Annotated in this window: 47 protein-coding genes, 3 rRNA genes and 1 riboswitch (1 of these 51 running past the window's edge); of the genes, 20 read left to right on the forward strand and 30 right to left on the reverse strand. The window is 70.7% G+C overall.

What is annotated here, in order from left to right; all coding sequences use genetic code 11:
* The 13 genes from HGK68_RS15120 to HGK68_RS15180 form a co-directional block, all read left to right on the forward strand.
* A protein-coding gene (locus HGK68_RS15120) for a class III lanthionine synthetase LanKC N-terminal domain-containing protein (protein ID WP_169166706.1) crosses the window boundary here: on the forward strand, window positions 1-265 show its final stretch. The gene continues 2204 nt to the left of window position 1, outside the view; 265 of the gene's 2469 nt are visible here — the last part of the coding sequence; its start codon lies off the left edge, out of view; it ends in the stop codon at window positions 263-265.
* Between the two features lie 371 nt (window positions 266-636).
* Entirely contained in the window at window positions 637-798 is a 162-nt protein-coding gene (locus tag HGK68_RS15125) for a plantaricin C family lantibiotic (protein WP_169166707.1), read from the forward strand.
* 34 nt (window positions 799-832) lie between these two features.
* Window positions 833-1006, forward strand: coding sequence for a class II lanthipeptide, LchA2/BrtA2 family (locus tag HGK68_RS15130; protein WP_169166708.1), 174 nt, complete (start codon window positions 833-835; stop codon window positions 1004-1006).
* Between the two features lie 88 nt (window positions 1007-1094).
* On the forward strand, window positions 1095-3995 hold the full coding sequence (lanM, locus tag HGK68_RS15135) for a type 2 lanthipeptide synthetase LanM (RefSeq protein ID WP_169166709.1): 2901 nt from the start codon (window positions 1095-1097) through the stop codon (window positions 3993-3995).
* The gene (locus HGK68_RS15140) at window positions 3992-6133 is read left to right on the forward strand and encodes a peptidase domain-containing ABC transporter (RefSeq protein WP_169166710.1); all 2142 of its coding nucleotides are present in this window, start codon (window positions 3992-3994) and stop codon (window positions 6131-6133) included. The genes lanM and HGK68_RS15140 overlap by 4 nt, the downstream gene beginning before the upstream one ends.
* Window positions 6126-8861 carry a DUF4135 domain-containing protein gene (locus HGK68_RS15145; protein WP_169166711.1) on the forward strand — a complete coding sequence of 912 codons (2736 nt, stop codon included), beginning with the start codon at window positions 6126-6128 and terminating at the stop codon, window positions 8859-8861. The genes HGK68_RS15140 and HGK68_RS15145 overlap by 8 nt, the downstream gene beginning before the upstream one ends.
* Entirely contained in the window at window positions 8858-9853 is a 996-nt protein-coding gene (locus HGK68_RS15150; RefSeq protein ID WP_169166712.1) for an LLM class flavin-dependent oxidoreductase, read from the forward strand. Before HGK68_RS15145 ends, HGK68_RS15150 begins: the two co-directional genes overlap by 4 nt.
* On the forward strand, window positions 9846-10229 hold the full coding sequence (locus HGK68_RS15155) for a hypothetical protein (protein WP_169166713.1): 384 nt from the start codon (window positions 9846-9848) through the stop codon (window positions 10227-10229). The genes HGK68_RS15150 and HGK68_RS15155 overlap by 8 nt, the downstream gene beginning before the upstream one ends.
* Window positions 10230-10431: 202 nt before the next feature.
* Window positions 10432-10593 carry a hypothetical protein gene (locus HGK68_RS15160; protein ID WP_169166714.1) on the forward strand — a complete coding sequence of 54 codons (162 nt, stop codon included), beginning with the start codon at window positions 10432-10434 and terminating at the stop codon, window positions 10591-10593.
* Between the two features lie 59 nt (window positions 10594-10652).
* Window positions 10653-13565 carry a type 2 lanthipeptide synthetase LanM family protein gene (locus tag HGK68_RS15165; protein ID WP_169166715.1) on the forward strand — a complete coding sequence of 971 codons (2913 nt, stop codon included), beginning with the start codon at window positions 10653-10655 and terminating at the stop codon, window positions 13563-13565.
* Window positions 13566-13579: 14 nt separating this feature from the next.
* Window positions 13580-15691, forward strand: a complete 2112-nt coding sequence (locus tag HGK68_RS15170) for a peptidase domain-containing ABC transporter (protein ID WP_169166716.1) — start codon at window positions 13580-13582, stop codon at window positions 15689-15691.
* A gap of 18 nt (window positions 15692-15709) precedes the next feature.
* The gene (locus HGK68_RS15175) at window positions 15710-16600 is read left to right on the forward strand and encodes an ABC transporter ATP-binding protein (RefSeq protein ID WP_169166717.1); all 891 of its coding nucleotides are present in this window, start codon (window positions 15710-15712) and stop codon (window positions 16598-16600) included.
* Window positions 16597-17430, forward strand: a complete 834-nt coding sequence (locus HGK68_RS15180) for a hypothetical protein (RefSeq protein WP_169166718.1) — start codon at window positions 16597-16599, stop codon at window positions 17428-17430. The genes HGK68_RS15175 and HGK68_RS15180 overlap by 4 nt, the downstream gene beginning before the upstream one ends.
* A gap of 517 nt (window positions 17431-17947) precedes the next feature.
* On the opposite strand, the gene rrf is transcribed toward HGK68_RS15180, so the two are convergent.
* From rrf to HGK68_RS15220, 8 genes are all read right to left on the reverse strand, one after another.
* A 5S ribosomal RNA gene (gene rrf, locus HGK68_RS15185) occupies window positions 17948-18064 on the reverse strand.
* 96 nt (window positions 18065-18160) lie between these two features.
* A 23S ribosomal RNA gene (locus tag HGK68_RS15190) occupies window positions 18161-21271 on the reverse strand.
* Between the two features lie 350 nt (window positions 21272-21621).
* Window positions 21622-23142 (reverse strand): 16S ribosomal RNA (locus HGK68_RS15195).
* The 16S, 23S and 5S rRNA genes sit together here, the layout of an rRNA operon.
* A 587-nt stretch (window positions 23143-23729) precedes the next feature.
* Window positions 23730-24263, reverse strand: a complete 534-nt coding sequence (locus HGK68_RS15200) for a TetR/AcrR family transcriptional regulator (protein ID WP_169166719.1) — start codon at window positions 24261-24263, stop codon at window positions 23730-23732.
* A gap of 2 nt (window positions 24264-24265) precedes the next feature.
* On the reverse strand, window positions 24266-24847 hold the full coding sequence (locus tag HGK68_RS15205) for a sugar O-acetyltransferase (RefSeq protein WP_169166720.1): 582 nt from the start codon (window positions 24845-24847) through the stop codon (window positions 24266-24268).
* Window positions 24848-25011: 164 nt separating this feature from the next.
* The gene (locus tag HGK68_RS15210) at window positions 25012-27285 is read right to left on the reverse strand and encodes an ATP-binding cassette domain-containing protein (RefSeq protein ID WP_169166721.1); all 2274 of its coding nucleotides are present in this window, start codon (window positions 27283-27285) and stop codon (window positions 25012-25014) included.
* 183 nt (window positions 27286-27468) lie between these two features.
* The gene (locus tag HGK68_RS15215; RefSeq protein WP_169166722.1) at window positions 27469-28161 is read right to left on the reverse strand and encodes a TetR family transcriptional regulator; all 693 of its coding nucleotides are present in this window, start codon (window positions 28159-28161) and stop codon (window positions 27469-27471) included.
* A 313-nt stretch (window positions 28162-28474) separates the two neighbouring features.
* On the reverse strand, window positions 28475-29482 hold the full coding sequence (locus HGK68_RS15220) for an iron-siderophore ABC transporter substrate-binding protein (RefSeq protein WP_169166723.1): 1008 nt from the start codon (window positions 29480-29482) through the stop codon (window positions 28475-28477).
* Window positions 29483-29644: 162 nt separating this feature from the next.
* Between HGK68_RS15220 and HGK68_RS15225 the strand changes: the two genes are divergently transcribed.
* The 3 genes from HGK68_RS15225 to HGK68_RS15235 are packed head-to-tail and all read left to right on the forward strand — an operon-like array spanning window position 29645 to window position 32396.
* The gene (locus tag HGK68_RS15225; protein WP_169166724.1) at window positions 29645-30598 is read left to right on the forward strand and encodes a FecCD family ABC transporter permease; all 954 of its coding nucleotides are present in this window, start codon (window positions 29645-29647) and stop codon (window positions 30596-30598) included.
* Between the two features lie 14 nt (window positions 30599-30612).
* Window positions 30613-31596, forward strand: a complete 984-nt coding sequence (locus HGK68_RS15230; protein ID WP_425483680.1) for a FecCD family ABC transporter permease — start codon at window positions 30613-30615, stop codon at window positions 31594-31596.
* On the forward strand, window positions 31590-32396 hold the full coding sequence (locus tag HGK68_RS15235) for an ABC transporter ATP-binding protein (RefSeq protein ID WP_169166726.1): 807 nt from the start codon (window positions 31590-31592) through the stop codon (window positions 32394-32396). The genes HGK68_RS15230 and HGK68_RS15235 overlap by 7 nt, the downstream gene beginning before the upstream one ends.
* On the opposite strand, the gene HGK68_RS15240 is transcribed toward HGK68_RS15235, so the two are convergent.
* The 5 genes from HGK68_RS15240 to HGK68_RS15260 are packed head-to-tail and all read right to left on the reverse strand — an operon-like array spanning window position 32393 to window position 38054.
* Complete coding sequence (locus HGK68_RS15240; RefSeq protein WP_246260425.1) at window positions 32393-33610, reverse strand: Nramp family divalent metal transporter; 1218 nt, start codon at window positions 33608-33610, stop codon at window positions 32393-32395. The genes HGK68_RS15235 and HGK68_RS15240 overlap by 4 nt on opposite strands.
* Before the next feature lie 26 nt (window positions 33611-33636).
* Entirely contained in the window at window positions 33637-34257 is a 621-nt protein-coding gene (locus tag HGK68_RS15245) for a hypothetical protein (RefSeq protein ID WP_206155766.1), read from the reverse strand.
* Between the two features lie 18 nt (window positions 34258-34275).
* Window positions 34276-35280, reverse strand: coding sequence for an ABC transporter ATP-binding protein (locus tag HGK68_RS15250; protein WP_246260427.1), 1005 nt, complete (start codon window positions 35278-35280; stop codon window positions 34276-34278).
* 17 nt (window positions 35281-35297) lie between these two features.
* Complete coding sequence (locus HGK68_RS15255; protein WP_169166728.1) at window positions 35298-37004, reverse strand: ABC transporter permease; 1707 nt, start codon at window positions 37002-37004, stop codon at window positions 35298-35300.
* 3 nt (window positions 37005-37007) lie between these two features.
* Window positions 37008-38054: a thiamine ABC transporter substrate-binding protein gene (locus tag HGK68_RS15260; protein WP_169166729.1), complete on the reverse strand. Its 1047-nt coding sequence runs from the start codon at window positions 38052-38054 to the stop codon at window positions 37008-37010.
* 57 nt (window positions 38055-38111) lie between these two features.
* A riboswitch (TPP riboswitch) is annotated at window positions 38112-38235 on the reverse strand.
* A gap of 90 nt (window positions 38236-38325) precedes the next feature.
* Between HGK68_RS15260 and HGK68_RS15265 the strand changes: the two genes are divergently transcribed.
* Window positions 38326-38619, forward strand: a complete 294-nt coding sequence (locus tag HGK68_RS15265) for a DUF4235 domain-containing protein (protein WP_169166730.1) — start codon at window positions 38326-38328, stop codon at window positions 38617-38619.
* On the opposite strand, the gene mnhG is transcribed toward HGK68_RS15265, so the two are convergent.
* The 6 genes from mnhG to HGK68_RS15295 are packed head-to-tail and all read right to left on the reverse strand — an operon-like array spanning window position 38620 to window position 45187.
* Window positions 38620-39033 carry a monovalent cation/H(+) antiporter subunit G gene (mnhG, locus tag HGK68_RS15270; protein ID WP_169166731.1) on the reverse strand — a complete coding sequence of 138 codons (414 nt, stop codon included), beginning with the start codon at window positions 39031-39033 and terminating at the stop codon, window positions 38620-38622.
* A complete protein-coding gene (locus HGK68_RS15275) occupies window positions 39033-39437 on the reverse strand; it encodes an MrpF/PhaF family protein (RefSeq protein ID WP_169166732.1) in 405 nt (134 codons plus the stop codon). Before HGK68_RS15275 ends, mnhG begins: the two co-directional genes overlap by 1 nt.
* Window positions 39434-40006 (reverse strand): Na+/H+ antiporter subunit E, encoded by a 573-nt coding sequence (locus HGK68_RS15280; protein ID WP_169166733.1) that lies wholly within the window; start codon window positions 40004-40006, stop codon window positions 39434-39436. The genes HGK68_RS15275 and HGK68_RS15280 overlap by 4 nt, the downstream gene beginning before the upstream one ends.
* Window positions 40003-41595 (reverse strand): Na+/H+ antiporter subunit D, encoded by a 1593-nt coding sequence (locus tag HGK68_RS15285; RefSeq protein WP_169166734.1) that lies wholly within the window; start codon window positions 41593-41595, stop codon window positions 40003-40005. The genes HGK68_RS15280 and HGK68_RS15285 overlap by 4 nt, the downstream gene beginning before the upstream one ends.
* Complete coding sequence (locus HGK68_RS15290) at window positions 41592-42107, reverse strand: Na(+)/H(+) antiporter subunit C (RefSeq protein WP_169166735.1); 516 nt, start codon at window positions 42105-42107, stop codon at window positions 41592-41594. Before HGK68_RS15290 ends, HGK68_RS15285 begins: the two co-directional genes overlap by 4 nt.
* Complete coding sequence (locus HGK68_RS15295) at window positions 42104-45187, reverse strand: Na+/H+ antiporter subunit A (protein ID WP_169166736.1); 3084 nt, start codon at window positions 45185-45187, stop codon at window positions 42104-42106. The genes HGK68_RS15290 and HGK68_RS15295 overlap by 4 nt, the downstream gene beginning before the upstream one ends.
* 178 nt (window positions 45188-45365) lie before the next feature.
* Between HGK68_RS15295 and HGK68_RS15300 the strand changes: the two genes are divergently transcribed.
* Together HGK68_RS15300 and HGK68_RS15305 are read left to right on the forward strand one after the other, a co-directional pair.
* The gene (locus HGK68_RS15300) at window positions 45366-47504 is read left to right on the forward strand and encodes a (Fe-S)-binding protein (RefSeq protein ID WP_169166737.1); all 2139 of its coding nucleotides are present in this window, start codon (window positions 45366-45368) and stop codon (window positions 47502-47504) included.
* A 93-nt stretch (window positions 47505-47597) separates the two neighbouring features.
* Window positions 47598-48311: a hypothetical protein gene (locus HGK68_RS15305; protein ID WP_169166738.1), complete on the forward strand. Its 714-nt coding sequence runs from the start codon at window positions 47598-47600 to the stop codon at window positions 48309-48311.
* A gap of 68 nt (window positions 48312-48379) precedes the next feature.
* Here the strand turns inward: HGK68_RS15305 and HGK68_RS15310 are convergent, their stop codons facing one another.
* From HGK68_RS15310 to HGK68_RS15335, 6 genes are read right to left on the reverse strand one after another with little or no spacing between them, the layout of a single operon-like run.
* Complete coding sequence (locus HGK68_RS15310) at window positions 48380-49237, reverse strand: MurR/RpiR family transcriptional regulator (protein WP_169166739.1); 858 nt, start codon at window positions 49235-49237, stop codon at window positions 48380-48382.
* Complete coding sequence (gene phnE / locus HGK68_RS15315) at window positions 49221-50033, reverse strand: phosphonate ABC transporter, permease protein PhnE (protein ID WP_169166740.1); 813 nt, start codon at window positions 50031-50033, stop codon at window positions 49221-49223. Before phnE (HGK68_RS15315) ends, HGK68_RS15310 begins: the two co-directional genes overlap by 17 nt.
* Window positions 50030-50827, reverse strand: a complete 798-nt coding sequence (gene phnE / locus HGK68_RS15320; RefSeq protein WP_169166741.1) for a phosphonate ABC transporter, permease protein PhnE — start codon at window positions 50825-50827, stop codon at window positions 50030-50032. Before phnE (HGK68_RS15320) ends, phnE (HGK68_RS15315) begins: the two co-directional genes overlap by 4 nt.
* Window positions 50824-51648, reverse strand: coding sequence for a phosphonate ABC transporter ATP-binding protein (phnC, locus tag HGK68_RS15325; RefSeq protein ID WP_169166742.1), 825 nt, complete (start codon window positions 51646-51648; stop codon window positions 50824-50826). Before phnC ends, phnE (HGK68_RS15320) begins: the two co-directional genes overlap by 4 nt.
* Window positions 51645-52619: a phosphate/phosphite/phosphonate ABC transporter substrate-binding protein gene (locus HGK68_RS15330; protein ID WP_169166743.1), complete on the reverse strand. Its 975-nt coding sequence runs from the start codon at window positions 52617-52619 to the stop codon at window positions 51645-51647. Before HGK68_RS15330 ends, phnC begins: the two co-directional genes overlap by 4 nt.
* On the reverse strand, window positions 52616-53317 hold the full coding sequence (locus tag HGK68_RS15335; protein WP_169166744.1) for an HAD family hydrolase: 702 nt from the start codon (window positions 53315-53317) through the stop codon (window positions 52616-52618). Before HGK68_RS15335 ends, HGK68_RS15330 begins: the two co-directional genes overlap by 4 nt.
* Window positions 53318-53445: 128 nt before the next feature.
* Between HGK68_RS15335 and HGK68_RS15340 the strand changes: the two genes are divergently transcribed.
* Window positions 53446-54021 carry an amino acid deaminase gene (locus tag HGK68_RS15340; RefSeq protein ID WP_169166745.1) on the forward strand — a complete coding sequence of 192 codons (576 nt, stop codon included), beginning with the start codon at window positions 53446-53448 and terminating at the stop codon, window positions 54019-54021.
* Between the two features lie 24 nt (window positions 54022-54045).
* Here the strand turns inward: HGK68_RS15340 and HGK68_RS15345 are convergent, their stop codons facing one another.
* The 5 genes from HGK68_RS15345 to HGK68_RS15365 all read right to left on the reverse strand — a co-directional run bounded on the left by HGK68_RS15345 (window position 54046) and on the right by HGK68_RS15365 (window position 57636).
* Complete coding sequence (locus HGK68_RS15345; RefSeq protein WP_169166746.1) at window positions 54046-55149, reverse strand: hypothetical protein; 1104 nt, start codon at window positions 55147-55149, stop codon at window positions 54046-54048.
* Window positions 55146-55757, reverse strand: coding sequence for an ATP-binding cassette domain-containing protein (locus tag HGK68_RS15350; protein ID WP_169166747.1), 612 nt, complete (start codon window positions 55755-55757; stop codon window positions 55146-55148). Before HGK68_RS15350 ends, HGK68_RS15345 begins: the two co-directional genes overlap by 4 nt.
* On the reverse strand, window positions 55748-56746 hold the full coding sequence (locus HGK68_RS15355) for a peptidoglycan-binding domain-containing protein (protein WP_169166748.1): 999 nt from the start codon (window positions 56744-56746) through the stop codon (window positions 55748-55750). The genes HGK68_RS15350 and HGK68_RS15355 overlap by 10 nt, the downstream gene beginning before the upstream one ends.
* Window positions 56743-57276 carry a hypothetical protein gene (locus HGK68_RS15360; protein WP_169166749.1) on the reverse strand — a complete coding sequence of 178 codons (534 nt, stop codon included), beginning with the start codon at window positions 57274-57276 and terminating at the stop codon, window positions 56743-56745. The genes HGK68_RS15355 and HGK68_RS15360 overlap by 4 nt, the downstream gene beginning before the upstream one ends.
* A 93-nt stretch (window positions 57277-57369) precedes the next feature.
* Window positions 57370-57636 carry a hypothetical protein gene (locus HGK68_RS15365; protein ID WP_169166750.1) on the reverse strand — a complete coding sequence of 89 codons (267 nt, stop codon included), beginning with the start codon at window positions 57634-57636 and terminating at the stop codon, window positions 57370-57372.
* Window positions 57637-57671 lie beyond the last annotated feature (35 nt).

A 57671-nucleotide genomic window follows, 5' to 3' on the forward strand; every position in this document is an offset into this window, starting at 1 on the left:
GCGCGGTCGGACCGGTATCGCGCTCGCCCTGCGCCGGATCGCCGGCCAGGACCCGATGGTCGGCGACCACCGGCGTCGCCTGGGCTGGCACGTCGTCCCCCGGCGACTCCCCGGCGGACCGGACCGCCCCGTGCACCTGATGCTGGGCGAACACCTGCTGCGCTACTCGGCCGACCTGGGGACCGGTGCCGCCGGAGCGCTGCTGGCCCTGGCCGGCGAGCCCACCGATCCGCTGTCCACGGTGCTGCGATTTCCCCGGCCATGACATCTGTCATGTCCAGCTCGGTGCACCAGCCACTAGGAGGCGTTTTTCCGCAAGCCTAGGTTCGTGGTGGCGACGTCCCTCGTCGCAATCGGAACGCATCTTTCGGAGGACGCCATGACCACCCTGACGCAGCTGCACGAGCTGGACATCCAGGACGACACCGACACCATCGCCACCGCCGCGATCAGCTTCTTTTCGACCGTCATTTGTCTGTGATCGTCGCCCCATGACATTCGTCACGCCCCGGGCCTGACAGTCGGCGCGAAACATCGTGATGGCGCGCACTGCACCCGCCGGTCCCGCTCCGACAGTCTGATTCCGTTGTCGCCTCCAAGACAACATCCAACCGAGTCAGTCAAGGGGCCATTGCGATGGACAAGACAGTCAGCTGGATCGAAGAGATCGACGAGCAGTCGTTCGACGCGGATGCGTTCGGGGCATGTTCCACGAACACGTTCTCGCTGAGCGACTACTGGGGCAACAACGGGTGGCTCTGCACCATCACCCACGAATGCATGTCCTGGTGCAAGTAATTTCCGTTCCGACAACGACGACGAGGGGAATGACATGAACGCGAACGACGAGGGCTTGGAGCTCGGCCGCTACACCGACGACGAGCTGCTGGAGATCGCCGACGGGGACACCGCCGGCGCCGGCACCCCGACGGTGGTGCTGTCCATTGTCTCGGCATGGATCTCGAACAACACCTGTCCGTCGAGCGCCTGCACGAGGGCGTGCTGACTCACGGCAGATGTCGGGTGCCCGGCCGGCCGGTCTCGGCCGGTCGGGCGCCCGTCCCCACCCGTTCACTCCCCGGAGGTCCCGCGCGATGCGCACCGCCAGCACGCTGTATCCCGAGCTCCTCCCGGCCGAGGTGACGGAGATCATCGATCCGATCGGGCAGATCGGCTCCATCCCGGAGCACGCTCGGGCGCTGTGTGCCCGATCGGTCGCCCCGGCCACCGCCTTCGGGCCGCAGGCCGAGCACCACACCTTCGAGACGGTCGCGCACGCGGTGGCCGACACCGTCTTCGCCACCGAGTGGGAGCCGCTGCTCGCCCCCACCCTGGCGGACGCCGACTCCTTCACCGCCGAGCTGCGCCGCGCGCTGGCCACCGACTTCACCGCGATGGCGATCCGGCCGCTCGCCGACGCCATGCCCGAGGACGCGGACGATCCCGAACGCGCCTACGTGTCGTTCTGCCAGGACCTGCTCAGCGACGGGCTCGCCCGCTTCGCCGCCGGTCACCCCGCCCTGGCGCAGCGGGTGGTGCTGCGGATGACGAACCGGGTCCGCGCCGTGGCGGAGATGCTGCGCCGCCTGGCCGCCGACCGGGTCGACATCGCCGCCGCCTACGGCATCGGGACGACCAGCCGGATCGCCGCCGCGGAGTTCTCCGGCGACCTGCACAATCACGGCCGCTCGGTCTCCGTCCTGGTGTTCGAGGACGGCACGCACCTGGTCTACAAGCCGCGGCCGGTGGACTGCGAGAGCGCCTACGCCGACTTCTGCGCCCGCGCCACCGCCATCGTCGACCGCCCGCTGGGTGCCGCTCGGGCGCTGCGCCGCGACGGCTACGGCTATGTGGAGTTCCTGACCGCCGACCCGAGCCACGACGACCTGGGCGCCGTCGGCACGCTGGCGGCGGTGATGTACGCCCTGAACGCCCGGGACATGCACTTCACCAACATCCTGCCCACCGCGCGGGGGCCGGTGCCGATCGACCTGGAGACGCTGCTGCACCCGCGGCGGCACCGGCAGACGGCGGTGCCGGAGAGCATCGACAACGGGTACCGCCGTCTGGAGACCTCGGTCTACGGCACCGGTGTCCTCCCGCTGGTGATGACCTCCCGCCACCGACAGGGCAGCGTCGACGTCGGGTACGTCGGCGGTGGTGAGATCCGCGGGGGCGGTCCGTTCCGCGGATTCCAGGTCGAGCACCCGTTCAGCACCCGACTGCGGGTGAGCTGGCGACCGGATGCCGCCGTCGCCCCGGCCGCACCGGTGGCCCCGGACCACGCCGCCGCGGATCGGGTGCGGTCGGACTGCGAGCGCTTCATCGACGGCTTCACCCACACCTACCAGCGGCTGATGGCCCGGCGCGCGGAGTTCGCCGCCCTGGTCTCCGACGCGTTCGGCGACTGCGAGCTGCGGTACCTGCACAACGCCACGGTGGTCTACGAGCAGTGCCTGCGACTGGTCACCTCCACCGAGCCCAGCACCGCGCCGGACCTCACCGCCGGACTGCTCAAGCGGATCGGCATCGCGAGCCGACACTCCGACCCGCGCCTGGTGACCTCCGAATGCGAGCAGATGTGGGCCGCCGACGTGCCCTCCTTCCTGATCGCGGCACGCTCCCGGCGGATCACCGAGCCGAGCGCCGAGCGCCGCGAGGTCGCCCTGATCCCGCAGAGCCCGCTGGACGAGACGCTCGCCACGATCGCGGCGCTGTCCCCCGGCGATCTGGCCGACCAGGTCCGGTTGATCCGCACCGCCTTCTACGCCAAGCTCGCCGACCCGCACCCGATGACCGACTACGACCGGCTGGCCCCCGCTCGGCGCAGCGACGCCGGGGAGCTGCGCGACCTCGGCCACCGGGTGGGCGCACACCTGGTGGCCGGCATGGTCGCCGACCGCTTCGACCATCTGCCCCGCACCTGGATCGGCCCCGTGGCCAGCGCCGACGCGGCGCGGCCCAGCCCGCCCGGGGTGCTGGGCTACGACCTCTACACCGGCCGCACCGGTGCGGCCCTGGCGCTGGCCGCCCTGGGCACCGCGCTGGAGGACGACGGGCTGATCGAGGCGTCGCTGAGCGTGTTCCAGCCCTCGGTCGACATCATCGCGCACGGCAGTTACGACCTGCGCAGCGTCGCCGAATCAGGTGCGGGCGCCTACAGCGGCTTCGCCGGGACGCTCTGGTCGATCGCCGCCGCGGGCCGGATCCTGGGCCGCCCCGAGTACCTCGTTGTCGCCCGGGCCGGTCTCCGGCTGGTCCGGCCCGCCGCCCCGCAACCGACGCCGGACTGGTGCGACGTGATCACCGGTGCCGCCGGGACAGCGGTGGTCGGACTCGCCCTCGCCGAGGGGGCCGGAGCGGCAGGCGCGACCGCCGTCTGCCGAGCTGCCCTGGAGGCCGACCTGGTACACCGGCTGCCGTCCAGCGGGCTGGCGCACGGTGTCGCAGGTCTGCTCTGGCTGGCCGCCCGCACCCACCGGCACGGGGCCGATCCGGCCGCCGCGTCCCTGGCGGAGCAGGCGGACCGCGAACTGCGCACCGCCTTCGCCACCGGTGCGGGCGGGATCAGCACCTCCCGGGAGACCGAGCAGCTCTCGGACAGCTGGTGCAACGGGATCGCCGGGCAGCTGGTCGCCACCGCGAGCGCCGTCGAGGCCGGGCTGGTGGACCCGGAGCGGCTGCGCGAGCTGGTCGCCCGGATCCCGCACGGTCAGGTGGCCACGGCGCTGACCCTCTGCCACGGCACCCTGGGGCTGCACGAGGTGGCCCGGATGCTGCCGACCTGGACCGGCGCCGCCCCGCTGGTCGACGTGCTGACCGGGTACCTCGGCGCCGACCGCCTCCGCGGTGGGTTGGAGGAGGTCCACAGTCGCCAGGCCCTCGGCCCGAGCCTGATGGTCGGCCAGGGCGGTCTCGCCTGGCACCTGGCCACCCGGCTGCGCCCCGACCTGCCGTCCCCGCTGACCCTGACCGGGATCGGGGTGTCGGCATGAGACACGTCCCGACCACCCTGCAGGTGGCGCAGACCGAATGCGGTCTGTGCGTCGCCCGATCGGTCCTCGCCTTCCACGGCCACGACGTGCCGACCACCGCCCTGCGCCAGATCCTGGAGCCCGGCCGTGACGGCCTGAGCCTGCGGCAGATCGACGCCCTGCTCCGCGAACACCACATGACCACCCGCATGCTGCGGGTGAAGGCCCTGGAGGGTCTGAAGCTGGTGGACGCCCCGTTCATCGCGCACTGGAAGGGCTACCACTTCGTGGTGGTGGAGCGGCTGTCGGAACGCAGCGCCGTGATCATGGATCCGATGCTGGGCCGCCGGGAGATCAGCCGCGCCGAGTTCGTCGAGGACTTCTCCGGGCTCATCCTCACCGCGGAGCCGGATCCGGAGTTCGTGCGCGTCCGGCGACCGGCCTTCGCCGCCTGGCGCGGCAAGCCGATCTGGCCGCGCGGGATCGGTGGACAGTACGCCGGGCTGGTGGCGCTGAGCCTGGCGGTGTTCGGCTTCACGCTCGCGGTGCCGATCCTCACCCAGCACCTGGTCGATCTGGTCAGCTCCGGTGACATCGGGCTCGGCCGGTCGCTGGCCGCGATCACCGGCCTGGCGGTGGCCTATGCCGCGGTGCTGATCCTGCGCATCCGGGTGATGACCTCCGTGGTCCGAGCGGTGAGCTGGCAGCTGTTGACCGGGGCCTTCGCCCGGCTGATCCGGCTGCCGCTGAAGTACTTCATGAGCCGCCCGCCCGGTGAGCTGATGTACCGGATCAACTCGCTGAACCAGGTGCAGGAGCTGATCGCGACCCGCATCGTGCAGGGCCTGATGGACATGCTCAGCGTGCTGGTGCTGACCGGGTACGTGTTCTGGACCTCCACCCTGCTCGGCGGCACCGTGGTCGCGCTGACCCTGGTGATCGTCGGCCTGCTGCTGATCGCCCAGCGGGTGGTCAAGTCCGCCACCGACCAGGAGGTCCACGACTCCGGTCGGGCGCAGAGCATCCAGATGGACGCGGTGGTGTCGATCACCAGCCTGCGGATCGGCGGCTACGCGGACAGCTACCTCGATGACTGGCGGGGCGCCTACCGCTCGGCCCTGAACGCGATGATGCGCCGGGTGCGGATCCAGCAGGGCTGGCTCGGCTCGACCGTCACCGCGGTGCAGACCCTGGCACCGGTCGCCATCCTGATCGCCAGCCTGTCCTGGGTGGCCACCGGCACCATCACCCTGGGCCAGGCGGTCGCCGTCCAGGGAGTGTCCGCGCTGCTGTTCGGCCTGAGCACCTCGGTGTTCCAGAGCTGGACCGACGGCATCGTCGCCTCGCAGTACCTGGAGCGGGCCGACGACATCTACAGCTATCCGACCGAACCGCTCGGCGGATCGCGCACCACCGTCACCGAGCACTCGATCGACCTGCGGAACGTCTCCTTCCGGTATGCCGACTACGGCGCACCGGTGCTCAGCGACATCACGATGAGCATCCCGGCCGGGGCGGTGGTGGCGCTGGTCGGCGAGTCCGGCAGCGGCAAGACCACCCTCGGCAAGGTGCTGGCCAGCCTCTACCCGGCCAGCACCGGTGAGGTGCGCTTCGGCGGACGATCGATCCAGGACTACCGGCTGGAGAGCCTGCGCGCGGAGATCGGGTACATCCCGCAGGAGGGATACCTGCACAACCGCACGCTGCTGGAGAACCTCACCCTGGGCACCGCGGCCGACGAGGACCAGGCGCTCGCGCTGTGCCGCACCCTGCCCTTCCTGGACTTCATCGACGCGATGCCGATGGGTTATCACACGGTCGTCTCGGAGATGGGCGCGAACTTCTCCGGCGGACAGCGGCAGCGGATCGCGATCGCCAAGGCCCTGATCCGCTCGCCGCGGATCCTGGTGATGGACGAGGCGACCTCGGCTCTGGACAACGCCAACCAGCGCCTGGTGCACGACTGCATCGCGGCCCTGGACTGCACCCAGGTGATCATCGCCCACCGGCTGTCCACCGTGCTGGCAGCCGACCAGATCTACGTGATGAGCGGCGGCCGGATCGAGCAGGTCGGCACCCATGCCGAACTGGTCGGCGCCGAAGGCGCCTACGCCCGGCTGTTCGCGACGCCCGAGGGTGAGGGGGTGGCCCGTGGATAAGGTGACCGCCGCGGTCGTCGACTGCTACGCCGACGTCCTGGACGCGTTCCTGGCCGAGCACGACGCCGACCTGCGGCCGCTGCTGCGCGATGCCACCGAGCGGACCATCGCGGACCGGCTCCGGCTGGTCATCACCCGGGTGTTCGTCGTCGAGTTCCACCGGTTCCGGCGTGCGCAGGGACTGCCCGCCGACCCCGGGTCGACGGTGGCCATCGACCGCTACCTGGCCGGGTTCGATGCCGGGACGATCGGCGCCTGGCGGGACACCTACCCGGTGTTCGGCCCGCTGCTGGACCGGATCGCGCACGCGGTGGTCGCGCACCTGCGCCGGGTCGTGGAGCGCCTGACGGCCGATCGCGCGCTGCTGGCCGCGCGGTCGGTGCTGCCCGCCGAGGCCCGGTTGATCGGGATCGACCCGCTGGACTCCGACCCGCACCGGGGCGGGCAGACGGTCGCCCTGCTGCGCTTCGACGACGGGACCCGTCTGGTCTACAAGCCGCGGAGTCTGGCCCCGGAGATCTTCGCCGCCACCTGCCTCGGCATCGTCTCCCGGGCAGGGGAGGACGATCTGAGCCGGTGCGTGCCCGCCTCCCTCGACCGCGGTGAGTACGGCTGGCAGGAGTTCGTCGTCCCGGCGGAGCTGACCGGCGAGCAGGCCGCGGACCGCTACTACCGGACCTTCGGTGCGCTGGCCGCCGTGCTGACCGCCCTCGGTGCCAGCGACCTGCACCACGAGAACCTGATCGCCGCCGGGGACCGGCCGGTGGTCGTCGATCTGGAGACCGTGCTGCACGCCGACTTCCTCCAGGCGTCGGACGGTCTGCCGGACGCCGTCAACAACCGGCTCCGCCGCTCGATGGCGACGACCATGCTGTTGCCCCAGCGCATGCCGAGCGGCCCGTACAGCGTGCTGACCGGCGGGGTCGGCGTCGGTGACCTGCAGGACTCCGAGCGCACCGACTTCATGCTGGTGAACCAGGACACCGACGGCATCGACATCGCCCGCCGCACCTACCCCTATCAGCACGGTTCCAACGTCCCGCGTTCGGCGCAGGGTGAGGCGCAGGACCTGCTCGCCCACCGGGACGCCTTCGTGGCGGGGATGCGGGCCGGGATCGACGCGCTGGTCACCACGCGTGCGGACCTGATCCGGGTGATCGACGAGGCGCGGATCGAGGTCCGGCAGATCATGCGCGGCACCGCGAACTACGTGCGCATCCTGGCCGCCGCCACCCACCCGGACAACATGCGCGACGAGGCGCAGTTCCTCCGCGTCCTGGGCGCCCTGCACCCGCCGGCCGGGCTGCGGTCCGCGCAGACCGCCCGCTTCGTCCAGGACGCCGAGCTCCAGGCGCTCCTCCAGGGCGACGTCCCCTACTTCACCGTCGAGGCCAATGACGTCCGGATCCGGGCCGCGGAGTCCAGCTCCGGTCCGACCTTCGACGCCGCTCCCCGGGAGTGGGCCAAGCGCAGCGTGCTCCAGGTGGACGCCGGGCCCTGGACGGACTTCGAGGAGCAGGTGATCGAGGAGGGTCTGGCCGAGCTGCGTGACCTGCGCCTGCGCACCACCCCCACCTACCGCTCCCGGGACATCGGGCCGTTCGGGGCCGCCATCACCGACGACGGGATCGACTGGCGGACCGCGCTGGACCGCCTGCGCGCGGTGGCCGTGCGCACCACCGGGATCGACGGCCCGGAGATGGGATGGATCACCGGCGCGTACACCCCCACGATGGCCACCTTCGACCCCGGCACGGCCGTGAGCTTCCACGACGCGGGTGGCCTGGCGGTGCTCTTCGACCGGGCACCGGAGGCCGCCCCGGAGCAGGCCGAGACACTCCGTGCGGAGGGGGCAGCGGTGCGGCGCGGGCTGAGCACCCTGGTCCGGCGCTACCGCGAGGGCCTGATGTCGGCGGGGAGCTCGATCGTCTCCGGCCCGGCGTCGCTGGAGTACGTGCTCCGGCCGGGGGCGACCCGCAACGAACCGATCGAGGCGGCGCTCGCCGAGGCCGTCAGCAGCGCCGACCGGGAGCTGGCCGGTGACCTGTTGCTCGGCCCGCCCGGACTCTCCCTGGTGCTGGCCGACCTCCCCGACACCCCGGAGTCGGTCCTGGCGCGGGCGCTCGAGGCGATCCCGGTGCTGCCCACGGGAGGCAAGGGACCGTGGGATCTCGCCCACGGTTCGCTCGGCCTGACCTGGGCGCAGTCCCGGCTCGCGCGACGGCTCGGTGACGAGGCGCGGCTCGACGCCCTGTCCGATGCCCTCGCCCGCACCGCCGAGGGGATCTGCGGCACGGTGCCCCCGGGCTGGTGCATCGGAGCCGCCGGGACCGCGATGGTGCTGGCCGAGATCTCCTCCGGCGCGGCCGGCGAGGCAGTCGAGCGGCTGGTGGACTGCGCGACCGCCGCGCTGCCGGCGGGCGAGCCGGTCGACCTGTCCGTCTGCCACGGCGCGGCAGGGATCGTGCAGTCGCTGATCCGGGTGGCCCAGCTCACCGGGGACCGGAGCATGATCGACCGCGCCGCCTCGTACTGGCGCCGGACCGCGCGCCACGCCCGGCAGTACGGCTACGCCACCGGCGTCCCCTCCCGGCGATCACTGCTGGGGTACTTCCTCGGCTGGGCCGGGGTCACCGACACCGCACTGATGCTCGACCGGGCGGTGCTCGGCGAGCAGGTGTGGGTGCCGCTCGCCTTCGTGCGGGACGCCTCGAGGAGCGCGGCATGAAGATCTCGGTGCTCTTCGGTCAGCAGATCGACCGGCTCGAACCCCTGGAGCAGTACGCCCGGCTGTGCGCCGACCGCGACCTGCGGTTGTGGACCGGCCAGTCGCTGATGATCGAGACGCATGCCGCGCTGGCCGCCCTCGCGGCACGGGGGCCGGCCGTGGACGTCGGGATGGCGGTGGCGGTCGCGCCGTTGCGCACGCCCTACGACGCCTTCGCCCAGGCCCGATCGATCGCGACCCTCAGCGGCCGATCGGTCAGCGCCGCCTACGGCATGGGGACGGCCGAGATGGCCCGGCACCTGCTCGGCCATCCCTTGGAGAAGCCCGCCCGGTACACCGCCGACTACGTCAGCCGTGTCTCGGCGCTGGCCCGTGCCGCCGCCGGCGATCCGACGGCCCACCCCGACCCCGCCGAACTGCCGCCCTACCCGCTCGCCTCCGCGCCGATCGAGGTGGGCTGCGGTGTGCTGCGCCCCACCATGGCGCGGCTGGCCGGAGAGGTAGCGGACTTCGTCGTGACCTGGTTGGTGCCGCTCGGGTTCCTGCGTGACCGCCTGATCCCGGCGCTGACCGTCGGTGCCGCGGCGGCGGGTCGGCAGGTGCCGCGGGTGGTCGCGGTGTTGCCGTGTGCGCTGCAGGAGCCCGGCCGCGATCTGGCCCGGTTGGCCACGCTGGCCTGCGGTCGGCACCTGGATCAACCGCACTACCGCGCGATGCTGTCCGCGGCCGGGGTGCCGATCAGCGACGACCGCGCGGCCACCCTCCGGGCCACCGTGCGGGCCGGGGTGTTCACCGGGGGACCGATGGAGACGATCCTGCGCACCCTCGCGGACTACCGGGCCGCCGGAGTGGACGAGGTGATCCTCAACGCGGGTGCGGTCGGCCTGGTGCACGGCCACGAGGAGGCGCTGCGCGATCTCACCCGCACGGTGGACGCATTCGACACACTGGGGACTGCCACCCGGCGAGACGAGGGAGACGACGATGAATGACACACCGCACGCACTGCCCACCCCCGGGTCCCGGCCGAGCGCCGTCGGGTCCGGCACCGACCGCCGCGACCGACTGATGTCCATCGGTCTCGGGTTGGCTGCCGCGATCTTCGTGGCCGCCCCCGTGCTGCCCGCCGGCACCGCCCGCAACTCCAACTTCCTGCTGGTGGTCGCCCTGGTGGCGGTCGTTCTGGTCCGCGCCGGGGCGACGCGGTGGTCCGGGCGGGCGACCGCGCTGTGGTGTGCCGCCGTCGTGGTCGCGCTGCTGCTGCTGAGCGTGTCCTTCGCGCTGGTCTCCCTCGACCTAGCCTGGGCGGTCGCCGTGGTCGCGGTGGTGGCCTTCGTCGCCGTCGCCCGGATCGCGCCCACCGCCTGACCCGCACCCCGGACGCCGGTGCCCGCACGGGTACCGGCGTCCGGTCATGTCCGCCCCGGGGCACATGACAGGTGTCAGGTCGACGGGGTGACCAGAGCAGCTCAGACCGGTGACCCCAGACCGTGGGGCCGCCGCGGACCTCCTGGCTAGCGTCGAGGAGACGGTCACATCCGTGACCGCACGACACCACAGGAGGTCGATCGTGAACTCTGTCAGCCTCGTCGAGGAACTCGGCGATCAGGAACTCTCCCGCTCCGAGGGCGCACGCGCCGGGGGCATCTGGACCATCCCCGGCACCAAGACCATCGGGGCGTTCTGCACGATCTCCTACGAATGCTGGGGCTTCGTCTGCAACAACGGCTGACCCTGTGCCGTAGGGCCGGCGACGACGCGGGCCCTACGGCTGTCCCGAACGGAGATCCGATGATCGCCCCCGCCGTGCTGTTCCCCGAGTTGACCGCCGAGGAGCGCGACAGCCTGGTGGCCCGTGCCCGCTCGACGGCGGCACCGGTCGACCCGACCCCGGCCGCCCCCGACCTGAGCGCGGTGGCCGAGCTGCTCGCCGGCACGGCCGTGCTGCCCTTCGAGACCAGCACCCGCGCGCTGGCCGCCCCGGCGCTGGCCCGGATCGTCACCGCCGTGCGGGGCAGCCAGCGGGTCGCCGATCCGACCGGACTGTCCCGGCGGTTGCTGCGCGCATGCCTGGCCCGGGTGCAGGAAGTCGTCCTGCGCACCCAGACCGCGCTGCTGCACGAGCGGCGCGGCGCCGTGGTGGGCAGCACTCCCGAGGAGCGGTTCGCCGCCTTCGAGGCCTGGCTGGACGGCGAGGAGGGCACCCAGCACTACCGGGCCGCCTTCCCGGTGTCCGTCACCGCCGCCCGGACGGTGTCCACGGCCTTCGCCGACCTGGTGCAGGAGGTGCTGTCGCGGGCGGATGCCGACCACGACGACCTGGCGCACCTGGGCTGCGGGCCGGACGAGCGGATCGCCGACATCGAGGCCGGCGCCGGGGACACCCACGACGGCCGCTCGGTGGTCGTCGTGACCTTCGACTCCGGGGCCCGGGTCGTGCACAAGCCGCGGGCGCTGGGCATCGACCTCGCCTTCCTCGGCCTGGTCGAGCGGATCAACGACCACCGCGGCGACCAGGTCTTCCGCGCCCCGCGGGTGCTCGACCGCGGCGAGTACGGCTGGGCCGAGTTCGTCGACACGACCCCGGTCCGGGACACCGAGCGGGCGTACCGCGCGATGGGCGAGCTGCTCGGGCTGTGCCACCTGCTGCGCGCCACCGACCTGCACGTCGAGAACGTCGTGATGTGCGACGACCGTCCGGTGCTGGTCGACCTCGAGACCCTGCTGAACGCGATCCCTCCGACGCAGGACGCCCGGCCGAGCGAGATCGCCCTCGCTCAGTCGGTCACCGGCACCGGCCTGCTGCCCGCGCGGATGACGGCACCGGGTGCGGGCCAGGGGCTCGACGTCGGCGCGCTCGGCTACACCCCGGGGCAGGCGTCCCCCTTCAGCACCCTGGTGCTCCGGGCACCTTTCACCGACCAGATGCGCTTCGAGCTGGAGCACCTGCCGAGCAGCCGCCCCGCCCTGCTGCCCACGGTGGACCCGGCGGATCAGGTGGCCTGGGTGCGTGCGGGATACCGCCGGTTCAGCACGTGGGCCCTGACCGAGCGCGAGGTCGTGGCGACCTGGATCGCGGACCTGTTCCAGGACGTCGAGATCCGCTTCGTCCCGGTCGACACCCAGCGCTACGCGCAGACCCTGCGCCTGGCGACCCACCCGGACCTGCACCGCGATCCCGATCTGCACGCCCTGGCACTCTGCCGGGCCGCGATCTTCCGCACCGAGACCCCGGCCCCGCTGCTGCGGTCGGAGCACGCGCAGCTGAGGCGTCGGGACGTGCCCCGGTTCCACTACCGCAGCGGGTCCACCCACCTGTATGACGCCGACGGGCTCCGGGTGCCCGAGGTGCTGGCCACCGGGCCCCTCGACCACGTGCTGGCCGAGTTCGCCGCCCTCGACCCCGCCCGGGTGGACCGCGAGGCCTGGTTGATCGGGCTGAGTCACGCGGGTGCGCTCGCCCAGCGATCCCGGCCGACCGGCTTCACCTTCGACGGCGCACCGGCCGACGCAGCCGATGACGCCGCCCTGCGCGAGCTGCTCGGCTCCCTCTGTCAGCCGATGGCGGATGCCTGGATCCCGGGGGACGGGCCGCACGCACCGACCTGGGTCGGCGGTCGACTGTCGGACCAGGCGTTCCAGTACTGGACCGTCGACGAGTTGCGCCTCGACCTCTACTCCGGGTCCTGCGGTGTCGGACTGGTCCTGGCCGGCGCGGCGTCGGTGCTGGGCGAACCGCAGTGGCGGTCCCGCGCGCTGGCGTTCTTCCATCGCTCCGCCGAGCGCCTGCTCGACCCGGATCTCTCCTGGCGAGCGCTGGAGCACGGAGCGTTCACCGGCGTGGAGTCCCTCGCCACGGCCGCCGACCAGGTGGCCCGGATCACGGGTGACAGCGAGCTGACCGACCGCTCGCGCCGACTGTGGCAGCGCGCCGTGGACGCCCTGGACGGGCCCGCGCCCGCCGAGGTGATGACGGGTTCGGCGGGAATGCTGCTGGCGTTGGAGGCGAGTGCGGTCGACGACCCCACCGGCACCCTCCCGGACCTCGCCCACCGGGTGGCCACCAGGCTCCTGGCCGACGTCGCGGCCGGGGACCCGGCCGCCGCACCGGACGTGCGGGTCCAGCTGTTCCCCGGCTTCGCCCACGGCCGGGCCGGAGTGCTGGCGGCGCTGGCCCGGTTCGCGGCTCGGTCCGGCGACCCCCGCGCCACCGCGGCCGTGTACCGAATGGTCGAGCAGGAGATCGCGGCCGCCGACCCCGCGACGGCGGAGACGTCCTTCGCCGGTGCCGGGACCCCGGAGGGGCGGGGATGGTGCCACGGCGCGCCGGGCCGGCTGCTCGCGTTGAGCATCGTGCGCTCGGCCCTCCCGGCCACCTCCGCACTGGTCGACGCCCCGATCGCCGCGCTCACCGCTCGGGTACGGGCCACCGGGTTCGGCGGGAACACCTCGCTCTGCCACGGGGACACCGGCAACCTCTGGGTGCTCGCCGACGTGGCCCGGCTGTCCGGCGACCAGCCGCTCGCCGCTGAGGTCGAGGTCGCGCGGCGGCGCTACGCCCACACAGTCCTGCCCACTGCCCTCGACCACCTCGGTCGCCACACGCAGGCGCACGCGCTGATGGTCGGGACGGGTGGCCCGGCCGCCCTCCTGGTCGACCTGCTCGCCCCCGGACGGTCGAGGTCCCCGCTGTGGCTCGGGTGAGGCCGGTCCTGCAGGTGACCCCGTCCGAGTGCGGCCTGGTCTGCGCTGCCATGCTGATGCGCTCGCACGGTCGGGGTCCGACCCTCCGGGAACTGCGCAGCACCTTCGCGCCCGGCCGCGACGGCATGACGGTGCGCCAACTGCGGGACGCGCTGCGACACTGCGGTTTCCGACCGGCGGTCTACCGGGTGGCCCCCGGTGGCGCCGCCGAGCTGCCCACCCCGTTCGTCGCGCACTGGGGCCGGGCGCACTACGTGCTGGTCGAGTCGGTGTCGGCCCGCTGGGTGCGGCTCACGGATCCGGCGAGCGGCCGCCGCCGGATCAGGGTCGAGGACTTCGAGCAGGAGTTCAGCGGGATCGCGGTGAGCGCGGTGCCCACCGCCGACGCCCCAGTGGCGGCGCCGGAGCCGCGGCCCTGGGCGACCTTCCTCCCGTTCGTCGCGGCCCACCGGGGACGGGTCGCCGCCCTGGTTCTGTCCACCCTCGCCACCGTGGCGGTCGCGCTGTGGGCACCCTCGGTGGTCTCCGCCGCCATCGCCGGAACCGACCGGCCCTCGGCCGCCCTGGTGCTCGGCGTGGCGGCGTCCTACCTCCTCACCACGCTGGTGACAGCGGCCCTGTCGGTCAGCACGGCGCTGGCGGTGGGGCGCGACATCGCCGACACCACCTTCGACCGACTAGTGCATCTCCCGCTGCGCTACTTCGCGGTCCGCGCACGCGGCGACCTGCTCTACCGGCTGCATTCCAGCCACGAACTCGAGGACCTCCTCACCTCCGGGCTGGCCCGCGGAGCGGCGGCGATCCTGCTGGTCACCGTCACCGGCATCGCGATGCTGATCACCGCACCCGGCCTCGCCGGGATCGCACTCGGGGTCTTCGCCGTGCTGCTGATCGGCCTCGTGCTCGCCCGGCGCTGGACAGCACGGTGGGCGGAACACGAGGCGCACTTCCAGAGCATCGGCAGCGCCGTGCAGGTGGACACGGTCAGCACGATCGCTCTGGTCAAGGCGACCGGGCTCGAGGACGAGGCGGCGCGGACCTGGCGTCGGACGAACGGCGAGATCCTGCGCTGGACCCGGCGCTCCGCCCTGCTCGACGGCGGCGTGCAGAGCGTGATCGGGTTCGCGCAGTCCTTCGCTCCGCTGTTGCTGACGATCGCCGCGCTGACCGGGTGGAGCGGGTCCCCGGTGGCCCTCGCCGACGCGATCGCCTTCCAGATGCTCAGCGCCGTCATGTTCGGTCAGATCACCACGGTCGGACAGCTCGCGACCAAGGCGGCGCACGCCACCGCCGCCGCGCGGCGACTGGAGGACATCCTGACCGAGACGCCGGACGACCTGTTCCACGGTGCCGACGGGCAAACCGTCGGCCAGCACGTGCGCGGCGAGGCGCTGTCGTTCCGGTACGGCCCGCTCTCGGACACGGTGCTCGACGACGTGACGATCGACGCCGCCCCGGGCAGCCAGATCGCGGTGGTCGGACCGTCCGGCTCGGGCAAGTCGACGGTGGCACGGCTGGTGGCCGGGCTGTACCGCCCCGACGCGGGTGCGGTGCGCTACGGCGGTCGCGACATCGGCGATCACGACCGCACCACGTTCCGCACCGAGGTCGCGTACGTCCCGCAGGATTCACCGCTGCGCAACGGCACGGTGCGGGAGAACATCGTGTGGGGGCGTCCGGGCATCACCGACGACCTGGTCCAGACCGCGGCCCGGCACGCGCAGATCCACACCGAGATCGCGGCGATGCCGATGGGTTACGACACGGTGATCACCAATGCCGGCGAGGCGCTGTCCGGAGGTCAACGGCAGCGCATCGCGTTGGCGCGCGCGTTTCTCGGTGATCCCCGGGTGATCGTCCTCGACGAATCGACCAGCGCCCTCGACCCCCGCACCGAGCGCCGCATCCACCGGTGGCTCGCCACCAGCGCCGCCACCCGGATCGTGATCTCGCACCGGCTGGACACCGTGCGGCACAGCGACCGGATCTACGTCCTCGACGCCGGGCGGATCGTCGCCCAGGGCACGCACCACCAGGTGCTGTCCGCCTCGGCGCTCTACGCGAGCCTCTACCGGGAACAGGAGGCCCCGACCCCATCGCACGTCGCTGCGGACACCCTCAGCTGAACCACGGAGGTACGAACGATGCTCGAAGTAACCGGACTCACCAAGTCCTACGGGCCGGTGCGAGCCGTCCGAGGAATCGACTTCACCGCACGCGACGGTCGGGTCACCGGATTCCTCGGCCCCAATGGCGCCGGCAAGTCCACCACGATGCGCCTGATGGCCGGCCTCGAGCGCCCCGACGCCGGCAGTTGCCGGATCGACGGCCGGGACCCGCGCACGCTGCGCGCCCCCCTGGACGAGATGGGCGTCCTGCTGGACGGGCAGGGCGGCATCCCCGGGATGACCGCTCGGGACTACCTCCGGTCGCTGGCGGCCACCCATCGCATCCCGACGCAGCGGGTGGACGAGCTCCTCCAGGTGGTCGGCCTGGACCACGTGCGCCGCCGCCGCATCCGCACCTACTCGTTGGGGATGAAGCAGCGGCTCGGGCTGGCATCGGCGCTCCTCGGCGACCCACGGCACGTCATCCTCGACGAGCCGGTCAACGGCCTCGACCCGGACGGTGTGATCTGGGTGCGCGGGCTGGTCCGACAGCTCGCCGACCAGGGACGCTGCGTCCTGCTGTCCTCCCACCTGATGTCCGAACTGCAGCTCTGCGTCGACGACCTGGTGATCATCCGGGACGGCACGGTGGTCGGCGCCGGGCCGCTGGAACAGATCCTCGCGTCCTCCCGCCCCGGAGTGCAGGTGCACAGCGCCGACGACCAGATGCTCGGCCGGGTGCTCACCGAGGCCGGCTTCCAGATCTCCTGGGGCGATGGCCGGCTGATGGTCGACAGCGACGACGCCCGTCGGATCGGCTGGATCGCGCACCAGGCGGGAATCCCGCTCGAACTGCTGTCCGCCACCACCGGCACGTTGGAACACGCCTACCTCTCCCTCGTCTCCTCCCAGGAGGTGCCCGCATGACCGCCACGACCTCGGCCCCCGCACCCACCACCGGCTCGGCCGCCGCGCCCCGGGTGACCGGCGCCGGCATGCTCCGCGCCCAGTGGATCCAGCTGACCCGCCAGATCGGACCGCTGCTGGGCATCGTCCTGAGCGGTGGACTCCTGATCGGCACCGGCGGGATCGCGATCATGGCGTTCCACAACGCCCTCAGCGACGGCACCATGGAGGTGGGCACCTCCGATCTGCGCGAGATTCCCGGCTACGGGTTCGCGTTCGCGCAGCTCCTGTTCGGCGTCTCCGCGATCGTGTTCGTGACCGTCGAGTGGTCCTCCGGCGCGATCCTGGCCACCCTCGCCGGAACGCAGCGCCGCATCGGGTTGCTCTGGACCAAGGCGCTCATCGCCGCCGTCACCGTCGCCCTAGTGCTCGCCGTCAGCTGCGCCGTCATCCTGCTGGTCGCGGGCAGTGTGTTGCCCGCCGTCGATCCGCTGTACTCCGCCACCGATCCCCTGACGATCCACCACGTCGTCAACCTGGTCATCGCCGGAGCCCTCAGCACACTGCTCGCTGTCGGACTGGCCTTCTGGCTCCGCAAGACCGTGGTCGCCATCGTCACCTACGTCGCCATCATGCTGGTCGCCCCGATCGCGCTGTCCCTGATCCCCAGCGACACCATCGCCTCGCTGAGCGACTGGCTCCCGATGAACTCGATCGGCTACCTGATGGTCACCGGCGAAGTGCCCGGCAGCCCGTCGTACACCGCGGTCCTGGTGTGCCTGATCCTGTGGGCAGCAGGGGCACTCGGGCTGGGAGCCTGGCGGGTCGCCGCCTCGGACGTCCGCGCCTGACCCCCTCCACCGCGCCCGGTCGCACCCTGCAGGGGAGCGACCGGGCGCTGTCGTCCCCGCACGCACCCGACCAGGCGCCGTCGTACACGCTCGCGGCAGCGACCGGGTGCCGTCGTGCGCGCCCGGCAGCGACCGGGTGCCGTCGTGCGCGCCCGGCAGCGACCGGGTGCCGTCGTGCGCGCCCGGCAGCGACCGGATGCCGTCACGCACGCCCGGCAGCGACCGGATGCGGTCATCCTGCCGGAAGGGCCTCCGCTCGTGATGCGGGCCGATCCGGGTGCGTCGCAGGGGTCCGTTCCCGATCCGCGGCACGGTCGAACGCCTCCGCCAGCGAGTGCAAGGCGTCGCTCGCAACGCGCCTACGGCCGCAGCGCCGTCGATGCACCCAATACTGACCGCACAGCAAGGCCCAGCTACCGCCGGGCGGTGCGCTCTGCCGGGTGCCGGCTCTCGACCCGACAGGTGCCCAGATACGACGAAAGGCCATCCCCTGGGGGATGGCCTTTCGTGGAAAGATGTCCGGCGGCGTCCTACTCTCCCACACCCTGGCGAGTGCAGTACCATCGGCGCTGAGGGGCTTAGCTTCCGGGTTCGGAATGGGACCGGGCGTTTCCCCCTCGCTATGACCGCCGTAACTCTATCGAACTATCAAACACCTCTCCTGCAACCCGGTCGGGTCAGGGGTGTTCGCGGTTCGGGAACCGCACAGTGGACGCGTAGCAATGATGTTGTGGTGAAGTTGTCGGCTTATTAGTACCGGTCAGCTGCGGCAGTCGTTAGTCCTGCCTTCCACATCCGGCCTATCTACCCAGTGGTCTAGCTGGGAGCCTCTCACCCACAAGGGGCATGGAAACCTCATCTTGAAGCAGGCTTCCCGCTTAGATGCTTTCAGCGGTTATCCCTTCCGAACGTAGCTAACCAGCCGTGCTCCTGGCGGAACAACTGGCACACCAGAGGTTCGTCCGTCCCGGTCCTCTCGTACTAGGGACAGCCCTTCTCAAGTTTCCTGCGCGCGCAGCGGATAGGGACCGAACTGTCTCACGACGTTCTAAACCCAGCTCGCGTACCGCTTTAATGGGCGAACAGCCCAACCCTTGGGACCTACTCCAGCCCCAGGATGCGACGAGCCGACATCGAGGTGCCAAACCATGCCGTCGATATGGACTCTTGGGCAAGATCAGCCTGTTATCCCCGGGGTACCTTTTATCCGTTGAGCGACGGCGCTTCCACAAGCCACCGCCGGATCACTAGTTCCGACTTTCGTCCCTGCTCGACCTGTCAGTCTCACAGTCAAGCTCCCTTGTGCACTTGCACTCGCCACCTGATTGCCAACCAGGCTGAGGGAACCTTTGAGCGCCTCCGTTACATTTTAGGAGGCAACCGCCCCAGTTAAACTACCCACCAGGCACTGTCCCTGATCCGGATTACGGACCGAGGTTAGATATCCAGAGCGACCAGAGTGGTATTTCAACGTTGACTCCACGAACACTGGCGTGCCCGCTTCACAGTCTCCCACCTATCCTACACAAGCCGCACCGAACACCAATACCAAGCTATAGTAAAGGTCCCGGGGTCTTTCCGTCCTGCTGCGCGTAACGAGCATCTTTACTCGTAGTGCAATTTCGCCGAGTTCGCGGTTGAGACAGCGGGGAAGTCGTTACGCCATTCGTGCAGGTCGGAACTTACCCGACAAGGAATTTCGCTACCTTAGGATGGTTATAGTTACCACCGCCGTTTACTGGGGCTTAAATTCTGAGCTTCGCCTTACGGCTAACCCGTCCTCTTAACCTTCCAGCACCGGGCAGGCGTCAGTCCGTATACATCGTCTTGCGACTTCGCACGGACCTGTGTTTTTAGTAAACAGTCGCTTCCCCCTGGTCTCTGCGGCCCTCCACGCTCCCCAAGCAAGTCGGTTCACGCTTCAGGCCCCCCTTCTCCCGAAGTTACGGGGGCATTTTGCCGAGTTCCTTAACCACGATTCACTCGATCGCCTTAGTATTCTCTACCTGACCACCTGAGTCGGTTTAGGGTACGGGCGGCTAGAACCTCGCGTCGAAGCTTTTCTCGGCAGCATAGGATCACCCTCTTCCAGCATACGCTGTCACCATCAGTTCTCAGGCTATGTGAGTGGCGGATTTGCCTACCACTCGCCCTACGACCTTGGACGTGGACAACCATCGCCACGCTGGGCTACCTTCCTGCGTCACTCCTGTTAATACGCTTACCTACTACCGGATCGGGTCACGCGCTCCCCCACACGGTGACCACCGAAGTGGTCGATGTGCGGGCTCGGGCGTTTAGCATCACCGGGCTCGGTATGGGCGGTTCTTCGCCGGTACGGGAATATCAACCCGTTGTCCATCGACTACGCCTGTCGGCCTCGCCTTAGGTCCCGACTTACCCAGGGCGGATTAGCCTGGCCCTGGAACCCTTGGTCATTCGGCGGACGGGTTTCTCACCCGTCATTCGCTACTCATGCCTGCATTCTCACTCGTGTAGCGTCCACCACTGGGTTACCCCGCAGCTTCACCCGCCACACGACGCTCCCCTACCCATCCACACGCCTGGACCACGAAGGCCTAGCAGTATGTGTGAATGCCACAGCTTCGGCGGTGTACTTGAGCCCCGCTACATTGTCGGCGCGGAATCACTTGACCAGTGAGCTATTACGCACTCTTTCAAGGGTGGCTGCTTCTAAGCCAACCTCCTGGTTGTCTGTGCAACTCCACATCCTTTCCCACTTAGCACACGCTTAGGGGCCTTAGCTGGTGGTCTGGGCTGTTTCCCTCTCGACTACGGAGCTTATCCCCCGCAGTCTCACTCCCGCGCTCTCACTTACCGGCATTCGGAGTTTGGCTAACGTCAGTAACCTGGTAGGGCCCATCGGCTATCCAGTAGCTCTACCTCCGGCAAGAAACACGCGAGGCTGCACCTAAATGCATTTCGGGGAGAACCAGCTATCACGAAGTTTGATTGGCCTTTCACCCCTAACCACAGGTCATCCCCTCGGTTTTCAACCCAAGTGGGTTCGGTCCTCCACGCGGTCTTACCCGCGCTTCAACCTGCCCATGGCTAGATCACTTCGCTTCGGGTCTAGAGCACGCGACTATGATCGCCCTATTCGGACTCGCTTTCGCTACGGCTTCCCCACACGGGTTAACCTCGCCACGTACCACTAACTCGCAGGCTCATTCTTCAAAAGGCACGCTGTCACCCCTGCTAAGGAGGCTCCAACGGATTGTAGGCACACGGTTTCAGGTACTATTTCACTCCCCTCCCGGGGTACTTTTCACCTTTCCCTCACGGTACTTGTCCGCTATCGGTCACTAGGTAGTATTTAGGCTTAGCAAGTGGTCTTGCCAGATTCACACGGGATTTCTCGGGCCCCGTGCTACTTGGGATCCCCTTCAGGAGGCCATGCCATTTCGTCTACGGGGGTACCACCCTCTGTGCCGGGCCTTTCAATGCCCTTCGACTATGACACGACTTTGTAACTCCTTGGTTGCTCGGCAGAACAACCCGAAAGGTCCCACAACCCCGCATACGCAACGCCTGCCGGCTATCACACGCATACGGTTTGGCCTCATCCGCTTTCGCTCGCCACTACTCACGGAATATCTCTTCCTGCCGGTACTGAGATGTTTCACTTCCCGGCGTTCCCTCCACACACCCTATATATTCAGGTGCAGGTCACACGACATGACTCGTGCGGGGTTTCCCCATTCGGAAATCCTCGGATCACGGTTCGTTTGCCAACTCCCCGAGGCTTATCGCAGGCTACAACGTCCTTCTTCGGCTCCTAGTGCCAAGGCATTCACCCTGTGCCCTTAAAAACTTGACCACAAAGACATACAAAGATGCTCGCGTCCACTGTGCAGTTCTCAAACAACGAACGATCCCCAGATACAACCCGCACCTACCCACACCAACAGTGTGAACGGTTTGACACGGTCAACCAGGCCCGTACTGAAGTCACCACCCTCGCGGGCTGTTCCCTCAGGACCCAACAGTGCGCCCAAGGCCACCACCCCATCACCAGCCTCGTTCCACACCCCCACAGGAGTTGTACTAGACGCCAGCCACGAAACAGTGACCGCAGTTGATGTTCCACCCATGAGCACCACCCCAGACACGTACGGCCTGGGCATGGCCCCTGAACACCCACCTTCGCGGGTGCCAGATGCTCCTTAGAAAGGAGGTGATCCAGCCGCACCTTCCGGTACGGCTACCTTGTTACGACTTAGTCCCAATCGCCAGTCCCACCTTCGACGGCTCCCCCCACAAGGGTTGGGCCACCGGCTTCGGGTGTTACCGACTTTCGTGACTTGACGGGCGGTGTGTACAAGGCCCGGGAACGTATTCACCGCAGCGTTGCTGATCTGCGATTACTAGCGACTCCGACTTCATGGGGTCGAGTTGCAGACCCCAATCCGAACTGAGACCGGCTTTTTGGGATTCGCTCCACCTCGCGGTATCGCAGCCCTTTGTACCGGCCATTGTAGCATGCGTGAAGCCCAAGACATAAGGGGCATGATGATTTGACGTCATCCCCACCTTCCTCCGAGTTGACCCCGGCAGTCTCCTATGAGTCCCCGGCATAACCCGCTGGCAACATAGGACGAGGGTTGCGCTCGTTGCGGGACTTAACCCAACATCTCACGACACGAGCTGACGACAACCATGCACCACCTGTACACCGACCTTGCGGGGCAACCATCTCTGGAAGTTTCCGGTGTATGTCAAGCCTTGGTAAGGTTCTTCGCGTTGCATCGAATTAATCCGCATGCTCCGCCGCTTGTGCGGGCCCCCGTCAATTTCTTTGAGTTTTAGCCTTGCGGCCGTACTCCCCAGGCGGGGCACTTAATGCGTTTGCTGCGGCACGGAACTCGTGGAATGAGCCCCACACCTAGTGCCCAACGTTTACGGCATGGACTACCAGGGTATCTAATCCTGTTCGCTCCCCATGCTTTCGCTCCTCAGCGTCAGTTGCGGCCCAGAGACCTGCCTTCGCCATCGGTGTTCCTCCTGATATCTGCGCATTCCACCGCTACACCAGGAATTCCAGTCTCCCCTACCGCACTCTAGTCTGCCCGTACCCGATGCAAGCTCAAGGTTGAGCCTTGAGTTTTCACACCAGACGCGACAAACCGCCTACGAGCTCTTTACGCCCAATAATTCCGGACAACGCTTGCGCCCTACGTATTACCGCGGCTGCTGGCACGTAGTTAGCCGGCGCTTCTTCTGCAGGTACCGTCACTTTCGCTTCTTCCCTGCTGAAAGAGGTTTACAACCCGAAGGCCGTCATCCCTCACGCGGCGTCGCTGCATCAGGCTTGCGCCCATTGTGCAATATTCCCCACTGCTGCCTCCCGTAGGAGTCTGGGCCGTGTCTCAGTCCCAGTGTGGCCGGTCGCCCTCTCAGGCCGGCTACCCGTCGTCGCCTTGGTAGGCCATTACCCCACCAACAAGCTGATAGGCCGCGAGTCCATCTCTGACCGATAAATCTTTCCAGACACTTCGGATGCCCGAGCGTCTCGTATCCAGTATTAGACCCCGTTTCCAAGGCTTATCCCAGAGTCAGAGGCAGGTTACTCACGTGTTACTCACCCGTTCGCCACTGATCCACCCAGCAAGCTGGGCTTCACCGTTCGACTTGCATGTGTTAAGCACGCCGCCAGCGTTCGTCCTGAGCCAGAATCAAACTCTCCGTGAATGTCTCATTGGCACCCACCACCCGAAGGCAGCGAGCAACCGACACACAAAGCGGCACCACACACGCTGACGAATGCGGCACCAATCAGATTCGGCTGTATAACACAACCCGGACGGGGTCCGGATCATGCATATCAACCAAAAGCTTCGACCACCCTTCACCCACCACCATGCTGGTAGTAGACTCCAAGCAAGCCGAGCCATTTGGCATCAACTACTTAGGCACACTGTTGAGTTCTCAAAGAACAGACGCGCATCCCTCACCGCTCTTGCGAGCGCCTGACCGGAGGCAACCGTTCAAACTTAGCGGACCCGCCCCAGCCGGTCAAGTCCGTGTGGACCGTTCCGAACCAGCGGAATCCATCCCGGCACGACCCTAACCGGCAGCCGAAGCTCCCGAGGACCTACCGAGGGGGTGGCCACCCGCGGGGACCAGCCACCGATCTGACTCGGTGTCCGTTCCTCCCTGGCGGGCGACTCGGAGAAAACTACGTGACCGGTGCGGGAGCGTCAAATCCACCGCTGGACCCGCGTGATCACGCGGGTCGCTGCCCGCACCGGCCGGATCACGAGCGACCGCGCACGGGATCAGAGTGTGGCCGTGATCCGGCGTACCGCTTCCTCGACCAGGCGGGGATCCGGTTCCTCGGTGTCCAGGGCGCGGTGCAGGGTGACCCCTTCGATCACGGCGTCGAGCATCCGCGCGGTCAGCGGGTCGAGGTACCGCTCCAGGGTGGCTCGGCTGCGGGACATCCACGCGTTGGTCAGGACCCGGAAGGACGGCTCCCGCGCCGCGAGGGTGTAGAGCTCCTGGGCGAGGATCAGGTCACGCTGGTCGGTGAGGTTGTCCCGGATCAGGTCGACCACGGCCGATCGCACGTCGTCGCTGTCGGCCAGGTGCTCCGCGTACCGGGTGCTCTGCTGCTCGGCGAACCGGGTGAAGGCAGCCAGGAGCAGATCGTCGAGGCCGTCGAAGTGGTAGGTCATCGATCCCAGCGGGACGTCGGCGAGGGCCGCGACCTTGCGGTGGCTGGTGCCCGAGACGCCGTGGGCGGCGATCACGTCGAGGCAGGCGTCGATGATCCGCGAGCGCCGGTCCGGGTCGTGTCGACGGGTGGGCACGATCAGATCTCGCGCAGCACGCGCGCGGGGTTGCCGACCGCGATCACGTTGGCCGGGATGTCCTTGGTGACGACCGAGCCGGCGCCGATCACGGCGTTGTCACCGATGGTGACCCCGGGGCAGACGATGACGCCCCCACCCAGCCAGACGTTGTCGCCCAGGGTGATCGGTCGCGCGGCCTCCAGCTTGTCCCGGCGCGGCTGCGGCTCGATGGGGTGGGTCGGGGTGAGCAGCTGGACGTTGGGGCCGATCTGGCAGTCCTCGCCGATGGTGATGGCGGCGACGTCCAGAGCGGTGAGGTTGTAGTTGATGAAGGTCCGCGCGCCGACGTGCAGGTTCTCGCCGTAGTCGACGGAGAGCGGCGGCTTGATCCAGGCGTCGTCCCCGAGGGTGCCGACCACCTCGCGCAGGGTGGCGATCGCACGGTCGAAGTCGGCGGCGATGAACTGCACCCGGTACTCCTCCAGCAGCCGGAGGGCGCGGCGGGAGATGGCCTGACTGTCCGGGTCGTCGGCGATGTAGAGCTCGCCGGCGAGCATCCGCTCGCGGTTGGTGCGCGGGTCGTCGGCGAAGTACTCGGTCATGCGTACGAGCGTACACATCCGATCGGGACGACGTGGGGCGGAGGCGGGGCGGGGCGCGTCGCGAGGCAGTGGGACGTGCATCAGGAACCCTGGCGGGCGGCCAAGGCTGGGCGGCGAGTGGGTCAGGGGCAGAGTCGGGCGGCCAAGGCTGGGCGGCCGGTGCGTCAGGAGCCGTGCCGCGCGGCCAGGGCGGCGCCGGTGCGGGAGTCGGGGGCGTGGACCAGGTCGGTGGGCGGACCGCTGAACACGATGGTGCCGCCGTCGGCCCCGGCACCGGGTCCGAGGTCGATGACGTGGTCGGCACGGGAGATGACGTCCAGGTTGTGCTCGATCACGATCACCGTGGAACCGGCGTCGACGAACCGGTCGAGCAGCACGATCAGCCGGTCGACGTCCGCCATGTGCAGGCCCGAGGTCGGCTCGTCCAGCACGTACAGGTCGGCGGGGGAACCGAGTTCGATGGCGAGCTTGAGCCGTTGGCGTTCACCGCCGGACAGGGTGGACAGCGGCTGGCCCAGGGTGAGGTACCCGATGCCCACGTCGTCGAGGGAGGTGAGCACGGCGGCGATCGGCTTCTCGGTGAAGAACTCCCGGGCCGCCACCACCGGCATCTCGAGCACGTCGGCGATCGACCTACCGCGCAGGGTGAGGTCGAGGACCTCCTGGGTGAAGCGGCGGCCGCCGCAGGTCTCGCACGGGGTCTTCACCGACTCGAAGGTGCCGAGCTCGGTGTAGATCACCCCGAGGCCACCGCAGGCGGGGCACGCGCCCTCCGAGTTGGCGCTGAACAGGGCGGGCTTGACCCCGTTGGCCTTGGCGAAGGCCTTGCGGATGTGGTCCAGCATCCCGGTGTAGGTGGCGGCGTTGGACCGGCGGGACCCGCGGGTGGTGGCCTGGTCGACGATCACCGCGTCCGGGTACTGCTGCGGCAGGACACCGCGGATCAGCGAGCTCTTGCCGGATCCGGCGACCCCGGTGACGGCGACCAGGACCCCGGTGGGGATGTCGATGTTGACGTCACGGAGGTTGTGTCGGGTGGCGTGCCGGATCGGGAGGGCGCCGGTCGGGGTGCGCGGGTCGGTCTTGAGCGGTTGGTGCCGGTTGAGGTGGTCGCCGGTGAGGGTGCCGGAGGCTCGCAGGCCGTCGACGGTGCCCTGGAAGACGATCCGGCCGCCCGCGCCACCGGCGCCGGGTCCGACGTCGACCACCTGATCGGCGATGGCGATCACCTCGGGCTTGTGCTCGACCACCAGGACGGTGTTGCCCTTGACGCACAGCGCGCGCAGCAGCTCGTTCATCCGGTGCACGTCGTGTGGGTGCAGGCCGGTGCTCGGCTCGTCGAAGACATAGGTGATGTCGGTGAGCGCGGAGCCGAGGTGGCGCACCATCCTGACCCGCTGCGACTCACCGCCGGACAGGCTGGTGCTCTCCCGGGCCAGGCTCAGATACCCGAGGCCGATCCGGACCAGGTCGTCCAGCCGGTCGGCCAGCCCGTCCAGCAGGGGCTGGACGGTCGGGGCGTCGACGGCGCGGATCCAGGCGGCGAGGTCGGTGACCTGCATGGCGGTGGCGTCGGCGATGGTCGTCCCGGCGATCTGGGCCGAGCGGGCGGCGGCGTTCACCCGCGCGCCCCCGCACTCGGGGCAGGCACCCCGGGTCGAGATCCGCTCGACGGCAGCCCGCAGATGCGGCTGCAGCTGGTCGAGGTTCTTCGCGAGGGCGGAACGGCGCAGCTTGGGCAGCAGGCCCTCATAGGTCATCTGGACGCCGCCGATGTCGACCTTCACCGGCTTGGCCTTGGCGCCGCCCTGCGGGGTGGGGCCGTGCAGCAGCAGCGCGCGTTGCTCGGCGGTGAACTCCCGGACCGGCACGTCGACCGGGAACCATCCGGTGTCGGCGAAGGCGCGCCAGTACCACCCGCCGACCTGGTAGTTGGGGAAGTCGATCGCGCCCTGGTTGAGACTGAGCTCCGGGTGGACCAGGGCGTCCTCGTCGATGGCGGCGACGCTGCCGGCACCCTCGCAGGTCGGGCACCAGCCGCGCGGGTCGTTGAAGGAGAAGGCGATCGGCGTGCCCAGCGTGGGGGTCGCGGCCCGCGCCCAGATCCGGCGCAGCATGGTGTACGCGTCGGTGGCGGTGCCGACGGTGGAGCGGATGTTGCCGCCCATCGGCTCCTGGTCGACCACGATCGAGGCGGTCAGCCCGGTGATCGAGTCGGCGTCCGGCTGGGCCGACTGCGGCAGGAAGTTCTGCACGAAGGCCGAGTGGGTCTCGTTCAGCAGACGCTGGGACTCCGCCGCGATGGTGTCGAAGGCCAGGGAGGACTTGCCGGAGCCGGACACTCCGGTGAAGACGGTCAGACTGCGCTTGGGGATGTCCAGGTCGACGTCGCGCAGGTTGTTCTCTCGGGCACCACGGATGACGATCGACTCGGACACGGCGTGCTCCTCGGCTAGGACGGTCGGCGCGGAAGCGGCTGGGCGCGGCTCCGAGGGTCGCACACGGCACCGACAGGGGGCTCATCCGGGGGTGCGCCCCGGGAGCGGTCGACGCCGCGCGCGTCAGCCGGAGCGGTCAACGCCGCGTGTGCGCGTCCGAGCGGCCGGCACAAGCCGCGCGCGTCAGTCGGTGGAGCCGGCGGGACCGAGCAGCTCGGCGAGCACCATGCGGTGCGCCCACCGCGCCCAGGCGAGGCGGCTCCATCCGGCGCGGGCGACCAGCGACTGCCAGGACTCGGGGCCGAGCACCAGGGAGAGGACGTCGGCCGCCTGATCCGGTGTGGTCAGGTGGGAGAGCTCGCGGCCGAGGGAGTCGATCAGCGCCCGGTGCAGGGCACGGTGCGCCGCGTCCTCCTCGGCCACCACGGCGGTGAGGTCCGGGTCGCCCGCGGCCTGGGCACGGAGCAGCTGGGTGAGCTCGGCTCCGGCGGTGAGCAGGTCGGCGCAGCCGCGCACGTGCAGGAAGAGTCGACGCTGGGGGTCGGGTTCGGCGCGAGCACCGACCGCCCAGGCCAGGTCGAGGAGCCGGGGGCGGGCGTCGCGACGGTCGACTCCGTGGACGGCGGCGTCGAGCGCACCCACCAGGAGGGCTGCCTTGGTCGGGTAGTGGTAGTAGACGGTCTGGACCCCGACTCCGGCCGCTGCGGCCACCGCGGTGATCGCGGTGCCGTCGACGCCGAGCTGCCGGAACAGCGGCCCGGCCGAACGGCCGATGGCGCGGCGGGTGGCGGCGGCGCGGCGGGAGCGGCCGTCGGGCAGGTGGTCGATGACGGCGGGTCCGGCGGCGGGGTGCGGCGCCGCTACCTGGGGAGACACGTAGTCACTGTAGCGCCACTACAGATTGTGGACGGCGGGCGGGGCGGGGTGTGGAGAAGAGGGAGCGAGAACACCACTAGTTATTGGAGTCGGACTACAGCTTGCTGAGAGACGTGCAGGCCAGCGTGCAGCTGGAGGGCTGCGCCTTTTCTGTAGTCCCACTACAAGAAGCTAGCTACCGGGTCATCGGGTGCCCAGCGTCCGGCGAGGCGGGGAACAAGGCGAGGCAAGCCGCGCGACGCAACCCGGGACAGCCCCCGCCCGCGCGGTGCGGTCGGAGGCTGTCGGTAGTGCGAGCCGTGCTCGGTGCGACTCAGTCGCCGAGGGCCGCCTCGATCTTCGGCACCAGGTTGTCCAGCGCGTACAGCTGCGCCCCGATGGTGCCGAGGGAGTAGGCGGACGACAGGTCGCCGTCGATCACCACGGCCCGGCCGTCGGCGACCGCGGGGATCGCCTGCCACTGCGGGTCATCGGTGATCTCGGTGGTGTCGATGAAGATCGGGAACGCGACGATCAGGTCGGCGTCCAGCAGGTCGAGCTGCTCGTCCGAGATGTCCACGCTGAAGCCGGAGGAGGACACCGGCAGGTCGGCGATGGTCGGCGACTGGACGAAGCCGAGGTTCTGCAGGAAGTCGACCCGGTCGCCGCCCTCGATGTACGCGCCCCAGCCCTCGGAGGTGCGGGTCGCGGCGGCGATGGTCTTGCCCTCCCAGTCGGGGTGCTGCTCGCCGGCGGTGGCGAAGGCGTCGTCGAGCTGCTGCTCCAGCTCCTGGCCCTTCTCCGGGACGCCGAGGGCGGCGGAGATCAGTTCGAGCTGCTGCTGACCGGTGGTGAGGTAGGAGTCGCCGCCCTCCGGAACGCCGACCGTCGGGGCGATCTGGGACAGCCGGTCGTAGCGGTCCTGGTCGCCGGAGGACTTCACGTCCAGGATCAGGTCGGGCTTCAGGGCGGCGATGGCCTCGTAGGAGGGTTCCAGCGTGTCGATCAGGGTCGGCGACTCGTCGTACTCCCCCTCGGCCCACGGCCCGACCCCGTCACCACCGAAGCCGAGCCAGTCCGAGGCGCCCACCGGCTGGTAGCCGAGCGACAGGGCGGTCTCGGCATCGCCCCAGCCGAGGGCGACGATCCGTTCCGGCGTGGACTCGACGGTCACCTCGCCGAACTTGGTGTCGACGGTGGCCGGGAAGCTGCCCGCGTCGGCGCCGGTGCTGCTCCGGTCGGTGGCGGTAGCCTCGCTGCCGGAGTCGTCGCCGGACGAGCAGGCGCTGAGCGCGAGGACGGCGACCGCTGCCAGAGCGGCGGCAACACGGGTGGACTTCATCGCAGAACCCTTCGGTGGTGGACGCCCGGAGCGCGGAGATCAGCGTCATCGTCGGGCGAATGCCTGGGAAGGTTAGCCTAGCCTCATGACGAGCGGGAACCACGGGTGACGGTCCACTCCCCCGCACGCCGCACGGTCGCGCTGACGGTCCTGCTGGTCCTTATGGTCGCGGCGATCGGGCTGAGCCTGGCCGTCGGGTCGCGGCCGGTGGACCTGGGCACCGTCGGGCGGGCACTGACCGGCGGTGACGTCGCCGGACCGGATCGGGCGGCGGTGGTCGGGCTGCGGGTGCCGCGCACGGTGCTGGGCATCGCGGTCGGTGCCGGGCTGGCGGTGGCGGGCGGTCTGATGCAGGGCCTCACCCGCAACCCGCTGGCCGACCCGGGCATCCTCGGGGTGACCAGCGGCGCCGCCTTCGCGGTGGCGATGGGCGTGGTGGTCGTCGGGGTGACTCGGCCGAGCGGGTACGTCTGGTTCGCCTTCGCCGGTGCGCTGGCGGCGACCCTGGCGGTGTACCTGGTCGGGTCGGCTGGACGCTCCCATGCCGGTCCGGTGCAGCTGACCCTGGCCGGGGTGGCGATCAGCGCGGTGCTGACCGGGGTCGTCGGGGCGCTGCGCCTGGCGGACCAGGAGCGGTTCGCGGTGCTGCTGACCTGGGAGTCCGGATCGTTCCAGGCGCGTGGCTGGGCGGTGATCCTGCCGGTGCTGCCCTTCATCGGGGTGGGACTGGTGCTGGCGGCGCTGGTGGCGGGGGCGCTGAACACGCTCGGACTGGGCGAGGACCTGGCGACGGCACTGGGCACGTCGGTGCGGCTGACCCGTGGGCTGTCGATCGCGGCGATCACCCTGCTGGCCGGCGGGGCGACCGCGATGGCCGGCCCGATCACGCTGGTCGGGCTGATGGTGCCGCACATCGTGCGCTGGCTGGTCGGACCCGATCAGCGTTGGATCCTCGGGCTGTCAGCGCTGGCCGGGCCGGTGCTGGTGCTGCTCGCGGATGTGGCGGCGCGGGTGCTGCTCTGGCCGGGTGAGCTGCCGGTCGGGGTGGTGACGGCCTTCATCGGGGCGCCGGTGCTGATCGCGCTGGTGCGGCGGCGGAAGGCGAGCGGGCTGTGAGGGCCGTGCGGACTGTGCGGACTGTGCGGGCACAGATCGCCGTGACGGCGCTGACGGTGGTGGCGCTGCTGCTCGCCGTCGTCGCACTGGGGCTGGGCGACTACCCGTTGAGCGTGCCGGAGGTGGTGCGGGCGCTGGTCACGGATCAGGGCTTCGCCAGCACGATCGTGGTGCAGTGGCGGCTGCCACGGGTGCTGGTGGCGCTGGTGTTCGGGGCGGCGCTCGGGGTGTCCGGGGCACTGTTCCAGTCACTGACCCGCAATCCGCTCGGGTCGCCGGACGTGATCGGGTTCTCCACCGGGTCGTACACCGGGGTACTGCTGGTGACCACGGTCGTCGGCACCGGGACGCTCGGGGTGTCGGCCGGGGCGCTGATCGCCGGACTGGCCACCGCGCTGGTGGTGTACCTGCTGGCCTACCGGGACGGGGTGCAGGGCTTCCGGCTGATCGTGGTCGGGATCGGGGTGACCGGGATGCTGCACGGGGTGAACGTGTGGCTGTTGCTCCGGGCGAAGACCGAGGTGGCGATGGCGGCGTCGATCTGGGGCGCGGGGTCGATCTCGCTGACCGGGTGGTCCCAGGCACTGCCCGCCTTCGCGGTGTTCGCGGTGCTCACGCCGCTGATCTGGGCGGTCCGTGGTCCCCTACGGCAGCTGGAGCTCGGTGACGACGCCGCGGGGGCGCACGGACTCCGGGTGGAGACGACCCGGCTGGCGGTGGTGGTGCTCGGGGTGGCGCTGATCGCGACGGTGACAGCGAGCGCCGGGCCGATCGCCTTTGTGGCGCTGTCGGCACCGCAGATCGCGCGGCGACTGACCCGGTCGGCGGGTCTGCCGCTGCTGGCGTCGGCGTTGACCGGTGGTGTGCTGCTGCTGGGGGCCGATCTGATCGCGCAGCACGTGCTGCCGACGGCGGTGCCGGTGGGTGTGGTGACGGTGGTGCTCGGCGGGATCTACCTGCTGACCCTGATCGTGCGGGAGGCGCGACGTCGATGGTGAACGAGCAGCGGTTGCGGGCGGACGGGCTGACCCTGGGCTACGACCGGAAGACGGTGGCGACCGACCTGAGCCTGAGCATCCCGGACGACTCCTTCACGGTGATCGTCGGGCCGAACGCCTGCGGCAAGTCGACCCTGCTGCGGTCGCTGGCCCGGCTGTTGAAGCCGACCGCCGGCGAGGTGCTGCTGGACGGCGGGTCGATCCACCGGCTGCCGACCAAGGAGGTGGCGCGCCGGGTGGGGCTGCTGCCGCAGAGCGCGCTGGCGCCGGAGGGGATCACGGTCGCCGATCTGGTCGCCCGCGGCCGCTATCCGCACCAGAACCTGTTCCGGCAGCAGTCGGAGGCCGATCGTCGGGCGGTGGCCGAGGCGATGGCGGCGACCCGGGTGACCGAGCTGGCGGCGGTGCCGGTGGACGAGCTCTCCGGCGGCCAGCGGCAGCGGGTCTGGGTGGCGATGGCCCTGGCCCAGCAGACCGGCATCCTGCTGCTGGACGAGCCGACCACGTTCCTGGACATCGCCCACCAGATCGAGCTGATGGATCTGTTCGCCCGGCTGCACCAGGAGGGGGCGACCCTGGTGGCGGTGCTGCACGACCTGAACCACGCCGCCCGGTACGCCACGCACCTGGTGGTGATGTCCGACGGCGCGGTCGTGGCCCAGGGCCGCCCCGCCGAGGTGGTGACCGCGGAGCTGGTGGAGTCGGTGTTCGGCCTGCCGTGCCTGGTGGTGCCGGACCCGCTGGCGGGGACGCCGATGGTGATTCCGCGCGGGGCGGCGCATCCGGCGCAGGACGCCTAGGACCCGGTTCCGAGCAGGACCAGCAGCACCAGGTTCAGCGCGACGACCAGGGCGACGACCACGATCAGCACCGCTTGCAGGCCGCGACGATTGGCGTGCTCGCCCATGAGTCGTCGGTCGGCGTTCAGCTTCACCAGCGGGATGGCCGCGAACGGGATGCCGAAGCTCAGCACCACCTGGCTCACCACCAGGGTCCAGGTCGGGTCCGCGCCGAGGCCGAGCAGTAGCAGTGCCGGGGCGAGGGTGATCGCGCGCCGGACCAGCAGGGGGATGCGGCGGTGGATCAACCCCTCCATCACCGCCGCACCCGCGTAGCAGCCGACCGAGGTGGAGGCCAGGCCGGAGGCCAGCAGCCCGACCGCGAACACCAGGCCGACCCCACCGCCCAGGGCGTCGCTGATCGCGGCGTGCGCGCCCTCGATGGTGTCGGTGCCGTCCACCCCGCGCAGGTTGGCGGCGGCGACCAGGAGCAGGCCGATGTTCACCGCACCGGCGACGACCAGCGCCGTCACCACGTCCCACCGGCTGGCGCGCAACAGCCGGTGCCGGGTCGGGGCGTCGTCGGTGCGGCCGAAGCGGTCACGGCTGAGCGCGGAGTGCACGTAGATCGCGTGCGGCATCACGGTGGCACCGAGCATGGAGGCGGCCAGCAGCACGGAGTCGGTGCCGGCGAACCGGGGTGCCAGACCCGCCAGCATCTCCGCCGGGTCCGGTGGGCCGACCACGAGTCCGGCCAGGAAGCCGACCACGATCACCAGCAGCAGGGCGGTCACCACTGCCTCGAACCGGCGCTGGCCGTAGCGGTCCTGGGTGGCGAGCAGCAGCATCGAGACCACCCCGACGATCAGCCCGCCCCAGACCAGCGGGAGGCCGAACAGCAGGTGCAGGGCGATGGCCCCACCGACGACCTCGGCGATGTCGGTGGCGGCGGCGACCACCTCGGCCTGCGCCCAGAACGCCAGCCGCGGACCGCGCCGCATCCGCCGGCCCAGCACTCCGGGCAGCGAGTCGCCGGTGACGATGCCGAGCTTGGCCGACTGGTACTGGATCAGCACCGCCATCGCGTTGGCGGCGACCAGCACCCAGAGCAGGAGGTAGCCGTACCGCGCACCGGCGGTCAGGTTGGCGGCGACGTTGCCCGGGTCGACGTAGGCGATGGCGGCGACGAAGGCGGGGCCGAAGAGGGCTACCAGACGACGAGAGTTCGGGTGCACGAACTTAGAGTAACGGCGATCCGATGTCAGGGCGTGATCGGGCGGGTCCAGGTGTTGTGATCGGGAGTGGGGGTGAAGCCGACCCGGGTCAGATAGGGATGCAGCGCGTCGGTGTGCGGGTGGGCCGTCAGCTCGCTCAGGCCGGTGGCCGCAAGCACGCCGCTGCGGCGGTAGACGAACTCCCCGGGGGCGAAGTCGCGGAACCGCGGCGTCACGTAGTCGAGCAGCACCTCCCCCACTCCGTCGCCGGTGTCCCGGAGCACGACCATGCCGACGGTCTCGTCACCGCGCAGGACCAGGTAGGCCCAGGTGCCGTCGCCGGAGTACCGCGGGTAGAACCGGGCGATGTCCTCGGCGTGCACCGCGGTGACGTGGCGCAGGTACGCCTCCGACGGGCCGACCTCGATCACCCGGTAGGCATCGGTGTCGTGCCGCTCCCGCAGCAGCCGCCAGATCCAGTACAGGTCGATCAGCGCGATCACGCCGTTCATCGCGGCGAAGGGCCAGATGTCGGCCCAGATGTTGTACCCGGTGGCGATCAGCGACCCCACCAGGTTGAGCACGCGGAACCGGAGCACCCGGGCCTGCATGAGCGACACGACGACCAGGACCGAACCGGTCCACCCGATGATCTCCAGCAGCGGCATGCCGCGACGGTAGCGGCGTCAGTCCGCCAGCACCGCCGAGGCGTGCGGGTCGACGGTCAACCACACCCGTTCGCCCACCTCCGGCATCCGGTCCGCGGGCGGTCGGGCCGCCACCGGGGCGAGCGGGTCACCCGCCAGGCCGGTCGCCGCGGAGTGCGGGTCGAGGTCGGCGACCACCTCGGGGCGGCCACGGCGGGTGCGACGACCGGTGACGGTGGCGGCGATCATCGGCGGCTCACCGGACCGGGCGCCCGCGGCGGGGGGCACCGCGTCGGGCGCGACGACCGCCCAACCGCCCTCGGCCACCACCCGGGTGCCGTCCGGGCCGGGCAGCGCGGTGCGGTAGCCGAGGAACCGGGCCACCTCGGCCGTCGCCGGTGCCGCCCACAGCTGTTCGGGGCTGCCGGTCTGCACCAGCCGGCCGGCGGACATCACCGCGACCCGGTCGGCGACCGTGGCCGCCTCGTCCTGGTCGTGGGTGACGAACAGCGCGGTGGTGCCGGTCGCCACCAGGGCACTGCGCAGATCGTCGGCCAGGCGCTCGCGCAAGCCCCGGTCCAGGGCCGACAGCGGCTCGTCCAGCAGCAGCAACCGGGGTCGTGGGGCGAGCGAGCGCGCCAGCGCGACCCGCTGTCGCTCGCCACCGGACAGGGTGCCCACCGCACGGTCGGCGTAGCCGGGCAGGCCGACCAGTTCCAGCAACTCGGCGACCCGGGCAGCCCGCTCGGGGCCGCGCGGCAGACCGTAGGCGACATTGCCGCCGACCGTGCGGTGCCCGAACAGCTGACCGTCCTGGAACACCAGCCCGAAGCCGCGCTGGTGGGTCGGCACGCCGGCGATGTCCCGGCCGCGCCAACTGATCGACCCGGCCGCGACCGGTTCCAGTCCGGCCACCGCCCGCAACAGGGACGACTTGCCGCAGCCCGAGGGGCCGAGGAGCGCCAGCACCCGCCCGACCTCCACGGTCAGGCTCACCCGGTCCACCGCCGTGACACCGGGGTAGCGGACCACCAGGTCGCTCACCCGCAGACCGTCGTGGGTCACAGTTCGCCTCCGAATCCGCGCAGCCGTTCGGCCAGCGCCATCACCCCCGCTGTCAGGACCGCGAGCACCACACTCGCCGCCAGGGCCATCCCGTACCGGTCGGCGCCGGGCAGCCCGATCAGCCGGAAGATCACCACCGGCAGGGTGGGCCGATCCGGCCGGGCCAGGAAGCTGGTCGCGCCGAACTCACCGAGTGACACGGCGAAGGCGAAGCCGACCGCCAGCCCCAGCGAGCGGAGCACCACCGGCAGGTCGATGGTGGCGAGCACCCGACCCGGCCCGGCGCCCAGGGTCGCCGCCGCCTCACGCAACCGGGGGTCGATCGCACGGAGCACCGGCAGCACGGTCCGCACCACCAGCGGCACCGCGACCACCGCCTGCGCGATCGGCACCAGGATGCCGCTGGTGCGCAGATCGGTGCTGATCCCGAACGGGTGGCCCATCACCAGCAGGAAGCCGAAGCCCACGGTCACCGCCGACACCCCGAGCGGCAGCATGAACGCCCCGTCCAGCACCGCCACCGTCCGGCGCAGCACCGGGTGCCGGGGTCGCCGCGACACCACCAGGGCGACCAAGCCGCCGACCAGCACCGCGAGCAGCGTGGCGTCGACGGCCACCGCGAGCGAGTTCCGCAGTGCCTCCCACACGGTGACGGTCAGGGCCGAGTCGCCCCCGGTGGTCGCCAGTGCGCGGTAGTGGTCGACCCCCCAGCCGTCACCGACCCGCAGTGACCCGGTGACCAGCGCGATCAGCGGCAGCGCGAGCAGCACCAGGGTGAGCGCGGTGATGACGGTCGGCACCGGATGCGGCCGAGTCGGTGCCGTCGGCGCCTCGACCAGCGCCAGTGCCCGTTCCCGGCGACTGCGCGCCCGGCCCGCGACCGCCAGCGCGGCGCCGACCACGACCACCTGCACCACCGACAGCACGGCGGCGGCCCGCAGGTCGAGGAACTGGGTGGTCTGGATCCAGATCTCGGTCTCCACGGTGCCGAACCGCAGGCCACCGAGCACCAGCACGGTGCCGAAGGCCGTGGCGCAGAACAGGAACACCAGCGAGGCCGCCGACACGATCGCCGGGGCGAGCGCCGGCAGGGTGACGGTGAGGAAGGCCCGCGCCGGTCCGGCACCGAGGGACCGGGCCGCCTGCTCCGGCCTCGGGTCCAGCCGGGACCACAGGCCGCCCACGGTGCGCACCACCACCGCGTAGTTGAAGAACACCAGCGCCGCGATGATCGCGGTGAAGCTGCCGTCCAGCCCTAGGAACCCGAGCGGGCCGTTGTCGCGCAGCAACGCCCGGAAGGCGACGCCGACTACCACGGTGGGCAGCACGAACGGGATGGTGACGAATGCCCGCAGCACCCCCTGACCGCGGAACCGGCAGCGATAGAGCAGGTACGCCCCCGGGATGCCGAGCAGCACCGAGACCACGGTGCCGATCGCGCCCTGCGCCAGGGTCAGGCCGATGATCCGCCAGGTCCGCGGGCGGCCGAAGACCTCCGCGAAGCCGGACAGGTCGGGCCCGCCGTCCCAGAACCCCCGGCCGACCAGCGACAGCACCGGCCAGGCGAAGAACACCCCGAGGAACACCAGCGGGACCGTCGCCGCGAGGGTCCAGGCGAGGTGCCGAGTGCGCAGTCTCCGAGGGACCGGTCGTCCGGGACGCCTCAGGAACTCCGCACTCGGCGGCTGCGCGGGGCCGGGCATGGGTCAGCCGACCACCAGGTCGGTCCAGGTGCGCACCCAGTCGTCCCGGTTCGCGGAGATCTCGGCCGGGTCGACGGTCCAGGGGTCGTCGGACAGCGGCGCCCACTGCTGCCAGGTGTCCGGCAGGCTCGCGGTCGAGGACACCGGGTACATGTACATCGAGCCGGGGATGTCCTCCTGGACCTCGTCGGAGAGCAGGAAGTCGATCAACTGCTGGGCACCCTCCGGGTTCTGCGCCCCCTCGAGCACCCCGGCGTACTCGACCTGGCGGAAGCAGGTGTCGAGCATCGCCGCGGTGGTCGGACCGGTGGCGTCGTCGGTGACGGTCTCCGGAGGGGAGGAGGCGTAGGACAGCGCGATCGGCCGGGACCCACCGCCACCGCCACCGGAGAAGTCGGAGTAGTAGGCGTCCGACCAGCTCTCGGCCACCTTGAGCCCGTTGTCCTTGAGCGCCGACCAGTACGCCTGCCAGCCGTCCTCGCCCTTGGCGCCGATGGTCGCGAGCAGGAAGGACAGGCCCGGGGAACTGGTCGCCGCGTTGGTGACCACCGTCAGGTCCTTGTACTGGGGCGCTGTCAGGTCATCCAGCGTGGTCGGTGCCGCCAGGCCGTGATCGGCGAACCAGACGGTGTCCACGTTCAGGCACACGTCGCCCATGTCCACCGCGGTCAACGAACCGGAGTCATCCGGGGCGTACTGCGCGGCGTCGGCGGCGGCCGGGACCTCGGAGGTGTACGGCTGCAACACCCCGGCGTCGATGGCGCGGGTGGCGAAGCTGTTGTCGATCCCGTAGACCACGTCGCCCAACGGGCTGTCCTTGGTCAGGATCAGCTGGTTGACCAGCGCACCGCCGTCACCGGGTGCCACCTGCTTCACGGTCAGCCCGGTCCGCTGCTCGAAGTCGGCCAGCAGCCCGTCGCTCAGGTGGAAGGAGTCGTGGGTGACCAGCGTGACGGTGCCGCCGTCGGACGACGACTCGTCCGCCGTCGGGGTGGTGACCGAGCACGCGGCGAGGGCCATCACCAAGCCCGCCCCCAGGATCGTGCGCATTGCTTCCTCCTCGATGAGTAACCGAGGGGGCCGCCCGGACACGGGTGTGCCAGGACGGGGAGAGATGTCTCGACTCCCTACGCCGGTGCTAACCGGATCAGGTGTGAGGGTCTGCGGTCCGTCCGCACTCTCAGCGCCGGTCGGGCCGTTGCCGGCCCGGGACGCTCCCCTGTCGTTCGCCGCCGACAGTACACCGTGTGCGACCTGCGATTGCACCCGGCTCCGGCTAGCGTGGACACCCGCAAGCCCCACCCACTCTGGAGGTCGCACCGTGTCCGACGAGGAGCAGAACGAGTCCACCCTGGCCAAGGTCACCGGGCTGATCGTGGCCGGTGCCGTGGCGTGGGTGGCGCAGAAGGCGCTGACCGCCGTCTGGAAGAAGACCCTCGGCCACGAGCCGCCGCAGCCGGAGAACCCGGGCGACAGCCGCCTGGGCGAGGTGGTGGCCGCCGCCGCGATCACCGGTGCGGTGGTGTCGCTGGCCCGGGTGATGGCGACCCGGGGCACCGCGCACTTCAGCAAGCGGGTCAACGACGGGCGACACCTGCCGGGCAAGGCGGACTGATCAGCCCTTGTCGTTGGCCTTGGGGGCGGCACCCTCGTTCGAGGCTGCCGCCTCCTCGGCGTGCTGGACGGCCCGCTCCTGCGCCTCGGTGAGCTCGTCCACCACCAGCAGGTCGTCGCGCACCTTCCCGGTGCGGTAACCGGCCCGGCCCACCAGGTGGGCGGCCACCGGCGCGGTGAGCATCTGGAACAGCGCGACCAGCACCAGCGCCCAGACCGCTGACCCGTCCCGCAGCCGCAGCGACAAGCCGACCAGCACCAGCACCAGGCCCAGTACCTGCGGCTTGGTCCCGGCGTGCATCCGGGACAGCAGGTCGGGGAACCGGAGCACGCCGACCCCGGCCGCGAAGGCGAGGGCGGCGCCGCCGAGCAGGAAGATGGCGGAGGCGACGTCCGCGATGGCGTCCCAGTTCATCAGTGCCCCTCCGGGTGGTCCTTGGCGACGTGCTCGGCGTCCTTGGCCCGGCGGGCGCGGCGTTCGGCCTCCGCCTCTTCCTCGGCCTTGATCCGTTCGGCCTCCTCGGCGGCGATCTCCTCGCGAGTACGGACCCGGCCCTCGCCCTCCGGCTCCACCGAGGCGAAGCGGGAGATGGTCACCGAGCCGATGAAGCCGACCAGGGAGAGCACCACGAGGATCGGCACCACGTCGGCCCGGCGGTCCACCGCGGCGTAGAGGGCGATCGCGGCGACCAGGACGCTGACCACGATGTCGAGGGCGATGGTCCGGTCCAGCATGGACGGACCCTTCTCGGCGCGGATCAGCGCCATCGCCCCGGCCGCAGCCAGCAGGACGGCGCTGACGATCACGACGACGGTCATGCCGCCACCTCCTGACGACGGCGCCGATGCGGTTCCAGTCCCGCCTCGCGCAGCTCGGTGTCCGAGGCGAGCGCCCGGAGCACCCGCTCCTCCTGGTCGAGGACGACCTTACGGGCTGCCTCGATGCCACCGACCTGGTCGACGTCCAGGACGTGCAGGAAGAGCTTGCCGGTCAGGCGGTGCGCCTCGACCACCAGCGATCCGGGCACCAGCGAACACAGCTCGGCGGTGATGGTCAGGTACAGGTCGGAGTGCGACCGCAGCTGCACGCCGATCACCGCGCCGTGCGGGGTGTGCCGGGGGCGCAGCGCCACCCAGGACACCTCGAACGAGGCCTTGAACAGGTCCCAGACGAACCGGCTGACCAGGACGACCACCCCCCAGGGGTGCACGCGGCCGTGGAAGTCGACCGGGGTCATCCGCAGCAGGCCGGTGACCGCGACCGCGATCAGCAGCCCGGCGATCACATTGCCCCAGCTCAGCGAACCCCAGAGCAGCACCCACACCACGGTCAGCCACGCGATCGTGGGCCACTGACGCAGCAGGCTCGGCTTCGGCTTGCGGCTCATGGCGTCCCCTCCGGGTCGGGTGTGAACGTCGGGGACGGCAGCGACGACGGACCGGCCGACCGGGCGACCTCGGCGGAGTCACCCTCACCGCGCTCGCCGTTGGGCAGCACCGCCTCGACGTACTGCCGGTCGGTGAGCGCCTCGGCGGCCCGGTCCGCGTAGCCGTAGAGCGGCCCGGCGAACACGGTCAGCGCCAGGCCGAAGACCACCAGCGCGCCCGCCGACCCGACCATGCCCCGCGGCAGGGTGGTGTCCGGCAGCGGCGCGGGCGGGTTCTGCCAGAACGCCTTGTTCCACGCCTTGATCAGCGCGTACAGGGTGAGCAGTGAGGTGACCACCCCGCCGACCACCAGGGTGATCGCCAGCGGGGTGCCGAGCTGGGTGCCCGCCTGCATCAGGCCCACCTTGCCCAGGAAGCCGGACAGCGGCGGGATGCCGGCCAGGTTCATCGCCGGGATGAAGAACATCACCGCGAGCAGGGGGGCCGCCTTGGCCAGACCGCCCAGCTCGTCCAGCGAGGTCGTCCCGCCGCGGCGCTCGATCAGGCCGGAGATCAGGAACAGCGTGGTCTGCACCGTGATGTGGTGGGCCACGTAGTAGATCGCCGCCGACCACCCGGTCTGGGTGCCCAGCGCGATGCCGAAGATCATGTACCCGATGTGGCTGACCAGGGTGAAGGACAGCAGTCGTTTGATGTCGTCCTGCGCCACGGCGCCGAGGATGCCCACCACCATCGTGGCCAGCGCCGCCCACATCAGCACGTCGTTCAGTCGTCCGTCCGGGAACAGCAGGGTCTGCACCCGGATGATGGCGTAGACGCCGACCTTGGTCAGCAACCCGGCGAACACCGCGGTGACCGGCGCCGGGGCGGTCGGGTAGGAGTCGGGCAGCCAGGCGGACAGCGGGAAGATCGCCGCCTTGATCCCGAAGGCCAGCAGCAACAGGATCTGCAGCAGCAGCCGGACCCCGGAGTCGATCTCCGGCAGTCGTTCGGCCAGCTGGGCCAGGTTCACCGTGCCGGTGGCCGCGTAGATCATCGCGATGGCGATCAGGAACAGCACCGACGACAGCAGCGCGACCGCCACGTAGACGCTGCCCGCGCGGATCCGCTCGCCGGTGCCGCCCATGGTGAGCAGCACGTAGGAGGCGAACAGCAGGATCTCGAAGCCGACGTAGATGTTGAACAGGTCGCCGGAGAGGAAGGCGTTCGCCACCCCGGCGGTCAGGATCAGGTACGTCGGGTGGTAGATGGACACCGGGGCTGCCTCGTCACCGTCGGCCTCACCCTGGGCCAGCGAGTACAGCTGGACGCAGAGCGTGACGGCGGCGGAGACGGTCAGCATCAGCGCGCTGAGCCGGTCGGCGACCAGGTCGATGCCGACCGGGGCCGCCCAGTTGCCGATGTCGACCACCACCGGGCCGGAGTCGGCGGCGACCAGCAGCACCGCCGCGACGACCAGCACGATGCTGAGCGCCACCACGGAGATGATCCGTTGCAGCCGGGGTCGGCGGTAGAGCGCCAGGGCCAGTCCGGCACCGAACAGCGGCACGACCACCGGCAGCGGCACCAACCAGGAGAACTCGCTCATGCGTGGTCCACCTCGTTGTCCGCCGTCGGGCCCGCCGCGGTTCCGGCTTCGCTGTCGTCGGTCTCGTCGCGGGTCTCGGCTGCCTGCTCGTCCAGGGTGTCGATGGTGTCCTCGGTGTCGGCGTCGTCGAAGGCCCGCTCGTCGCGGGCTGCCAGGCGGGCGATACGGCGGTCCTCGATGTCGTCCTGGACCTCGTCGTGGCGGTGCAGCTGCCAGGACCGGTACGCCATGGCCAGCACGAAGGCCGTGGTGGCCAGCGTGATGACGATGGCGGTCAGCACCATGGCCTGCGGCAGCGGATCGGCCTGTTCCTCCACCGGGGCGTCCCCGACGATCGGCGGGCGACCGGCGCGGCCCCCGGCGATCAGGAACAGCAGGTTCGCGGCGTTGCCCAGCAGGATCACGCCGATCAGCACCCGGGTGAGCGAGCGCTCCAGCAGCAGGTACACCCCGGCGGTGACCAGCACGACGATCACGGCGACCAGGACCAGGTTCGGGCTCATGTCGATCATGCGTCACCTCCGGTCGGTCGGTTGTGCGTGGCGGCGGCGCCGCGGATCGCGGCGAAGGGGTCCTTCACCGGTTCGCCGGGTTCGGCGTCACCACCGACGACCAGCTCGTAGCCCTCACCGGCCGCCTCGGCCTGCCGGTCCAGCTCGGCGCCCAGGCTGCGCAGGATGTCCAGCACCAGCCCGACCACGACCAGGTACACGCCGATGTCGAAGAACAGCGAGGTGACCAGGTGGATGTCACCGATCAGCGGCAGGTGCAGGTCGATGATCCAGGACTGGAGCACCGAGCCACCGGCCAGCAGCGCGACCAGCCCGACACCCGCGGACAGGAACAGCCCCGACCCGAGCAGCAGACCCGGTTGCACCGGAGCGGCCTCGCCCAGCTCGTACCGGCCACCGGCCAGGTACCGCACGATCAGCGCGATGCCGGTGACCAGACCGGCGGCGAAGCCACCGCCCGGGTTGTTGTGCCCGGAGAACAGCAGGAACAACGAGTACACGATCATGGTGTGGAACAGCAGCCGGACCACGACCTCGAACACCACCGAGCGGCGCTGGGGTGCCAGGGTCCGCGCCGAGCGCAGCCACTCCCGCGGCTGGTAGGCGGCCCGGCGGCTCTCCGAGATCGGCAGGTTGCGCACGGCGCTCTGCGGGTCGCTGGACCCGGTGCCGGTCCAGACCTGGCGGGTCTCGGATGCCTCACCGGCGCGGTAGATCGCGCCGGAGCGGCGCCGCAGGAACACCAGCGAGGCGACACCGGTCGCCGCGACCAGCAGCACCGAGATCTCGCCCATGGTGTCCCAGGCGCGGATGTCGACCAGGGTCACGTTGACGATGTTCTTGCCGCCGCCGAACTCGTAGGCCTCGGCGGCGAAGTCCACCGACACCGGGCTGTGCACCCGCGCGCCCGGCACCACCAGCGCCAGTCCGCCGACGGTCAGTCCCGCCGCGAGGCCGATCGCCAGCCGCACCCAGCGCGAGCTGGTCCGCGGCCGATCGGAGAAGTACGGCGGCAGGCGGCGCATCACCAGCACGAAGACCACCAGGGTCAGCGTCTCGGTGAGCACCTGGGTCAACGCCAGGTCCGGCGCACCCTGCAGCAGGAACAGGGCGGCGACGCCGTAGCCCGCCACACCCAGCAGGATCACGGCCTTGAGCCGGCGACGAGCGCGGGCCACCAGGATCGCCGCCAGGGCGATGAACAGGCCGAAGACCACCTGCGCGGGCTCGTCCCACCGCACGGTGTCCTTCGGCAGCGAGGTGAGCCGCAGCATCGGGATGCCGACGCCGAGCACGAAGACCACCAGGATCGACCCGAGGTACAGCGGCAGCGAACCGCGCTGGGTCTGGGCGGTGACGTCGGCGGCGAGGTCGTCCAGTCGGCGCATCAGGCGGCGGTACATCCGGTCCGCCTCCGGCACCCGGGGCAGTGCCGCCTGGAACTGCTCGACCAGGCTGCGGCGCCAGAACATCAGGGCGCCCGAGCCGAGCACGGCGATGGTGACCAGCACCGGCAGCCCGAAGCCGCCCCACAGCGTGAGGTGCCCGGCCTCGCCGATCGGGTACTGGTCAGCGTGCGGGGCCAGCAGTTCCTCGCCGAAGTGCGGCACCAGCGCCACGACCACACCGAGCAGCGCCAGCAGCATCGCGGGCCAGACCAGGACCAGCGACGGGCGACCCACCGGCGCGGGCTCCTCCAGCAGCTCCTTCGGGTCGGTGGTCTCCGGCACCGGCAGCCGGGCCTCGGCGGCGGTGATCATCCGCACCTTGGCGACCGACATCACCGGCTTGGTGGCGAACGCACCCCACCAGAGCCGCAGACCGTAGGCCACGGTGAGCGCGGAGCCGATCGCGACGCCGACCAGCACGACCATGCCGAGGGGGTCGGCGTCGTGGGCCAGCGCTTCGAGGGCCGCCTCCTTGCCGACGTACCCGGCGAAGGGGGGCAGGCCGATCATCGACGCGGTGGCCAGGCCACCGGCCCAGGCGGTGAGCGGCAGCGCGCGGCCCACCCCGGACAGCCGTCGCAGGTCGCGGGTGCCGGTGGCGGCGTCGACCACGCCCACCACCAGGAACAGCGCCGCCTTGAACATCGCGTGCGCACCGAGCATCGCCAGCCCAGCCAGGGCGGTCGCGCGGGTGCCGTAGCCGACCAGCAGCACGATCAGACCGAGCTGGCTCACGGTCCCGAAGGCCAGGATCAGCTTGAGGTCGTGCTGGCGCAGCGCCCGGTAGCCGCCGAGCAGCAGCGTGCCCAGCCCCAGGATCACGATGAACCAGCGCCACACGGTCAGCTCGGAGTACGCCGGGGCGAACCGGGCGACCAGGTACACACCGGCCTTCACCATCGCGGCGGCGTGCAGGTAGGCGCTGGTCGGGGTCGGCGCAGCCATCGCGGCGGGCAGCCAGAAGTGGGTGGGGATCAGCGCGGACTTGGTCGCGGCACCGATCAGCAGGCAGACCACCCCGGCGGTGACCAGCGCCGAGTGCGGCGGGTCCGCCAACGTCGCGGAGAGGCTGTAGGTGCCCGCCGCCTCGCCGATGAAGATGACGCCGACCAGCATCGCCAAACCACCGGCGGTGGTGACCACGATGGCCTGCATCGCGGCCCGACGGGACGCCTTGCGCTCGTGGTAGTGGCCGATCAGCAGGTAGGAGAAGACCGTGGTCAGCTCCCAGAACACGAACAGCAGCAGGGTGTTGTCCGCGGTGACCAGGCCGAACATCGCCCCGGCGAAGGCGGTGAGCACACCGCTGAACCGGCCGAGGGCGGAGGCGTGCTCCTTGAAGTACGCCGAGCAGTAGATCAGGACGACAGCACCGACACCGCCGACCAGCAGGCTCATCAGCCAGCTGAGGGTGTCCATCCGGAAGCTGAGGTCGAGTCCGAGTGCGGGGATCCAGGCGACGGTCTGGGTCGGGCTACGACCCTCCATCACCGCCTGGGTCATGCTCAGCGCCCACACCGTCACGGCGGCGGGCGCGAGCGCCAGCACCCAGAACGCTTTGCGGCCGATCCATGCCACGAGGGCAGGGGCCGCCAGGGCAGCGACGAGGTGCAGCGTGAGGAGTTGCAGCAAACGTCCGCTCCGTCCGGTCGTGGGGCGGGTGGGGGACTTCAGTTGTCAGGCGGAGGGTACGACGACGCACGGCAACGCAGGGCGTCGTCGTGGTCAAGGGATCCCCACCAGCCTACCAACTGGGTCCTAGGTCCGCCGGTCCTGTTCACCCTCGGCGTGACCGGACTAGCCTCGTGCGGTGACCCTCCTGCGCCTGACCTGCCTCGTCGCGGTGCTCGTCGGCACCGTCGTCGGGGTCGCGGTGTTCGTCCGAGGTGCCGCCCGGCTCACCCGCGCGATCACGATGGGGCGCCCGGCGCCCGGGCGCTCGGGCCCGGTCGGACGGCGGGTCGGTCTGGTGCTGCGCGAGATGCTCGGCCACGGCCGGTTCCAGCACTCGCCGGTGGTGAAGGTCGCGCACTGGACCGTGATGGTCTCCTTCCCGATCCTGTTCTTCACGCTGGTCACCGGCTACGGCCAGATCCTCGACCCGACCTGGACGCTGCCGGTGCTCGGGCACCTGCTGCCCTGGGAGTGGCTCACCGAGGCCATCGCCTGGCTGTCGCTGGCCGGGATCCTGGCGCTGATCGCGGTCCGGGTGCGGCTGAGTCGACGGTCGTCCTCGCGCTTCTCGGGCTCGAACCAGGCACAGGCGGCCGTGGTCGAGGGCACCGTGCTGGCCGTGGTGCTCGCCGTGCTGCTGCTGCGCGGGCTGGAGCACCGGCTCGGCGGCGGATCGGTGTGGCACTTCCCGACCACCGCGTGGATCGGCGACCTGTTCACCGGGGTGAGCACCGGGACGGTCGAGACACTGGTCGTGCTCTGCGCCACGGTGAAGATCCTGGTGTCGATGAGCTGGTTCGTCGTCGTCGGCAGTCAACCCACGATGGGCATCGCCTGGCACCGGTTCCTGGCCGTGGTGAACATCTACGCCCGGCGCTACGACGACGGCCGCCCGGCGCTGGGCCCGCTGCTGCCGGTCCGGGTCGACGACGCCGACCTGGACGTGGCGGCGCTGGAGTCGTTGCCGGAGGACGCCCGGCTCGGAGTCCGCGCGGTCGAGGACCTGAGCTGGAAGCAGCTGCTGGACGTGGCGACCTGCACCGAGTGCGGCCGCTGCCAGGACCAGTGCCCGGCCTGGGCCACCGGTAAACCGCTGTCGCCGAAGCGGGTGGTGATGGCCCTGCGCGACCAGGCGGCGGCGACCGCCCCCTACCTGACCGCGACCGGGACCGGGACCGACGACACCGCGTCCGGGCACGTGGACGTCGACCTGGTCGCCTCCGGGGTGATCGACGCCGACGCGCTCTGGGCCTGCACCACCTGCGGAGCGTGCGTCCAGCAGTGCCCGGTGGACATCGAGCACGTCGACACCATCGTCGACATCCGGCGCTACCAGACCCTGATGGAGTCGGCGTTCCCGGCGGAACTGGCCGGGACGTTCACCAAGCTGGAGCGTCGGGGCAACCCGTGGGGGCTGCCGGCGCGACAACGGCTGAGGTGGGCGGCGGGGCTCGACTTCGAGGTGCCGGTGATCGGCGCCGACCTGGAGTCGGCGGAGGAGGTCGACTACCTGTTCTGGGTCGGCTGCGCGGGGTCCTTCGAGGAGAAGGCGATGCGGACCACCCGGGCGGTGGCCGAACTGCTGCACGCCGCCGGGGTGTCCTTCGCGGTGCTCGGCGAGGGCGAGGGCTGCACCGGTGACCCGGCGCGGCGGGCGGGCAACGAGGTGCTGTTCCAGATGCTCGCGGCGGGCAACGTCGAGACGCTGAACGCCGCCCGGGCGCAGGCAGTCGTGGTCACCTGCGCACACTGCTTCAACACGCTGTCCCGGGAGTACCCGCAGCTGGGCGGGCACTACGACGTGGTGCACCACACCGAGCTGCTGAACCGGCTGGTGGCGGAGGGGCGGCTGGTGCCGGTCGAGCCTGCTGCGGCGGTTGTCGCGGGGCCGGGTGGCGTGGCGGACCCGGGGGCCGTGGTGACCTACCACGACCCCTGCTACCTGGGCCGCCACAACCAGATCTACTCCCCGCCCCGGGAACTGCTGGCCGCCGCCGGGGTCCAGGTCACCGAGATGCCCCGCACCCGGGAACAGTCCTTCTGCTGCGGGGCCGGTGGCGCGCGGATGTGGATCGAGGAGTCGATCGGCACCCGGATCGGCACCGCCCGCGCGCAAGAGGCGATCGACACCGGCGCCAGCGCCATCGCGACCGCGTGCCCGTTCTGCACCGTCATGCTCACCGACGGGGTCGCGGCCGCCGACCGCAGCGACATCGGCGTCCCCGAGGTCGCGGACATCGCGGTGCTGCTGTCCGGCCGCCTGCGCGGGGCGTGAACGCGGCGCGCTCGCCCGAACGCTGTGTTCTACAGTCGCTGTGCGCTCCCTGAGCGTGCGCCCGAGACTCAGCCGCCCCTGGAAGGTTCCACCGTGCGACCCCTGCTCCGTGCCGTGCCCGCTGTCATCGCCCTCGCCCTGGTCGTCACCGGGTGCAGTTCCTCCGGCGGCACCAAGAAGGACGACCCCCGCGACCGGTCGACCACCAGCTCCCAGCAGTCCTCGGCTGCCGAGGACGAGCCGGAGGACACCACGCTGGACACCAAGTACGACGTGCAGCCGGTGGACTTCGGTGCGGCCGGCGACGTGACCGGCCCCGGTGCGACCCTGCCCTTCGGCACTCCCGCCTGGCTGAACCAAACCGAGACCTTCGGCGACCAGGAGGTCAGCGGGGGCGTCGGCGTCGCGGTGCTGGAGATCCGCGAGCTGGACAAGTCGATCTACAAGCAGTTCAGCAACGCCGAGGAGTTCGAGCAGTACACCCCCTACGCGGTGATCACCCAGCACCAGTGGCTGTACGACACCCCCGAGGGCTACGACCCAACCACGGTGGACCTGTTCCCGATCGCCGCCGACGGCACCGACACCCAGTACCTGACCAGCGGCTTCTCCTTCAACAGCCCCGGCGACAACTGCGGCCTGCTGCTGCCGGAGTACGACGAGGCGACCCGCACCGCGATCAGCTGCTTCGTGGCGCTGGCCGACGGCACCCCGGTGACCGCGGCGGAGTACAACGGCGAGTCGTACTCCTCGTTCATCGCGTCCTCGGACAACCCGTACTTCCCGGCGCCGATCACCTGGCAGTGAGCTGACCCGAACGCCCCGGACCGCCTGATGCGGTCCGGGGCGTTCGCGTGTCCGGGTTCGGGACGAGGTCAGTCGGCGAGGTTGTCCGAGAGGATGTCGAGCACCTGGGCATGTGCCTCGGTCGCCTGCGTGCCGCGTCGGGCGGCGACGATGCTGACCAACGACTCGACCAGCACCGCCAGCGCGGTCCGGGAGGTGCGTTCCAGCTCGTGCCGGAAGGTGGTCCCGGCGGGGGCGATCACCAGCTCCGCGTCGGCCAGTTCCCCCAGCGGCGAGTCCCGGAACGAGGTCACGGCCACCACGGTCGCACCCCCGGCCCGGGCGGCACGGGCCACCTTGAGGCTGGACTCGTTCGCGCCGGAGCCGGAGATCACCACGCAGGCATCCCCCGGGGTCAGGCCGCGGGCGGCGATCTGCTGGCCGATCGCGTCCGCCACGAAGTCGGCCGTGCGGCCCACCGCGGTCAGGCGCATCGCCATGTCGGTGGCCAGCGGCGCCGACAGTCCGTTGGCGAGCACCAGCAGTCGTCGTGCCCCGGCCAGGGTCTGCACCGCCTGCTCCACGGCGTCCTCGGCCAGCACCGCGGTGATCTGCGGCAGGGACGCGGCCAGCGCGGCGATGTCGGCCCGGATCCGGCCCAGCGCGGAGGACCCGTAGTCGACCTGCTCGTCCCGGTGCGCCAGCTCGGCGGCCAGCGCCACCCGCAGCTGGGGGTACCCCTTGTAGCCGATCGACTGGCAGGCCCGGACCACGGATGCCCGCCCGACCCCGACCAGGTCGGCGACCTCCTGCGCGGTGGCCTCGACCACCCGCTCCGGCTCGGCCAGCACCAGCTCCAGTACCCGACGCTCGGTGGGTTGCAGGCTCGGCAGGGCGGTGGCGATCCGGACGGTGGGCGGGGCGGCGGTCTCAGGGCTGGACGGCACGGGCGCGCGCTCCTTCCATGATCCGGCGACGCAGCGCACCGGAGACGGCGTCAATGGCGACGGTCACCACGACCACCACGATCAGCAGGACTCCCACCACCGACCACTGCCGGTACTGGGTGTAGGAGGTGAGCATGTCACCGATGCCGCCGACCCCGATCAAGCCGAGCACCGCGGAGGAGCGCACGTTGATCTCGAACCGGTACAGCCAGAACGCCAGGAACTCCGGCAGTGCCTGCGGCCACACCCCCCAGCGCAGCACCTCCATCCCGTTGCCCCCGGCGGCGCGCACCGCCTCCACCGGGCCGCGGTCGATCCCCTCGATCGACTCGTAGCCCCACTTGCCCAGGGTGCCGACGCCGTTCACCGCGAGCGCCAGGGCACCGGTCAGCGGGGTCAGTCCGGTCACCGACAGGATCACGATCGCGATGATGATCTCCGGCACCGCGCGGATCACGCTGAACCCGAACCGCAGCATCCCCCGCACCGGGGCCGGGGCGTGGCCGCGCGCCGACCACAGGCTGAGCGGCGTGGCGATCAGCACGCCGAGCACGGTGCCCAGCCAGGCCATCGCCACCGACCGCCAGGTCTGCCACAGCGCCTCGGGCAGCTTCGACCACTCCGGGCCGCTGAACATCAGCCACAGGTAGCGCACCACCTCGGACGGCAGGTCGGCGAGCCGGGTCCACGTGATCGGCACCGACCAGAAGGCCAGCAGCACCACGACGGTGATCCCGATGCCGAGCAGTCGCAGCGGCAGCCGGGTCGGCCGGGCCGGCAGCACGAGCGCGCTCACACCAGCCTCCGGCGGACGGCGCTGCTGATCAGGTCGATGACCAGGACCACGGCGAGGATCTCCAAGATGATGAGGGACAGCTGGTCGTAGCGGTAGAACGAGCGGACCGCGTCGATCAGCAGCCCCATCCCGCCCGCGCCGACCAGCCCGAGCACCGACGATGCCCGGACGTTGAGTTCGAGGACGTACAGCAGCTGGTTCAGGAAGCCGGGCATCATCTCCGGCACCGCGACCGCACGGTTCACCTGGGTCTGGCTGCCACCGGCGGCCCGACCCGCCTCCAGGGCGCCGGTGTCCATCGCCTCCAGCTGCTCGGAGACCAGCTTCACGATGATGCCGAGGTCGAACAGGACCAGCGCGATGATGCCGGGCAGCGCGCCGACCCCGACCATCGCGACCAGGACGGCGGCGTAGAGCAGGTCCGGCACCGCTCGCACGATGTTCAGCACGGCGCGCACGATCCGCCGCGTCACCGGGTGCGGGTTGGTGGTCCGCGCCGCCCACAGGCTCAGCGGCACCGACACCAGCCCGGCCACCGCGGTGGCGATCACCGCCATCTGCAGGGTCTCCAGCAGCGGGGCGACCGTCCGGGGGAAGAACGACCAGTCGGGTTGCAGCAGCTTGACGATCTTGTCGGCACCGTTCTGCCAGTTGCGCACCATCGCCCCGAGGTCGACCTCCACCCCGATGCCGGGCAGCAGGGTGACCACGGTGATCGCCAGCACGACCAGCGCCGCGGCGTAGCCCTTCCACCGGGTCGCCGGTCGGGGCGGGAGCTGGGCGAGGGTGCTCATGCGCCGAGCACGTCGTCAGGCCGGATCGAGCGACCGTAGATGTCCTCGAAGACCGTGTCCGTGGCGTCGGCCGCCGGTCCGTCGTAGACCACTGTGCCGCCGCGCAGGCCGATCAGCCGGGTGCCGTACTCCCGGGCGAGGTCGAGCAGGTGCAGGTTGACCAGCACCGTGATCCCCAGGTCCCGGTTGATCCGGCGCAGGTCGGCCATCACCCCGTGGGCGGTGGGCGGGTCCAGGCTGGCGACCGGCTCGTCGGCCAGCACCGCGCGCGGCTGTTGCGCCAGGGCTCGGGCGATGGCCACCCGCTGCTGCTGGCCACCGGACAGGTGCGCCGCCCGGTGCCAGGCGCGGTCCAGCATGCCGACCCGGTCCAGCGCGTCGGCGGCGATCGCCTTGTCCTCGGCGGTGAAGAGCCCGGCCAGCGTGCGCCAGGTCGGGGTGTGGGCGACCCGGCCGACCAGCACGTTGGACAGCACCGAGGCCCGCCCCGCCAGATTGAAGGACTGGAAGATCATCCCGATGTCGCCGCGCAGCGCCCGCAGCGCCCGGCCCCGGGCCGCGGTCAGATCGTGACCGCCCACCTCCACGGTGCCGGAGGTCACCGGCACCAGACCGTTCAGCGTCCGGATCATCGTGGACTTGCCGGAGCCGGACAGCCCGACCACCGCGACCATCTCACCGGCGCCGATCTCCAGGCTGACCCGGTCCAGGCCGACGACGCCGTTCGGGTAGCGGACCGTCACCTCGTGCAGTCGCAGCGGCCACGGGGCGGGCGCCGCAGCACCCACCCCGGGGGCCGCCGCAGCGGTTGTCGACGTCACTGGAGGCCGAGCTTCTCCGCCGCGCGGGCGACGACGTCCAGGCTGTCCGGGTCGGCCGGGGCGAGCTTGGTGATCGAGTAGATCGACTCCAGCACCGCCGAACCCTCGGCCGACTCCGAGTAGGACCGCAGCGCCTCGGTGATCCGGTCCTGCAGCTCCGGCGACAGGTCGTCGGTGAGGGCCACGCCGTCGTTCGGGATCTCCTCGGTCAGGGCGAAGACCACCACCTTCTGGCCCACGTCCGGGGTGTCCGAGGCGACGATGGTGCGGGCGTCCCAGAACGAGAGGCCGACCTCGGCGTCACCGTTGTAGACCGCGAGCACCGAGGCGTCGTTCGCGGTCACCGGCACCTGCTGGATGTCGGTGTCGGTGTCCAGACCGGCCTCCTGCAGGGCCAGGATCGGGTAGATGTACCCGGCCGGCGACGCGGGGCCGAGCACGGAGACCTTGGCGCCCTTGACCTTGGTGATCGAGTCCAGACCGGCCGGACCGGACATCGCGTCGGCGCCGTTGCAGAACAGCATGCCGTCCCGCTCGACCGGCTCGTCCTCGCAGTACTTGTCCGGGTTGTTGGTCATGAACTGCGCCGGGTAGGAGATGTTCCCGTTGCGCTCGGTCTGCAGCACCACCGAGGCGTCGTACATGTCGTTCGCCTGCCACAACTGGAGCGAGGGCAGGAAGCCGATCTGCGCCTGACCGGCACCCATCGCCTCGACGGCTGCCTGGTAGTCCTTGGAGACCACCCCGGTGACCTCGATGCCGAGCTCCTCGGTCAGGTAGTCGGTCAGCGGCGCGGCGGTGTCCACCAGGCCGTCCTGGTCCTGCGACGGCACCAGCGCCAGCGTGAGGCTGGTCGGATCGGCGGGCGCGTCGTCGGTGCTCGCGGCGTCGGCGGAGCCGGAACAGGCGGACAGGGCCAGAGCCGCGGTGGCGAACAGCGCGGCGGCGGAGAGTGCGTGGGTCTGCTTCATCGCGTGAGTCCTTCAACGAGTGACGACTGCACCCAGGTGCGGATCGCCGGGAACAGGGACGGCAGGTCCGGACCGACATGGGTCGGCCGGGCTTCCGGTGGTGGGCACCGGGAGATCAGGGCGGTGGTGTGACCGCGGGCGGCGACCGGCGCCAGGTCGTTCACCCACACATCGCCGACGGAGAGCACCCGGACCGGACCGGCCGGGGCGACCCGCAGGGAGTCGAGCAGGGTGTCCATGCCACCGGGCTTGCCGACCTCCGGGGCGATCCGGTCGATCAGCCCGCCGAGCCCGATGCCGCGCAGCGCCTCACGCAGGCGGATGTCCGGGGCATTGGTGGCCAGCACGATCGTCGCGTCCGGCCGCAGCTCGGCCAGCAGCTCCGCCAGTCCCGGCGGCGCGCTGATCGGCGCCTGGTCGGTGGCCAGTGCGTGCCGGGACGCCAGGTACGCGGCCGAGAGGGCATGCGGTCCGACCCCGTGCTCCTCGGCGAGCATCCGCACCAGGTCGTAGCCGTCCAACGGAGCCCGGTCCTGGTCGACGGCCGCCAGCCCGGCATCGAGCTGCCGCAGGACGGCCTTCCGGTCGGCAGCGGGCAACAGGGCCACCGCCGCCTGGGCATAGGCACGCACCGGACCGTCACCGACGGCGACGGTGCCGTCGAAGTCGAGCAGGAGCAGAGTGTCGGAGCGGGACACGGGTCACCATTCGTGGTCGGGTCGTCTGGACGCACCGTCCACGCTAGGGATTGATGGTGGACGGAATGACCCCATGCGGTGAACGCCGGACGAACACTCCGTTCACCCGGCCGCCCTACCGTCGACCCGTGCCCATCGACCCGCACTCCCTCGCCGACCAGATCCGCCAGGACGCCGCCGACGGCACCTTCACGCACTGGGGCCGCTCCACCCTGCTGGACGAGAACACCGGCACCCCGATGCTCGACGCCGCCACCCTCGCCCTGCTGCAACAGTGGGCCGGACTTCCGGTGGAGCACCCGATCACCAACGCCGGACTCGCCCACGTCTACGGGTACCTGCTCTCCACCGCCGAGACCCCGTACGGCCGCAAACGCGACCGGTGGCTCGACGGCTCGCTCGCCACCGCCCTCGGCCTACCGCCCGACCACTTCCTGCCCTGGCACCGGCCCGACGCGCGCACCCTCGCCCAGCGGGTCACCGACGCGGTGCTGCCCGTGCTGGCCGCACCGCCCGCTGACGCACTGCTGGTGCGGGAGGACTCGGGGACGGGGTTGCGGACGGTGGTGACCGGCGGGGGTGCGCTGGTGTACGGGTGGGCGGGGCGGGCGGTGACGGCGTTTCCGGTGGGGACGGATGCGGGGCGGATCGCGGAGTTGCGGGGGATGCCGGACGGGGCGCGGTACAACGCGGTGTGTGAGTGAGTGGGCGCTCCGTCCGCGGATGACTCACTCCCGCACGTAGATCATCAGCCGGCGCTCGCGGATCCCGGCGAGCGCGATCCCGGCACCGAGCATCGCCGCCACCAGGCTCGGCAGGATCACACGCAGCGCGAGCACGATCGAGGCCGTCATCCCCTCCGGAGGTCCGACCGCCGCCGCGATCACCGCGCAGGACGACGCCAGCAGTCCGGACGGCACCACCCACGACGCCACCTCCCCGCCGACGATCCCGATCAGCGCCGCCGCCGTCACCCCGTCGTGCAGCAGCCCAGCGATGACGGCGCGGCGGGAGCGGACCGAGAGGAACCCGATCACCAGGGCCACGCCGCTCGACAACCACGGCGCGAACCGGGTCAGCCGTCCGTCGAAGACCGTCCCGCCGTCGAATCGAGCACCGAGCGTCGTGTTCAGTTGGGAGACGACCGCGGGCGACTCCTGGTCACGCCCCTCCCCCGGCAGCAGGGTGGTCCGGAGCACCGACCCGATGGTGGTGGGCACGGGCCAGGTCGACACCCAGCACTCGTCGAAGGCTCCCCAGGGGCTGACCGGCAGCAGCGCGGCGTAGCCGTAGCCGGGTCGCCGACCGTCCGACGGCCACCCGTAGGTGGCGGTCACCTCGACACTGCCGGTGTTCAACGACAGGGTGGAACCGATCGGCGTGCCGAGGGCGTCGACAGCTTGGTCGGACAGCACCACCCCGGCGGCAGGGGTCCGCTCGATGCCCAGCACCGCGAGCAGCCCCGGCGTCACCTCGGTGGTCGGGATCGTCGTTCGGGGCAGCGCGGCGGGCGCAAGTGGGTCCGGAGCGGCGCGGATCGCACCGGCGGCGACCACCTGATCCAGGTCGGCGAGCGCTGCGCACGCGGCACCGTCCACCCGGCCCGGTGCGGCCAGCGTCAGGACCGCCGCACCGGCGTCCCGGTAGGCGGCGGCCGCGCGTACCGCCTGGCGCACCGCGGCGACCTCGCCGGCCGCGAGACCGATGAGCAGGGCGGTCAGAGCGACCGCGGTCAGCACCGTTCTGGCCGCCCCGGTGGCGACGTCGCGCCGGACTTCGCGGCAGATCGCCGACCAGCGCATCCCCCCGGCAGAGCCCTGACCGCGGGTCATGTCCACCCCACGCGCTCGGTGAGGTCGATCAGGTCGGTGCACGCGGCCCGGGTGTCGTCGTCGTGCGTCGCGATCACCACCACGGTGTGGGGTGGCCGTAGCCGGGTCAGCACCTGGTTGACCTCGGCCGCACGCGTGCGGTCGAGCTGCGCCGTGGGTTCGTCGACCAGGAGCAGTCCGGGTCGGGCCGCGAGACCGCGGGCGAGCATCAGCCGTTGCGCCTCACCACCGGACAGCCGCCGGAACTCCCGACCGGCTGCGGCCGTCAGTCCGACCTGGTGCAGGAGTTCGGCCGCGGCGACCTCTGCGTCCCGGACCCCGGCGCCGGTGGCGAGCAGCGGCCACGTCACGTGGTCCAACGCGCTCCGCCGTGGTGAGCCGTGCGGGCTCTGGAACACCCAGGCGATCCGGCCGGTGACGGCGGTCGTGCTGGTGCCCTCTGCCGGGGGGGTCCAGCCGGCCAGGATCGACAGCAGGGTCGACTTCCCGGCGCCGGAGGGTCCGGTGACGGCGTAGGACCGCCCCGGTTCCAGGTCCACGGTCAGCCCGCGGAACAGCCACGGCCCGCCGTCGAAGCGATGGCCCAGATCGCGCAGGATCACGGGCACGGCACGCCCTCGGGAGCCGACAGCCGGACCGACGTCGGCAACCTGTCGTCGAAGGTGACCAATGACTGTCCCAGGTCCGAGGACACCAACCGCACCGGTATGGCGCGTCCGTCCCCGAACACGCACGCCCGGTCATCGAGCACGCCGAAGACAGCCCCGGGCGGCACCGCGCTCACTTGCATCGGCTCCGCCAGCCGCCAGCTGCCGGTCAGCGGATCCGACGTCGACCCCACCGGCAGGGCATCCACCGGCTGGTCGATGTCCACCGTCAGGCCGTCGGTCATCGCCAGTGCCACGCCATTCACCGTCAGCACCCGCGGCCCGGCGACGGCATCGGGCGGTGTGGTGGTCAGAACTACCGACCGCACTGCTCCCTGGACCTCTCCCATCGACTGGCCAGCAGTGACCGTCTCGCCACGATCCACGTCGCAGGACGCCAGGTGCACCGCGGGGGCCGGCAACCAGAACACCGCGTCGACCGGCACCGTGGTCCCGGACTCGGTGCCGGGCACTGCCGCGCCGCGCACGGTGGCGAATGCCTGGATGGTGGACCGGCCGACCACACCGTCCACGGCGATCTCGGCGCCCAGGTCCACGAGCGCCTGTTGCAGGGCCGTCACGTCATCCCCGCTGTCGCCCACCGCGAGGTCGCGCCACAACGGCAGCGAGGTCGCGAGGTTCAGCAACCCGCGACCGTCCACCGCGAGGGACGACGCCCCCGAGAGCAGTTCGACGCCGGCGCCGCACTGCCATGCGGTGACGCGACCCTCGGTCGGTACCGTCAGGGTCGTGGCGTCGGCTCGCTCCACGGCGACCTCGACCGTCCTGGCATCGTCGAAGCTGCGTGCGCTCGGAGCCACGTCCTCGATCGCCACGGGCTCCGCCAGGACGTCGGGTCGCGCGGCCTGGGTGACGACGACCCCCGCCGCCGCACCGATCGCCGCCACCGTCAGCATCGACCCGACGAGCACGGGCGCCCGGGACGTCACCCGAACAGTCCGAGGGGGTCGGCGTTGCAGGCGTCGAAGGCGACCTGCCCGGCGGCAGCGCTCACCGTGTAAGGCAGGGCCCCGTCGTCGGCCTCGAACCAGGCGGCGTAGTCGTCCGTGGTGAAGGACGGCGGCACGACGTCGCTGCGCACCAGGCAAGCAGCCATGATCTCCGCCTCGTCGAGGTGCTGCGGGTTCCGGGTGGTCTGCTCGTAGAGGTAATCGATGTCGCCGAGGTGCTCGGTGTCGCAGGCGCCCACCAGATCCTGCACGTGGGCGTCGTCCACCTCGGCCGATCCCACGTCCAGCGTGTATCCGCCGTCGTCCGCCCAGGTCACCGTGTAACCGACGTCGGCGAGGCATGCGGCGAACCCGTCCCGGACCTGGGAGTACTCCAGCTCGGAGACGATCCCGTCCGACAGCATCTGCCGCTGCTCGGTGGTGCCGGCGGTGCGATAGGCCTGCGCGAACGCGTCGGCCCAGGGCCCGGTGAAGGTCGGGGTCGAGGGATCGTCACTCCCCACGACCACCACGTGACCCTCGGCGTGCTGCGCGCACCCTGCCGTCGCAACCAGGAGGGCGATCCCCAGCGCGGCGCACGTCGCCTGTCTGATCGGCACGGGTCAGACCTGGTGCTTGACGCCGTACGTCGTGTACTGGGTGCACACGCCCTGACTCGAGGTGCGACCCATGGCCGCCTTGTTGCCGTACGTGTACTTGTTGTTGTACCGACTGTACGACTGGATCTTGTAGTTGCACTTGGAATTCTTGGCGCTGTACGCGCCGTAGGTCCCGCACACGCCGGTGTCCGCCTCGGCCGCAGTCGGCGACCCGGCGATCCCGACGATACTCAGGGACCCAGCCAGCGCGAGCGTGGACAACAGCCTCATCGATGACATCTTCATGGTCATGGACCATAACCGCC

Source organism: Cellulomonas taurus, from assembly GCF_012931845.1.
In the GTDB taxonomy this organism is placed as follows: Bacteria; Actinomycetota; Actinomycetes; order Actinomycetales; family Cellulomonadaceae; genus Cellulomonas; species Cellulomonas taurus.

Bases quoted from the DNA above. Each gene is read 5' to 3' on its own strand.
- HGK68_RS15125 (WP_169166707.1), top strand. From the start codon at position 637: ATGGACAAGACAGTCAGCTGGATCGAAGAGATCGACGAGCAGTCGTTC.
- HGK68_RS15130 (WP_169166708.1), top strand. From the start codon at position 833: ATGAACGCGAACGACGAGGGCTTGGAGCTCGGCCGCTACACCGACGAC.
- lanM (WP_169166709.1), top strand. From the start codon at position 1,095: ATGCGCACCGCCAGCACGCTGTATCCCGAGCTCCTCCCGGCCGAGGTG.
- HGK68_RS15140 (WP_169166710.1), top strand. From the start codon at position 3,992: ATGAGACACGTCCCGACCACCCTGCAGGTGGCGCAGACCGAATGCGGT.
- HGK68_RS15150 (WP_169166712.1), top strand. From the start codon at position 8,858: ATGAAGATCTCGGTGCTCTTCGGTCAGCAGATCGACCGGCTCGAACCC.
- HGK68_RS15155 (WP_169166713.1), top strand. From the start codon at position 9,846: ATGAATGACACACCGCACGCACTGCCCACCCCCGGGTCCCGGCCGAGC.
- HGK68_RS15165 (WP_169166715.1), top strand. From the start codon at position 10,653: ATGATCGCCCCCGCCGTGCTGTTCCCCGAGTTGACCGCCGAGGAGCGC.
- HGK68_RS15175 (WP_169166717.1), top strand. From the start codon at position 15,710: ATGCTCGAAGTAACCGGACTCACCAAGTCCTACGGGCCGGTGCGAGCC.
- HGK68_RS15180 (WP_169166718.1), top strand. From the start codon at position 16,597: ATGACCGCCACGACCTCGGCCCCCGCACCCACCACCGGCTCGGCCGCC.
- HGK68_RS15205 (WP_169166720.1), bottom strand. From the start codon at position 24,847: ATGACCGAGTACTTCGCCGACGACCCGCGCACCAACCGCGAGCGGATG.
- HGK68_RS15220 (WP_169166723.1), bottom strand. From the start codon at position 29,482: ATGAAGTCCACCCGTGTTGCCGCCGCTCTGGCAGCGGTCGCCGTCCTC.
- HGK68_RS15225 (WP_169166724.1), top strand. From the start codon at position 29,645: ATGGTCGCGGCGATCGGGCTGAGCCTGGCCGTCGGGTCGCGGCCGGTG.
- HGK68_RS15235 (WP_169166726.1), top strand. From the start codon at position 31,590: ATGGTGAACGAGCAGCGGTTGCGGGCGGACGGGCTGACCCTGGGCTAC.
- HGK68_RS15245 (WP_206155766.1), bottom strand. From the start codon at position 34,257: ATGCCGCTGCTGGAGATCATCGGGTGGACCGGTTCGGTCCTGGTCGTC.
- HGK68_RS15255 (WP_169166728.1), bottom strand. From the start codon at position 37,004: ATGCCCGGCCCCGCGCAGCCGCCGAGTGCGGAGTTCCTGAGGCGTCCC.
- HGK68_RS15260 (WP_169166729.1), bottom strand. From the start codon at position 38,054: ATGCGCACGATCCTGGGGGCGGGCTTGGTGATGGCCCTCGCCGCGTGC.
- mnhG (WP_169166731.1), bottom strand. From the start codon at position 39,033: ATGAACTGGGACGCCATCGCGGACGTCGCCTCCGCCATCTTCCTGCTC.
- HGK68_RS15275 (WP_169166732.1), bottom strand. From the start codon at position 39,437: ATGACCGTCGTCGTGATCGTCAGCGCCGTCCTGCTGGCTGCGGCCGGG.
- HGK68_RS15280 (WP_169166733.1), bottom strand. From the start codon at position 40,006: ATGAGCCGCAAGCCGAAGCCGAGCCTGCTGCGTCAGTGGCCCACGATC.
- HGK68_RS15285 (WP_169166734.1), bottom strand. From the start codon at position 41,595: ATGAGCGAGTTCTCCTGGTTGGTGCCGCTGCCGGTGGTCGTGCCGCTG.
- HGK68_RS15290 (WP_169166735.1), bottom strand. From the start codon at position 42,107: ATGATCGACATGAGCCCGAACCTGGTCCTGGTCGCCGTGATCGTCGTG.
- phnE (WP_169166741.1), bottom strand. From the start codon at position 50,827: ATGAGCACCCTCGCCCAGCTCCCGCCCCGACCGGCGACCCGGTGGAAG.
- HGK68_RS15330 (WP_169166743.1), bottom strand. From the start codon at position 52,619: ATGAAGCAGACCCACGCACTCTCCGCCGCCGCGCTGTTCGCCACCGCG.
- HGK68_RS15345 (WP_169166746.1), bottom strand. From the start codon at position 55,149: ATGACCCGCGGTCAGGGCTCTGCCGGGGGGATGCGCTGGTCGGCGATC.
- HGK68_RS15365 (WP_169166750.1), bottom strand. From the start codon at position 57,636: ATGAGGCTGTTGTCCACGCTCGCGCTGGCTGGGTCCCTGAGTATCGTC.